The organism is Streptomyces sp. NPDC058985, from assembly GCF_042740985.1.
GTDB lineage: Bacteria > Actinomycetota > Actinomycetes > Streptomycetales > Streptomycetaceae > Streptomyces.
Genome location: NZ_JBHYJX010000063.1, coordinates 1 through 44174 on the forward strand (window position 1 = coordinate 1; position 44174 = coordinate 44174).

The 44174-nt window shown below is 71.2% G+C and carries 37 protein-coding genes and 2 pseudogenes; 16 read left to right on the plus strand and 23 right to left on the minus strand.

Annotated elements, in window-relative coordinates; all coding sequences use genetic code 11:
- Positions 1-71: 71 nt before the first annotated feature.
- Complete coding sequence (locus ACFW01_RS35020) at positions 72-782, minus strand: response regulator (RefSeq protein ID WP_384510432.1); 711 nt, start codon at positions 780-782, stop codon at positions 72-74.
- A gap of 26 nt (positions 783-808) precedes the next feature.
- On the minus strand, positions 809-1654 hold the full coding sequence (locus ACFW01_RS35025; protein ID WP_384510435.1) for a sensor histidine kinase: 846 nt from the start codon (positions 1652-1654) through the stop codon (positions 809-811).
- 242 nt (positions 1655-1896) lie between these two features.
- Here ACFW01_RS35025 and ACFW01_RS35030 point away from each other — a divergent pair, with 242 nt between their 5' ends.
- Entirely contained in the window at positions 1897-2697 is an 801-nt protein-coding gene (locus tag ACFW01_RS35030; RefSeq protein WP_384510438.1) for an alpha/beta fold hydrolase, read from the plus strand.
- A gap of 581 nt (positions 2698-3278) precedes the next feature.
- Here the strand turns inward: ACFW01_RS35030 and ACFW01_RS35035 are convergent.
- On the minus strand, positions 3279-4277 hold the full coding sequence (locus tag ACFW01_RS35035) for a ParB N-terminal domain-containing protein (protein WP_384510441.1): 999 nt from the start codon (positions 4275-4277) through the stop codon (positions 3279-3281).
- Between the two features lie 568 nt (positions 4278-4845).
- Here ACFW01_RS35035 and ACFW01_RS35040 point away from each other — a divergent pair.
- Positions 4846-5397 (plus strand): annotated as a pseudogene (locus ACFW01_RS35040) (DNA-binding protein); the annotation flags it as partial.
- A gap of 1021 nt (positions 5398-6418) precedes the next feature.
- Positions 6419-6958 (plus strand): hypothetical protein, encoded by a 540-nt coding sequence (locus ACFW01_RS35045; RefSeq protein ID WP_384510444.1) that lies wholly within the window; start codon positions 6419-6421, stop codon positions 6956-6958.
- A 770-nt stretch (positions 6959-7728) separates the two neighbouring features.
- Here ACFW01_RS35045 and ACFW01_RS35050 read toward each other — a convergent pair.
- Positions 7729-7842, minus strand: a pseudogene (locus tag ACFW01_RS35050) (IS5/IS1182 family transposase); the annotation flags it as partial.
- A gap of 214 nt (positions 7843-8056) precedes the next feature.
- Here ACFW01_RS35050 and ACFW01_RS35055 point away from each other — a divergent pair.
- From ACFW01_RS35055 to ACFW01_RS35080, 6 genes are all read left to right on the plus strand, one after another.
- Positions 8057-8845, plus strand: coding sequence for a potassium channel family protein (locus ACFW01_RS35055; RefSeq protein WP_234961390.1), 789 nt, complete (start codon positions 8057-8059; stop codon positions 8843-8845).
- 346 nt (positions 8846-9191) lie between these two features.
- On the plus strand, positions 9192-10160 hold the full coding sequence (locus ACFW01_RS35060) for a TIGR01777 family oxidoreductase (RefSeq protein ID WP_384510447.1): 969 nt from the start codon (positions 9192-9194) through the stop codon (positions 10158-10160).
- A 419-nt stretch (positions 10161-10579) separates the two neighbouring features.
- A complete protein-coding gene (locus ACFW01_RS35065) occupies positions 10580-12109 on the plus strand; it encodes a PP2C family protein-serine/threonine phosphatase (protein ID WP_384510450.1) in 1530 nt (509 codons plus the stop codon).
- Positions 12106-13200, plus strand: a complete 1095-nt coding sequence (locus tag ACFW01_RS35070; protein ID WP_384510453.1) for a cobalamin-dependent protein — start codon at positions 12106-12108, stop codon at positions 13198-13200. The genes ACFW01_RS35065 and ACFW01_RS35070 overlap by 4 nt, the downstream gene beginning before the upstream one ends.
- A complete protein-coding gene (locus ACFW01_RS35075) occupies positions 13197-13610 on the plus strand; it encodes an STAS domain-containing protein (protein WP_234961394.1) in 414 nt (137 codons plus the stop codon). Before ACFW01_RS35070 ends, ACFW01_RS35075 begins: the two co-directional genes overlap by 4 nt.
- A gap of 49 nt (positions 13611-13659) precedes the next feature.
- The gene (locus tag ACFW01_RS35080; protein ID WP_384510456.1) at positions 13660-14166 is read left to right on the plus strand and encodes a MarR family winged helix-turn-helix transcriptional regulator; all 507 of its coding nucleotides are present in this window, start codon (positions 13660-13662) and stop codon (positions 14164-14166) included.
- A gap of 21 nt (positions 14167-14187) precedes the next feature.
- Here the strand turns inward: ACFW01_RS35080 and ACFW01_RS35085 are convergent, their stop codons facing one another.
- The 4 genes from ACFW01_RS35085 to ACFW01_RS35100 form a co-directional block, all read right to left on the minus strand.
- Complete coding sequence (locus ACFW01_RS35085) at positions 14188-14586, minus strand: ATP-binding protein (RefSeq protein WP_234961396.1); 399 nt, start codon at positions 14584-14586, stop codon at positions 14188-14190.
- 16 nt (positions 14587-14602) lie between these two features.
- Entirely contained in the window at positions 14603-14971 is a 369-nt protein-coding gene (locus ACFW01_RS35090) for an STAS domain-containing protein (protein ID WP_234961397.1), read from the minus strand.
- A gap of 84 nt (positions 14972-15055) precedes the next feature.
- A complete protein-coding gene (locus tag ACFW01_RS35095; protein ID WP_234961398.1) occupies positions 15056-16222 on the minus strand; it encodes a PP2C family protein-serine/threonine phosphatase in 1167 nt (388 codons plus the stop codon).
- 140 nt (positions 16223-16362) lie between these two features.
- Complete coding sequence (locus ACFW01_RS35100) at positions 16363-17712, minus strand: 6-phospho-beta-glucosidase (RefSeq protein ID WP_384510461.1); 1350 nt, start codon at positions 17710-17712, stop codon at positions 16363-16365.
- Between the two features lie 349 nt (positions 17713-18061).
- On the opposite strand from ACFW01_RS35100, the gene ACFW01_RS35105 reads away from it, so the two are divergent.
- Complete coding sequence (locus tag ACFW01_RS35105; RefSeq protein ID WP_234961400.1) at positions 18062-19888, plus strand: glycoside hydrolase family 3 protein; 1827 nt, start codon at positions 18062-18064, stop codon at positions 19886-19888.
- A 42-nt stretch (positions 19889-19930) separates the two neighbouring features.
- On the opposite strand, the gene ACFW01_RS35110 is transcribed toward ACFW01_RS35105, so the two are convergent.
- A complete protein-coding gene (locus ACFW01_RS35110; RefSeq protein ID WP_234961401.1) occupies positions 19931-21442 on the minus strand; it encodes an alpha/beta hydrolase in 1512 nt (503 codons plus the stop codon).
- Positions 21443-21532: 90 nt separating this feature from the next.
- Positions 21533-22189, minus strand: coding sequence for a hypothetical protein (locus tag ACFW01_RS35115; RefSeq protein WP_234961402.1), 657 nt, complete (start codon positions 22187-22189; stop codon positions 21533-21535).
- A gap of 209 nt (positions 22190-22398) precedes the next feature.
- On the opposite strand from ACFW01_RS35115, the gene ACFW01_RS35120 reads away from it, so the two are divergent.
- Positions 22399-23583 (plus strand): histidine kinase, encoded by a 1185-nt coding sequence (locus ACFW01_RS35120; protein ID WP_234961403.1) that lies wholly within the window; start codon positions 22399-22401, stop codon positions 23581-23583.
- Positions 23584-24279, plus strand: a complete 696-nt coding sequence (locus tag ACFW01_RS35125; RefSeq protein ID WP_384510467.1) for a response regulator — start codon at positions 23584-23586, stop codon at positions 24277-24279.
- Positions 24280-24309: 30 nt separating this feature from the next.
- Here ACFW01_RS35125 and ACFW01_RS35130 read toward each other — a convergent pair whose 3' ends face one another.
- From ACFW01_RS35130 to ACFW01_RS35165, 8 genes are all read right to left on the minus strand, one after another.
- Positions 24310-26484, minus strand: a complete 2175-nt coding sequence (locus tag ACFW01_RS35130) for an SWIM zinc finger family protein (protein WP_384510470.1) — start codon at positions 26482-26484, stop codon at positions 24310-24312.
- Positions 26481-29444: a DEAD/DEAH box helicase gene (locus tag ACFW01_RS35135; protein ID WP_384510473.1), complete on the minus strand. Its 2964-nt coding sequence runs from the start codon at positions 29442-29444 to the stop codon at positions 26481-26483. Before ACFW01_RS35135 ends, ACFW01_RS35130 begins: the two co-directional genes overlap by 4 nt.
- Positions 29445-29578: 134 nt before the next feature.
- Positions 29579-30160, minus strand: a complete 582-nt coding sequence (locus tag ACFW01_RS35140) for a sugar kinase (protein WP_384510476.1) — start codon at positions 30158-30160, stop codon at positions 29579-29581.
- On the minus strand, positions 30157-31305 hold the full coding sequence (locus ACFW01_RS35145) for an ROK family glucokinase (protein WP_234961407.1): 1149 nt from the start codon (positions 31303-31305) through the stop codon (positions 30157-30159). Before ACFW01_RS35145 ends, ACFW01_RS35140 begins: the two co-directional genes overlap by 4 nt.
- A gap of 269 nt (positions 31306-31574) precedes the next feature.
- On the minus strand, positions 31575-32366 hold the full coding sequence (locus ACFW01_RS35150) for an ATP-binding cassette domain-containing protein (RefSeq protein WP_234961693.1): 792 nt from the start codon (positions 32364-32366) through the stop codon (positions 31575-31577).
- A complete protein-coding gene (locus ACFW01_RS35155) occupies positions 32363-33406 on the minus strand; it encodes an ABC transporter permease (protein WP_234961694.1) in 1044 nt (347 codons plus the stop codon). The genes ACFW01_RS35150 and ACFW01_RS35155 overlap by 4 nt, the downstream gene beginning before the upstream one ends.
- A complete protein-coding gene (locus tag ACFW01_RS35160; protein ID WP_234961695.1) occupies positions 33403-34407 on the minus strand; it encodes a sugar ABC transporter substrate-binding protein in 1005 nt (334 codons plus the stop codon). Before ACFW01_RS35160 ends, ACFW01_RS35155 begins: the two co-directional genes overlap by 4 nt.
- Positions 34408-34620: 213 nt before the next feature.
- Positions 34621-35358: a GntR family transcriptional regulator gene (locus tag ACFW01_RS35165; RefSeq protein ID WP_234961704.1), complete on the minus strand. Its 738-nt coding sequence runs from the start codon at positions 35356-35358 to the stop codon at positions 34621-34623.
- Positions 35359-35487: 129 nt separating this feature from the next.
- Between ACFW01_RS35165 and ACFW01_RS35170 the strand changes: the two genes are divergently transcribed.
- Positions 35488-36510 carry a Gfo/Idh/MocA family oxidoreductase gene (locus tag ACFW01_RS35170; RefSeq protein ID WP_234961696.1) on the plus strand — a complete coding sequence of 341 codons (1023 nt, stop codon included), beginning with the start codon at positions 35488-35490 and terminating at the stop codon, positions 36508-36510.
- A gap of 35 nt (positions 36511-36545) precedes the next feature.
- On the opposite strand, the gene ACFW01_RS35175 is transcribed toward ACFW01_RS35170, so the two are convergent.
- Together ACFW01_RS35175 and ACFW01_RS35180 are read right to left on the minus strand one after the other, a co-directional pair.
- Positions 36546-37226 carry a response regulator gene (locus tag ACFW01_RS35175; protein ID WP_384510483.1) on the minus strand — a complete coding sequence of 227 codons (681 nt, stop codon included), beginning with the start codon at positions 37224-37226 and terminating at the stop codon, positions 36546-36548.
- 76 nt (positions 37227-37302) lie between these two features.
- Complete coding sequence (locus ACFW01_RS35180; RefSeq protein WP_384510486.1) at positions 37303-38580, minus strand: sensor histidine kinase; 1278 nt, start codon at positions 38578-38580, stop codon at positions 37303-37305.
- Between the two features lie 170 nt (positions 38581-38750).
- On the opposite strand from ACFW01_RS35180, the gene ACFW01_RS35185 reads away from it, so the two are divergent.
- A complete protein-coding gene (locus ACFW01_RS35185; RefSeq protein WP_122618829.1) occupies positions 38751-38951 on the plus strand; it encodes a hypothetical protein in 201 nt (66 codons plus the stop codon).
- 38 nt (positions 38952-38989) lie between these two features.
- Here ACFW01_RS35185 and ACFW01_RS35190 read toward each other — a convergent pair whose 3' ends face one another.
- Entirely contained in the window at positions 38990-39385 is a 396-nt protein-coding gene (locus ACFW01_RS35190; RefSeq protein WP_234961699.1) for a ribonuclease domain-containing protein, read from the minus strand.
- 176 nt (positions 39386-39561) lie between these two features.
- Between ACFW01_RS35190 and ACFW01_RS35195 the strand changes: the two genes are divergently transcribed.
- Positions 39562-40353 (plus strand): 3-oxoacyl-ACP reductase family protein, encoded by a 792-nt coding sequence (locus ACFW01_RS35195; protein WP_384510490.1) that lies wholly within the window; start codon positions 39562-39564, stop codon positions 40351-40353.
- Positions 40354-40494: 141 nt separating this feature from the next.
- Here ACFW01_RS35195 and alc read toward each other — a convergent pair whose 3' ends face one another.
- Both alc and allB read right to left on the minus strand, forming a co-directional pair.
- Positions 40495-41625: an allantoicase gene (gene alc, locus ACFW01_RS35200; protein ID WP_384510493.1), complete on the minus strand. Its 1131-nt coding sequence runs from the start codon at positions 41623-41625 to the stop codon at positions 40495-40497.
- Positions 41626-41687: 62 nt separating this feature from the next.
- Positions 41688-43025: an allantoinase AllB gene (allB, locus tag ACFW01_RS35205; protein ID WP_384510496.1), complete on the minus strand. Its 1338-nt coding sequence runs from the start codon at positions 43023-43025 to the stop codon at positions 41688-41690.
- A gap of 236 nt (positions 43026-43261) precedes the next feature.
- On the opposite strand from allB, the gene allR reads away from it, so the two are divergent.
- Positions 43262-44065 (plus strand): allantoin degradation transcriptional regulator AllR, encoded by an 804-nt coding sequence (allR, locus tag ACFW01_RS35210; protein ID WP_234961703.1) that lies wholly within the window; start codon positions 43262-43264, stop codon positions 44063-44065.
- Positions 44066-44174 lie beyond the last annotated feature (109 nt).

The following is a 44174-nucleotide window of genomic DNA, read 5'->3' on the forward strand; positions in this document are numbered from 1 at the left end:
TTCGAGGGCTCAACGGCCTCGGGCTCAGCCACGTTCTCACTGGTCATCGATGCATCCTCCATGATCGGGAGTTACACCGAACGATTTACAGTCCCCGCGGCTTCGCCTGGTTTGATCAGCCCCGTCTCGTAGGCCAGGACGATGGCTTGGGCGCGGTCCCGCAGATCGAGCTTGGCGAAAATGCGGGCCACATGTGTCTTCACGGTGGCTTCGCTCAGGGTCAGTTCGTGGGCCAGTTCGTTGTTGGACAGTCCTCGGCCCATGAGCTTCAGAACCTCTGTCTCCCGTGCGGTCAGCGCCGCGAGGTCCCGGTGGACGGCCGACGACAGGACTTCCCGCCCGGGCTGTCGGTCGCCGCTGGCGAAGCGTTCGATGAGCCGTCGCGTGATGGAGGGCGCCAGGAGGGCGTCACCGGTATTGACGAGACGTACGGCGGTTGCCAGGTATTCGGGGGTGACGTCCTTCAGCAGGAAGCCGCTCGCACCGGCGGCGAGTGCGGCGTAGACGTAGCGGTCGAGGTCGAAGGTGGTCAGGATGACCACCCGGCAGTGCGGTGCCTTCTCCAGGACGCGGCGGGTGGCTTCCAGGCCGTCCATGTGGGGCATGCGGATGTCCATGAGGACGACGTCCGGCAGGAGTCGCTGTGCCGCTTCGACAGCCTCGATCCCATCGGCGGCCTCACCGGCGACCTCGATGCCGCGGGTGGTGAGGATCAGGCGGAAGCCGGAGCGGACCAGAGCCTGATCGTCTGCGATGAGGACACGGGGAGTGGGGTCGGGCATGGCTTCCTGCGTGCGTTCCGGTGTGCTCATGGACGGCCCAGCGGGATGCGTGCACGGACCCGGTATCCGCCGCCGAGACGGCGCCGTGCGTCGAAGTCGCCGCCGTAGACGGCGACGCGCTCCCGGAGCCCGAGCAACCCGCGGCCCGCTCCTTCCTTCCAGTCTCCGCTCTGTGCCTTCGGCGCGGGTCTGTCGGCGGAACCGGTCAAGACGCTCGGCCCGCTGTTCAGTACTTCCACGCGCAGAGTGTGATCCGTGTACCGCACCATCACCTCGGCTTTCTCCCCGTCACCATACTTGAGCGCGTTGGTCAGCGACTCCTGCACTATCCGGTACGCGGTCGCGTCGATCCCCGCCGGGAGCGGGCGCGGTTCTCCGGAGATCCGCACCTCGACGGGCAGGCCGGCGAAGGCGATCCGGTCGACCAGGGAGCTGAGCCTGCTCAGGCTCGGCTGCGGCGCCAGGTCCTCCCCGTGCTCGTCGTCATCGCCGCTCGGGGACGGTGTCAGCAGGCCCAGCAGATGGCGTAGCTCGGTCATCGTGTCACGGCCGGCGTTCTCGACTGCCCTCAGCGCGGCCTCGGCCTCGTCCGGCATCGTGGCCAGCACCTCGCGCGCCGCGCCTGCCTGAACCACCATCAGACTCACGTTGTGACTGACGATGTCGTGCAGTTCCTGGGCGATCCGGTCCCGTTCGCCCTGGACGGCGATCCGGGCAGCGCTCTCGCGCTCCCGCTCGAGGAGCAGCCGCCGTTCCTCAACCGCCTTGCGGTGCAGGCGCCGGGCCTTGACAAGGGCTACGCTCAGCCAGCCGATGGCGACGCAGGCCACCGCCAGACCGATGACCAGCCACGCCGCTCCGGTTCTCCACACCTCTTCACCTTCGCAGACCCCCTTGAGATCCGCATGAGTTTCCCGGCCGCCTGTCGCGACAGGGCCCGTACGGACGGCGACCGTTCATCCGGGCCGGCAGGGACCTGACCGCGTCGTCCGGGCAGGGGACACCGTTGATCAGAACTGTGGGCCGGTGCCATAGTGGGGCGCTCTCATCCGAGTTCGTGTGACGTGTCCGGCAACCAGTTGTTCTCGTACGCCATGAGGAGAGCGCGCACATCATGCCTTATGTGAAGACAAATGGTATCCGGCTGGCCTATGAGCGTTCGGGCAGCGGAGAACCCGTCCTTCTGATCATGGGTTCTTCTGCCGCCGGCCACGTCTGGACCATGCACCAGACACCCGCGCTGCACCAGGCGGGGTACGAGACGGTCACGTTCGACAACCGGGGTATCGCGCCCTCGGACGTGCCTCCCGGAAAGTACTCGCTCGCGGACATGGTCGCTGACACCACAGGACTGATCAAGGAACTCGGCCTCGGTCCGTGCCGCATCGTCGGGGCTTCCCTGGGCGCGATGATCGCCCAGGAGATAGCGATCGAATCCCCTCACCTGGTCAGGTGCGCAGTCTTGATCGCCACCAGATCACGGTCCGACGCCTTCCGACGGGCACACGCGGCAGCGGACCGGGCCCTGCTGGAGAGCGGCGTCCGGTTGCCCGCCGGCTACACGGCCATGAGAACAGTCCTCGAGATGCTGTCGCCGAAGACCTTGAACGACGACGCCACCGCCGCCACGTGGCTGGAGATCTTCGAGCTGACCGGCGGTCAGGGCACGGCCGGCGGCCAGGCATGGATCGAGGCCGACGAGGACCGCCGAGCGGCTCTCCCGGCAATCAACGCACCGTGCCGCGTCATCGCGTTCGCCGACGATCTCATCGCACCGCCGCATCTGGCCGCCGAGATAGCCGAAGTCATCCCTGACTGCGACTTCGTCGAAATACCTGATTGCGGCCACCTCGGCTACCTCGAACGCCCGGATCGGGTAAACACCGCAATCATCGAATTTCTCGACAAGCACTGACACGGCAGCTGTAAATTTGATCGTTGAGGTGTCCGTGCAGTTCAGCGGTGTCTGCGAGTGCGGGAACGGCCACCGTGATCACGAGTGCTTGTGATGACGTTGAACGATCAAGTGGCCGAGTTGGCCGAAAGTCCATCGCGCTGAATTCACGACTGCCGGCGCGGGAGACGACCGAGGCGATGCAACACTTCCTCTCCCACGCTTCGTGGGACCACGACCTGGCCCGTGACCGGCTGCCTCCTGGGTGCGGGTGAACTCACCGAAGAAGCAGCAGTGTGGCCCGCGAACTGCTCGCCGTGCTCCGCGTCACGGCCCTTACGGCACCTCGCCGCGCCCCTCGGGCACGTCCTGCACTGGTCCGCCTGGCGCCGCCATCACCGGCACCAAGCCGTCCAGGCCCACCGACACTGGAACAAACGTCACCGCAGGTCGAACTCACAGAAGCGCAGCACGGTCCGATTCCGGCTGTCCCCGAGATGGCCGCTGACGAGTGGGCTGCCCGATTCGACTGTTCCACCTCGGGGCCTGGGAGTCATTCCATCATGGGGCGATGAACCGGACCAAGCGGCTGCGGGCGGCCATCAGCTGACGGCAGACCCGTCGACCGAACGCACCCGATCGTCCAGTTCGTCAGCGAATCCAGACCACGTCGCGGCGAACTGTCGCGCCAGATCCACGATCAGAGACCCACAATGCATCGGCACCGCAGCGGTCAGCCCCGACCACTCCTGCGTCACCATCGCATTGTGCTGCAGCAGACGCAGCAGCTGGCGTCCCTCTTCCTTGTGGCGCAGTGAAGGATCCCTCAGCAACTTTTCCAGCATATACCTCGGATCCGAGGGCGTGAGTCGCGTCTGCCGGTCCCGTCTCGGTCTGGAGGCCGCATTCGTCGCGGCTGAGTCATGGTCGCGATCGGCCGCCTCGGGCTGCACCGGTGCCGGCGGCTCACCGGCTCGCAGTCGTTTACGGACGTCACTCACGGTCGCCGGCGAGATCCCTGCCAGCCGGGCCACCTCCCGAAGTGACGCATTCGGGCGCTCAGCCATCACTTCGGCGGCCCGGTGACGGCCTTCCGCGCTGTTCAGCGGGCGAACTTTGCCGTCCCGCCCGATGCGCTTGTTCAACTGCTGCCCGACGTCAGTTGAACGACGCCGGATCGCTGCCACCGTCTTGGCGCCCAAGCCGGAGGTCCGCGCGATCGACCGGTCCGACATGCCTGGATGCGTCGCGAGGATCCGCGCCGCCGCAGCCCGGCGGTCAGCCAGCGACAAGGGAAGTCCGTGGTCCACATTCGCCTTGACAGCCCACAGAAAGGCGTCTTCGGCCGAACCGTCGAAGAAGACGACACCGATCGTCTCATAGCCGCGAAGCTCAGCGGCCAACAGGCGGTGGGTTCCATCGATCACCTGCATGGTCTGCCGGTTCACCAGGATCGGCGGCAACTGCGCATCGGTCTCCGCCAGCCTGGCGACGTGTTCGACGCTCTCCCCGTCCAGGCGTGGAGAGTCCCCGAGCCTCAGGGAGGAGACCGCCACATGTGCAACCTCTTGTTCATGCTCGCCCTTCTCGCGTGGGGACACTTGCTTGAGATCAACACATTGCCCACGATTCTGAGGAGAACGGGCAGCTATGTCTGATGGATTCAATTCCCTACCCCCGATCCGGAAGAGGCAAGCCCACGTTCAGGCCACTTCAACCCGATTCGCCCAACGCCAGTCATGCATGATCCCAGCCAATCCTTACCCGCGGCTCGCAACGCTGTCGAGGCAATTACCTCCCTGTCCGAACGAATTGACATGCCAGGCAGATCCCCACCCCCTGCGCACGACCTCCACCCATAGAAAGCAAGGACCTCGCGCCAAAACAGAAGGTCCCTGGTGTCAAGCATTGATCACGCCAAACCCGTGCCACGACACCCCCGTCTCAGCTCGACTGCGGCTGGATCGTGTCTTGTTCAACGACGGACTGTGGTCTGGTCCAACCTCTCGAGGGCGTCGACCATGAAGGCGCCGCGGGCGGGCCGCGAACCTCGCGGTCGAAGACCGCCGTGGCGGACGCGTCCTACGCGCAGGGCCTTGATCCGGTTCGGGGGAGCGCGGCGGCATCGCGTACGGCCGTGCCCGCAGCCCGGCGGCTTGCGCTCGCGCTGTGCTCAGTGTGACCGGCCCGCTGAAACGCCTGGTGATCGGCCGGTCCAGGCGCAGTGAGGAACTGGGCGAGACGCCGTTGCCGAAGCGGTTCGACTGGCCATCTTCGCTTCGGATGCGCTGTCGTCGGTGGCGTACGCGACGCAGGAGATCCTCCTCCTGACCTCGGCGGCCTGGCGTATCTGCACTTCACGCCGTGGATCGCAGCGGCTGTCGTGACAGTGATGACGGTCGTGCCGTTGCCGTGCCAGTGGCCTCCGGCGTGGCCAACGTCCTCTCCGCGCGGCCCGGGCCGGTCGAGCACCGGGTGCTGCCGGCGGTCGGCTTCGTCGCGCTGTTCGCCGCGATGAATCTGCGCGGGGTGCGCGAGTCCGGCCGGGCCATCGCCGCGCCGACGTACCTCTTCATCGGCGGTGGCCTGATCACGGGCGATACCGGGCTACTGGGCTACCTGTACGTGGCCCTGCGGGCGTTCTCCAGCGGCTGTTCGGCGCCGACCGGCGCCGAGGCGATCTCCAAGGGCGTGCCCGCGTTCCGCAAGCCCGAGCCCAGGACGACCCGCCGAAGGGGAGAGTCTCGACTGCGACGAACTCCCCTTCGCGTCTGGCTACGAGGGAGCCACCCGTCACGAGTACGAAGGCGACCAGCACCTCAACGACCCTCCGTCCACTACATCGACCCGGCAGAGAGTCAGGAAGCCGGGCGCCGTCTCGGCGCCTGTGTTGACAAGCCGCAGGGGCCGGCGACCGGCGCCGTACCCTTCACTCGGCAGAGACACGCCAAATCTGCACGAGACAGTACAGATCCCTGCCGTTGAGCCTCTCATCCCGTACCGGAGAAACCTGCAGAGTGCGCCACGAAAGCGGTGAAGTGAAGGGCCCACTGGCGCTGTTGAACATCCATTGCCACCGCATCCTGTACAGGCCGGGCGTGGGCAGGGTGAGCGGGGCCTCTTGCCGCCCTCCGTCCAAGGTGTAAATGGCCAGGTCGCCGCTGGGGAGTCGCACCTCCACCTCCTCCCGACCGAACCACTGGGCGACCTCTTCTCGAGGGAGAGTGGACCAGCTCTCCAGTCGCACTTCGGCACGGAACACCTGGGACGGTATCTGCATGTACACGAGACCAGGGGTGGAGAGCAACCACCTCGTGGAATCCGGCTCCATCCCGTAGGTGTCGACTGATGTGTCGTACAGGCCGAAGATGCCGTCACTTGGGGAAACGTGAGCGTCGAAGGCATCCAGTAGCCTACTCAAGACATACCTCTCGCCGCACCGAACGTTGAGTCGCTGGCAGCATATGCGGCGGAACCCGCTCCTTCGGCCACCATTCACACGAGCCCAGGCCATGCCTGACAGCGCCAAGCTCACCAAGGGTGTTTTCAAGTTCGCCAAAAGGGCCACTGAATAGTTCACAGAGCTCGACCAGAAACTGTATGACGAGCTTCAGAAAGCGCGCGAGGGAAAAGGAGAGAAGTGAGCCTTCGACGGCACCTCAGGAAGCTCCTGTGTGAGACCGGAGAGGACGGTCGGTCCAGCGGTTCCCCTCGCACACCGATCGCCTCGGGTGAAGCCGAAGTGTCGTTCACGACAGAGGTCCCGTGGCCGTCGCTGTGGAAGTTCGCGCAGTTCGCGTACGTCGCCGAGCAGTACGGCTACCGCTACTCCGGCCCGGATCCGGAACTGCGGGATTCCGGCACGCTATTCTTCGTCTTTCGAAGCCTGCCGGACGCGCGCGAGCGCGCCGCCCGTACGCGGGAGCAATTCCCCGGCGCACTCGAAAGTGGTCGGTTGCCGGGTATGCGTGCGTGGCCTGTTCCCGTGCTGACGCTGCCGCAGGCCCGGAGCGAAGTGAAGCTGCTGCATGCCCGGATCGCCATTGACTACTACGGTGCGCTGGGGCGGCAGCGTATGCGTCCTTGGCTCATCGGCATCCCCGTGGTGTTCCTGCTCTTTCTGCTGGTGAACGGCGAGTTGCACACGACAGGGCTGCGTGTCGCGGCCGGCCTGGCCGCGGCACTGCTCGTCGCGTTGGCGGCTTCTCGGGTGTTCATGCGCCGTCGCCGTGCGGCGCACGAACGGCTGCTTGAGCGCTACGGTGTCCGTTGGCCTCCATGACCGCGGCCTGAGTCACGCGGTGCCGGAACGACCAGCTCCAGCACTGCCATGGGGATCTTCTGTGGTGCCGAGTCCTCGGCGCCAGACTCCGCAGTGCGCAGTTCGACGGTCCGAAGGGACGCCCAACGCACGCGTTCGGCTCCCAGGCACATGGCGATGTCAGCGAGCGTGTCGTCCCGCTCCAAAGGGTGTTTCCAGAAGGCCGTGAACTGGGCATCTTCGTTGTATGGCTGGGGCGTTGAGGGTCGAGCGTGTGTGGGTGGAGACGTTCAGCTGTCCCGTATGTCCGACTCCTCCATCGGGTGCGAAGTGAGACTGGGTCGGCTGGGCGTTGCCGGAAGGCGGCAAAGTCAGCCGATTCTTGATGCCGGAACCTGTCTTTCACGTCGAGCAACCAGGTGGGTACCGTTGCCGGGCAGTCTTCGACGAGCGAAGCCGGGTCCGTCGGTCACGACGACCGTCTGAGGCGATTGTGGGGGACGATGGGTTACGTGGTTGCGACGCTGGCGGTCGTGGCGTCAATTCTGGCCGTGTCCATGACCGTGCTGGTACGTCGGGAGCGACGGCGCATACCGCTCAGTCCCGAAGCGCATCGGATCGAAGCGGCAGCCACCCGGGGGCTTCGCGATGCGCGCCGCCAGGCCCACGCTTCTCAGCATTTCGCCGATGGCAGCGGCGTCAGCGCTCTGCGGGACCGCGGCTCTCGGTCATAGTGATCGGTCTATCGCTGACAGCTTTCGGCACGCGCCGGCTTTGTTGGGTGCGTGCCAGCCGGCCAGAGCGAGGTTGTGCGGGCGGGCGATGCCGAGCATGGCGTGATCGATACCGTCGCCCTTGAGGCGGGAGGCGTTGTGTTCTTCCTTCCACGCCGGGAGATCCGCCTGGTCCTCCCCAAAGGCCCGGAACTTGGTCGAGCAGCATGATGCCCCGGCGGGCTTGTCCGTCTCGGCCGTCGGCACCGGGGTCGGCGTCAGATCGGCCTCGGTTCCCGCATCGGCCGTTCGGCCCCCGCCGTGTCCCGGCTGGAAGGAAGCAGGACTCTGGGCCGGGGCGCCGACGTGGTGGGGTGCGGCCCGGTCGCGGCGCCGACTTTCTACTATGGCCCGCATGCCCGAAACGAACACCACTGATCGCTGGGAGCGGCGCACCCAGGGACCGCTGCTGGCGCTCGCCGTACTCTTCGCCGTCGCCTATGCCCTGCCGGTGGTCATGCCCGATGCCCCGGAGTGGGTGCTGTCCGCCTGCCACGTCGCGAACTGGGTGGTGTGGGCGGCCTTCGCCATCGACTACGCGGTACGGCTGTGGCTGAGCGAGGACCGGCTGCGGTTCGTGCGGAGCCATCCGCTGGCTCTGCTGGCGGTCCTGCTGCCGCTGCTCCGCCCGCTCAGGCTGCTCAAGCTGGTGTCGATGCTGCTGCTCGCGGGACAGCGGGCGCGGATGGCCTCGCAGGTCAGGGTGACGACGTACGTCACAGGTTCGTGTCTCGGACTGCTGGTGTTCGGGGCGCTGGCGGTGCTGGAGGTGGAACGCGGCCAACCCGGTGCGTCCATCCAGACACTGGGAGACGCACTCTGGTGGGCGTTCACGACGATGACGACCGTCGGATACGGCGACATGGCGCCGACGACGGGCCTTGGCCGGCTGCTGGCGATCGGGCTGATGCTGTCCGGGATCGCGCTGCTCGGTGTGGTCACCGCGAACATCGCGGCCTGGTTCATCTCCCGCTTCGAAAGAGACGACGCGGAGGAACGGCGACAGACGGCGGCCATCGAGGCGCTGACCGAAGAGGTCCGGTCTCTGCGGGCGCAGGTGGCGACGCTGCGGGCCCCGCAAGGAGCACCGTCCGAGCTGAGCGTTCTCCCGGCTCCGACACCGGAGCGGGACTGACCGCCCTCGGGTGTTTGCGGGGAGGACGGCGATGCACCGGGCACGTTGGTCGTCCCGGCCGTCAGAAGAGCGGGCAGCAGATGTGAACACGGGCCGCACCGCAGTCCGCGACGTCCCACCGCCAATCCCGCACGAGCTTGTTCGACAGGGCACGCCCTCCGTGTGCGCACCGGCATCGCGTCTCGGGCCGCGGTTGGTCTGCGCAACCTCGCCATCCAACACTCCCAGCTGACGTCCAGCGCCCCGTGTCGCACGGCGGGGCCGACTGAGAAGGTGGATCGCACCATAGTTTTGAACGCGTTCAACTCTTTGGTCTAAGCTCACCCGAGACGAAGGAGGGGAGCCGATGAGGATGGTGATTCCAGGCGGCACCGGACAGGTAGGCGCTGTCCTGAAGCGCGCACTGGCCGGCGCCGGCCACGAGGTCGTGATTCTCACCAGACACCCCAGGCACGAGGGCGAGGCCCAGTGGGACGGCCGGACACTGGGGCCGTGGGCGGCGGCGGTGGACGGCAGCGACGTCGTCATCAATCTGGCCGGACGCACCGTGAGCTGCCGGTACACGGCGGCCAATCTGCAGGAAATGATGGACTCCCGGGTCGACTCCACCCGGATCGTGGGCGCCGCGATCGCGCGCGCTGCCCGACCACCCCGCGTCTGGCTGCAGATGAGCACCGCGACGGTGTACGCGCACCGCTTTGACGTCCCCAACGACGAGACCACCGGTGTGATCGGCGGTACCGAACCGGGCGTACCGGACTACTGGGCGTACAGCGTCGAGATCGCCAAAGCCTGGGAGCAGGCTCAGTGGCAGGCGGAAACGCCGGCCACCCGCAAGGTCGCTCTGCGCTCGGCCATGGTGATGAGCCCGGACCCCGGCGGGGTCTTCGCCGTCCTGCTGGGACTGGCCCGCCTGGGTCTCGGCGGCCCGGTCGCCGGTGGTGCACAGTACGTGTCGTGGATCCACGAACACGACTTCGTGCGCGCGGTGGAGTTTCTGATCCACCGGGAAGACATCGAAGGGCCGGTGAACCTGGCAGCCCCCCATCCCCTGCCGCAGCGCGCATTCATGCGCACCCTGCGCTCGGCGTGGGGTGTACCGGTGGGTCTCCCCGCGACCAAGTGGATGGCCGAGGTCGGCGCGTTCGCTCTGCGTACCGACACCGAACTGCTGCTGAAGAGCCGCCGTGTCGTCCCGGGCCGACTGGTCCAGGCAGGCTTCGACTTTCAGTACGCACAGTGGCCGCAGGGCGCGGATGAGCTGGTGCGCCGGGTACGCAAACGCGTCGGACGCAGCCCCGCGGCACGCCGGTGAACGGACCCGGGACGGCGGCCGCTCCGGCCGCCCTGCCGGGCCCTGGCCAGCGTCGTCATCACGCGCGCGCGACGGCCGGCCCTGAGCCGGCTTCTCTTCCGCACCCTGCCGGAACCCACCCTCCCCCGCCCGCATCCGCACAGCAGGCCGCCCACCCCCACGCGGGCCGATGAGCACCCACCGAGCCGAGAGCGCTGGTTGCCTTAAGGCAACATCATGAGGGATGGTTGCCTTAAGGCAACTGTTCCGTCGAGGTGATGAGGTGAGGGATTCGCTCAGCGGGTCCTCGGTCTTTGGTATCCACCCAAGCACAAACCGGCGCAAGCACGGATTCGGACCTCTCCTGGGGCGGTGCCCCGTACCCGGTTCTGGTCGTTGACGCAGAGGGCAGACTCACGCACCGCAATGACGCTGCGGGTGTGCTCCTGCCCGGCGCCGTTCCCGGAACGCCCCTGGTGGACGCGGCTCCGTCCTGGATCGCCGACGCTCATCAAGCGCTGCGCTTCCCCGGCCCACGTGGCGTCCCGGAGACCGATGTGCCGCGGTCCGGTGCGATCGGGGAGCGCCGTTTCGAGGCTCATCCCCATGTGCGGGATGACGGTTCGGTGGTGTGGTGGCTGAGGGATGACACCGACCACCAGGTGGCCCGGGAAGCCCTGCAAGCGGAGCGGAAGCGGACCGCGTTCCTCGCTGAGGCGTCCAGTGCCCTCCTCTCCTCGCTGAATCTGGGGCGCTGCATGGATGTGACCGCGCAGCTGGCCGCCGAGAGCCTCGCTGATGCGGCGCTGGTCGTCGCGCCCGCCCGTGGGCATCGGCTCCCGGTGGTGACCTGCCTGCGCGGCGGGGTCCCCACTCTGGCGCAGGAGAAGGCGGACCCCGAGGGGGTGCCGGGTCTGGCAGAGGCGCTGCGGGGCTTTCCGCCGGTGCCCTCGCGGTGGATCGACCCCGCGGCGGCGCCGCGGTGGATGGTGCCCGAGGGCTTCGGGCCGGTCGGCTCGATAGTGATCACCCCGTTGCCCGGGCACGGCGTCCCGGCCGGAGCGCTGGTGTTGCTGCGAAGGGCGGAGAGTGTCGCGTTCAGCGAGGAAGAGGAAGTCTTCGCACGGCTGTTCGCGGCCCGTTCCGGGGCGGCGATGTCGGCCGCCCGTCTCTATGCGGAGCAGAGCGCGATCACCGAGGTGCTGATGCGTGATCTTCTGCCGCCGGTGCTGCATCAGGTCTCCGGGGTCGACTTCGCCGGCCGGTACCGGCCGGCGGGGGACCACGAACGCATCGGCGGAGACTTCTACGACGTACACCCCGCCACCGCCGATGGTGACGCTTCCCTGGTCACGCTCGGGGACGTATGCGGAAAGGGCCTGGAGGCCGCCGTACTGACGGGCAAGATCCGCAACACGCTGCATGCGCTGCTGCCGCTGGCGGACAACCATGAGCGCATGCTCGACGTGCTCAACACCACTCTGCTCAACTCGCACACCACTCGGTTCGCGACCCTGGTCCTGGCCTCCGCCAAGCGCCGGGGCAGCGAGGTGGATCTCAGGCTGACCAGCGGCGGCCACCCTGCCCCGCTGATCATCCGCGCGGACGGCACCGTCGAGGAAGCCGGGACCCGGGGCACCCTGATCGGTGCCGTGCCCACGATCTCCGCCCGCACCGCGGCCGTGTCCCTGGCCCCCGGCGAGTCCTGTGTCCTGTACACCGACGGCATCACCGAAGCCAAGGGCGGGCCGATGGGTGACGCTCTCTTCGGCGACGAGCGTCTCAAGCGCGCCTTGTCCGAGTGCGCGGGCATGCCCGCCGAGGGGATCGCGGAGCACGTGCACATGCTGGCCGCCCAGTGGCTCGGCCAAGGCCGTCACGACGACATGGCAGTCGTAGTGATCTCCGCTCCGCGCACCCACCATCTGAGTGCGGTGAACGGCCGCACACGGGGCAGGTACACCGCATGAACGCCAGTGTCTCGCCCTGCCTCGCAGCCGGCGCGGACGTGCGGGAGCAGGCTGACCTGCTGTGGAGCGCCGTCTCGGCGGGAGATGAGCACGCGGCCACCGAGCTGGTGCTCCGTGCCCTCGACGAAGGGGCAGAACCGGAGAGCGTGCTGCTGGATGTCATCGCGGCCGTGCAGGGCAAGGTGGGTGAGGAGTGGGCGGCCAACCGGATCAGCATCGCCCAGGAGCACGCCGCGACCGCCATCAACGAGCGGGCGGTCGCCGCGGTGAGCGTGCACCCCTCCGCCCGCACCGCCGTCTCCCGGGGCCGGATCACCGTCGCCTGCGTGGACGGCGAGTGGCACGCTCTGCCCGCCCGGCTCTTGGCCGAAGTACTGAAACTGCGCGGCTGGCAGATCGACTACCTCGGTGCGCAGGTCCCCTCACCGCACCTCATCGAGCACCTTCACAAGACCCGCGCCGACGCGGTCGCCCTGTCCAGTTCGATCGCCACACGACTGCCCACGGCCCACGCGGCGGTCACCGCGTGCCAGGCCGTCGGCGTGCCCGTCCTCGTCGGAGGCGCCGCGTTCGGACCCGACGGGCGGTACGCACGCCTGCTGGGCGCCGACGCGTGGGCCCCCGACGCCCGCACTGCCGCCGATCGCCTCGCCCGGGGGCCGCTGCCCCGGCCACAGCCCGACCATCAGCAGATCGACGACCTGCCCCACCTGTCGGACCAGGAGTACACCCTGGTCAGCCGGAACGGCAGGTCCCTGGTACGCGCCGTCTTCAGCCGGCTGGAGACAGCGTTTCCGGCCATGGCGTCCTACGACGATCCGCAACGTGAGCGGACCGCCGAGGACCTGGCGCACATCGTGGAATTCCTCGCCACCGCCCTCTACCTCGGCGACGAAACCCTCTTCACCGGGTTCATCACCTGGACCGCGCACATCCTGGTGGCGCGGGGTGTGCCCGCGACGAGTCTGCCGCCGGCACTGGGGCTGCTGGCCCATGAACTCAAGGACTTTCCCCGAGCCTGCCGTATGCTCCGGGCTGCCACGCACGTGCTCACGACCGCCCACTCCAACACCGCCGGGACCACCGCATGACCTCCACACCCCCCGATCACCTGCGTCTCGTCACGGTCGACACGCAGAACAAGGTCCGCATCGAAGTGCACGGCGATCTCGACTACGACCATGCCGATCTCCTGCTGGACGAGGCGACCGCCCAGCTCGCCGCCCGGCCCGGCCTCGAAGACCTCCATCTGCACTGCGCCGGACTCGGCATGGTCGACTCCATGGGCCTGTCCATCCTGCTGATGATCGGCCGCCGCACCACTCAGGCAGGGGTGCGACTGCACCTGGACGACCGCCCCGCGCAACTGGACCGTCTCCTGGACGTCACCGGCACCCTCGACCACCTCACTGCCTCGTTCCCGGCCCGCGCACCGCAATCCGTAGCAGGCGAGGACGACGTCCTCGCGGCCCGTCCTACCAGGCCGGACGGCACCACCTGAGCCAGTGTCCGGCCGCCGGCCGGGCAGAAGCACACCACTGAGGGCCACCATGACCGCACCGGACGCAGACCCGGACAGGACGTGCCATGAGGCAATCCGGTCCGCCGGCAGCATCACCGAACTCCTCGACGTGCTGTGGGAGCACGCCAGGAACGCCACCGACGGTGGCACCACGCCCACGTCGACATCCCAACTGCGCCTGATGTACCTCGCCGACCGTGCGGACGGGATCCGGATGCGCACCGTCTGCCAACTGCTCGCCTCCTCGCCGTCGACCGTCACCCGCATGTGCGACCGCCTGCAAGCCGTCGGCTTCCTCGAACGCCTGCCCTGCCCCGGCAACGGCCGCGAGATCGTCCTGCACCTGACCCCCGCGGGCACCCGCCACCTGCTGCGCATCCGCGAACGACGCGACAGTGTGCTCCACCATGCCATCGGCAACCTGCCCTCCGCCGAACGGCGTGCCCTCGCCACGGGGCTCGCCGCGCTGCAAGCAGAGCTCAGCACCGCGCACGGCGACGAGGACGCAGCACCCGCAGCACACTCCGCAGCTTGATCGCGGTCCGCGGGCTATGCGTCAACCGTGGGCGGTGGTGCCCAGTACAGCCCTGATCGTCTTTCCGGCAGCAGTGGTACGCACCCACACCTCGTGACTGAGCAGTTGGATCAAGGGCCAGCCGAACCCGCCCGGAGCACCCGCCCGGTCGCGGGCGTGGGTGTGCGGGACGACGGGTGACGCATCGGTCACGCTGATGGTGATCGTGTCCTCGACGAGGCGCGCGTCGAAGGCAAGCAGGCCACCGCCGTGCCGAGCGGCATTGGTGACCAGCTCCGTGACCACGAGCAGGATGTCGTCGGTGACCCGCGGAGGCGGGGCTGGATCGCACGTCAGAAGCAGTCCTCGGACGCGGTCACGCGCGGTGGCAGCGCTGAGGGGCGGCTCCGGCCGACCAGCCTTCGTCTCGGCCGTGGTCACGTGCCGTCACCCCTCATTACCGGTCGGCGGCGTCGCCGCGGGACCTGATCAGCTCCACGGCGGCCCGGATGTCGCTGGTGAGGTCGAAGGCACGGGCGACGTCGGTCAGCGTGAGAAGTCGCTCCACCACCGGGGGCAACCGGGTGAGCACGAACGGGACGCCCACTCGGTCGTGTTCGGTCTTGGCGGCCAGCAGAGTGTGCAGGAAGGCGGAGTCGGCGAACGTGACCTCGGCCAGATCCAGGATGGTGCCCGTCGGGCGGTCCACCGAGGGGACCAGGGTCACGGCCAGGCTTTCGTCGCTGTCGGGGTCGAACTCCCCGATGGCCCGCACGACCCGCACCTCGTCGACCGTCGTGACGGTCACCGCAGCTTCGACTCCCATACGGGGATTCTCCCAGGTCGCTATAGAGGAGACGCAGTCAGGGGGTCCTCGGCCGTCTGTGGCCGGAGCATGTGGACGAGTACGTCAGTCCCGCCCGTACCAGTCGAGGCAGACGACCAGGGCGTCGTCGTCCAAGGGCGTGTTGCCACGGTACGCGGCCAGCTCCCGCAGCACGGCTCCAGGCACCTGCTGCGGCGGCAGCAGCCGGGCGGCGGTCAGTGACCGGGCGAGCGCTCGTTCCCCGTACTTCTCCGCGGCAGGGGAGACGGAGTCGTAGACGCCGTCGCTGCCGATCAGCAGACGGTCGCCAGGAAGCACCTGGAAGTACTCGGAGGTGTAGTGGGTGTCCTCGAACATGCCGAGAGGCAGCTGCTCCTCCAGGGGCAGGGAGTCGACGTCCTTGTCCCGCATCCGCCAGATGCGGGGTGATCCGGCGTCCACGGCCTCTACCCCGCCGGTCGCGAGGTCGAAGCGCAGCAGAACGACCGACACATACGCGGAACCGCGGTACTGCGCGTACACCGCCTGGTCGGCGAGTGCCGCCTGGTCGGCCAGGCCCAGTCCGGCGCGCCGGGCGTTGCGCATGGCGTTGACGGCGAGGTTGGTGAGCAGTGCCGCCTCGATGCCCTCGCCCATGCCATTGGTGACGGTCAGCGTGAGATGGTCGGCGGACGCGGACCAGTCGAAGTTGTCCCCGAAGATCGCGTACGCGGGCTCCAGATGGCCGCCTAGGGAGAACTCGGGGCGCGAGCAGGCACGGCCCGGCAGCAACTGCCACTGCATCTCCGCCGCCAGGGTCAGGCGCGCGGCTCGCCGAGCGAGCAGGTAGAGGTCGGTGTCACGCTCCGCGACAAGGATCTCGTGGCCGAGAACGTCGCAGAGGTGCTGCATCTCCGGAATCAGCTCCGGTGAGTGGCGGTCCTCCGGCAGGGTGACGGAGAGGACTCCCAGGCGGTCACCGCGGATCGTGACCGGGAGGTGAACGGTCACCGCGTGTGCGTCGGGATCGGCGAGAAGGAACGGCTCCTGCGACCCGAACGCCCTGCCCTGCGGGCTGTCGTGGATCATGACCGGCTCCGTGGTGAACGGCACCGTCTCGACCGCCTGGAGCGAGCGCATTCCGTAGTCGGCCATGCGCAGTTCGACGCGTCCGGCGCCGTATTGCTCCATGAGGGCGGCTGTCACGACGTCGAGCAGCGCGTTCGGCGTCGCCGCGCGCAGCGCTCGCTCCACGGAGGTGAGTCTGTCCACGTGTCCCGTTTCCCTTACCCACTGCTTCCAGCGGCTGCGTCACATTCTACCGATGTGACTGTCTTCGACAGGGGGCGTTCCCATCGGGTGGGGGTCCCAAGATCAGCACGGGCGGCCTGCCCGTCAACGCGGCCTGCCCGTCAACGCGGCCGGTTCGACGGAAGTCGGTCCGCGAGGAGGCGCTCCGCCGTGTTCACCGAGTCCACCAGCGGGTGCAGCGCCAGGGCCCGCAGCGCCGCGGACCGCGAGCCGCTGGTCGCCGCCTCGATCGCCGCGCGCTCCACCGCCTTCACGCTGAGCATCAGGCCGAGCTGGTCGGGCGCCACCAGGCCCGTGGCCAGGGGGGTCGCGCCGCTCGCGTCGACCAGGCAGGGCACCTCGACGACCGCGTCCGCGTCCAGGCCCGGGACGGCCGTGCGGTTGCGGACGTCGAGGATCAGCGTCGTCCGCTCGTTGCGGGCGATCGCGCGCATCAGCGCCAGCGCGACCCGGTCGTAGCCGCCGCCCTCGAGATCGGACGCGGCGCGCTGCCAGCCACCTGTGCTCTCCCGGCTCTCGGCCATGTACGTCGCCTCGCGTTCCTGGCGCGTGCGCTCCCACGCGGCGAAGGCGTGCTCGGGCCGGGCGGCCGCGTCCGTGTAGAAGGCGGCCTGCTGCTCGTGCAGGAACTCCCCGCGGGTCGCGGGGGCCTGCCGCAGCGCCGCGACCGCCTCCCGGTTGAAGTAGTAGTAGTGCAGGTACTCGTTGGGCAGCGCGCCGAGCGTCCGCAGCCAGTCGGCGCCGAAGAGCCTGCCCTCCTCGAAGGACTCCAGCGCGGTGGCGTCCGCCAGCAACTCCGGCAGCCGGTCGCGGCCGTCCACGGTGACCCGCCGCAGCCAGCCGAGGTGGTTGAGCCCCACGTAGTCGTAGCCCACGCGGTCCGGATCGGCGCCCAGCGCTCGCGCGGCCCGCCGGCACAGTCCGACCGGCGAGTCGCAGATGCCGATGACGCGGTCCCCGAGAACGCGCTGCATGGCCTCGGTGACCATGCCCGCCGGGTTGGTGAAGTTGATGACCCAGGCGTCCGGCGCGACGGCCGCGACCCGCTCGGCGATCCGCACTGCCTCCGGCACCGTGCGCAGCCCGTACAGGACACCGCCCGCGCCGACCGTCTCCTGCCCGAGGACCCCTTCGCCGAGCGCCGCACGCTCGTCCCGGGCACGGCCCTCCAGGCCGCCGACACGGATCGCGGAGAAGACGAAGTCCGCGCCGCGCAGCGCGTCGTCGAGATCGGTGGTGGTCCGGACGGCGGGCGGAGCCGGCCGGTCGCTTCCGGCGAGCGCGGCCGTCTGCTCGGCGAGGACCGAGGCGATGGCGTCGAGCCTCGCCCGCTCGGTGTCGTAGAGCACCAGTTCGGTGCACCGGCCGGCCGCGTCGCCGGCGGCCGTGGCCAGGGCGCGGTGGACCAGCGGTACGCGGAATCCGCCGCCGCCGAGCAGAGTGAGCCTCATACGGTGATTATCTCCGTCCCCGCCTCGCGGGACGCCGCGAGGGTGGCCCGGGTGCGATGTGTCGTTGGTGACGGGCGCGTACACGTGGCCCGGGAACCTGCCGACGCTCGCGCTCGCCGTCCGCGACGAGTTCCGCGGCCCCGGCGGACACGGCGGCCTTGGCCGACAAACTCGTCCGCCGCCGGCGTACTGCCCGTCCGGGCCGACACCGAGCCCGCAGTCGTCTGGACCAATTTTGTCTAGACCTATTGCCCCGCCCGCCACCCGCGGGCTACGTTTCCCGCTGCTCGGAGTCCTTCAAGAATCCGTCAAGTCCCTTGATGGGCAAGGGTGGAAGGAGCAAGTCCGCATGCAGGACCGGAGTCTTTCCCGACGAACCGTGCTCGCCTCCGCGACCGTGGTCGCCGCGGGCGCGACGGCCGTCTCGGGTGTGGCAGCCACCCCGGCGGCGGCCCACTCGCGCGACCGGCGACTCAAGAAGATCATCTCCAGGATGAGCGTCGAGGCGAAGATCGGCCAGCTGTTCGTGCCGTACTTCTACGGTACGTCGGCGACTTCCCCCAGCCGGCTCGACCAGGACCGCAACCTCAAGGAACTCGGCGTCCGCACCGTGGCCGAGCTGATCGCCAAGTACCACGTCGGCGGGGTCATCTACTTTCACGGCTGGGCGAACAACATCGAGGACCCCCGCCAGATCGCGGACCTCAGCAACGGTGTGCAGCGGGCCTCGCTCGCGCTGCCCACCCCCATCCCGTCCCTGATCTCCATCGACCAGGAGCACGGCGTCAACGTCCGCATCGGCAGCGGCGCCACCCAGCTGCCGGGCGCGATGGCGCTCGGCGCGGGCCGCTCGCTCTCCGACGCGCGCACCGCCGGCTGGATATCGGGCACCGAACTCGCCGCTCTCGGCATCCATCAGAACTTCGCGCCGGTCGCCGACGTCAACGTCAATCCGGCCAACCCCATCATCAACGTCCGCTCCTTCGGCGCCGACGCCCGCGAGGTCGGACGCATGGTGGGCGCCCAGGTGACGGGGTATCAGCGGGCCGGCGTCGTGGCCTGCGCCAAGCACTTCCCGGGCCACGGCGACACCGGCGAGGACAGCCACACCGGACTGCCCGTGATCACCCACACCCGCGAGGAGTGGGAGCGCGTCGACGCCCCGCCCTTCCGGGCCGCGATCGCCGCCGGCGTCGACTCGATCATGACCGCGCACCTCCAGGTCCCCGCTCTCGACCCCAGCAACGAGCCCGCCACCCTGTCGCCCGCCATCCTCCAGGGCGTGCTGCGCGACGAACTCGGCTTCGACGGTGTGATCGTCACCGACGCCCTCAACATGCAGGGCGTGCGCACCAAGTACGGCGACGACCGCGTGCCGGTCCTCGCCCTCAAGGCCGGCGCCGACCAACTGCTCTTCCCGCCGGACATCGACGTCGCCTACAACGGTGTCCTGGCCGCCGTCCGGGGAGGGGAGATCACCGAGGACCGCCTCGACGCATCCGTCCTGCGCATCCTGCGCGTCAAGGACAAGGCCGGCCTGCTCAGCGGCAGCCCCTACGTGTCGCAGAGGGAGGTCGACCGGGTCGTCGGCGCCCGGGGTCACCTGCGCGCCGCCGCCCGTATCGCCGAGCGCACCACCACCCTGCTGGTCAACGAGGACGACACGCTCCCGCTGCGCCGCGGCCAGCGGAAGCTGCTCGTGGTCGGCGCCAGCCCGGCCTTCCCGACCGATGCCAACCGCACCACGGTGCCCGAGCTGGCCAGGGCGTTCGACGAACTGGGCTACCGCACCACCCATCTCGCCACCGGCCGGACGCCCGACGCGGCGAAGATCGACGAGGCCGTGGCCGCCGCGCGGGGACGGGACGCGGTGGTGGTCACCACCGACAACGTCGGTGCCACCAGCGCCCAGCGCACCCTGGTGTCCCGGCTGCTCGCGACCGGCGTCCCCGTCGTCCACCTCGCGGTGCGCAACCCCTACGACATCGCCCACCTCGGCGACGTCCCGGCCTCACTGGTCTCCTACTGCTGGACCGAGGTCGAACTGCGCGCTGCGGCCCGGGTGATCGCCGGCCGGGTCGAGCCGCAGGGCAAGCTGCCCGTGCCCGTCCAGCGGGCCGACGATCCGGCCAGGGTCCTCTTCCGCATGGGACACGGCTTGTCGTACGACGACTGAGGTCCGCGCAGCCGCACGGATTCCGGCTCCGGTGCTCCCGCTTCAGGGGGCACCGGGCCGGCCGTCGCGGCTCGCGCTCGGTTCGGCCGCGCAGGCCCGGTCGGTGCGCGGGCGCTCCCCGGTGACCAGGAAGGTGGTCGTCGCGTCGTTGAGGCAGCGGTTCTTGAGGTAGAGGTAGGCGAGGTGCCCGCCCTGGTCCGCGGTGATCATCCGCGCCCGCTCGCCGAAGGCCGCGCGCAGTGCGCGGGCACCGGACAGCGGTGTGGACGGGTCGCGCAGGTTCTGCACGATCAGTACGTTCGACGGTCCCCGGTCGCTGATCCGCACCGGCGGCTCGGCCGGCTCCGTCGGCCAGAACGCGCAGGGCCAGATGTTCGCCGCCGCCGCGCCGAACAGGGGATGCCGGTCACGGTCGGTCCTGACGTTGCGCTGGTACGTGGCGACCGACTCCGGCCAGTTCCGATCGTTGCAGAGCACGGCGAGCTGACCGGCGACCGGGTTGTCGGCCGGCTGCCCGGGCGGCACCTCGACGGGCGGTGTGGGCGGGATGGCCCGTCCGGTGTCGACGGCCTGCCAGATCCCGGCCAGTTCGGGCAGCCACTGGTCCAGGTAGAGCTTCTCGAACGTGACCTTGCGGAACTTCTTGCCGTCGAATCCGTCCGGCCTCGGCTTCGCGTCCAGCCGGGCGGCCAGCTCGAAGTACTTCTCCCTGATCCGCTGCACCGAGGTGCCGAAGCCGTACTCCGGATGTTCTGACAGGTACCTCGCGAAGTCGGGGAACCTGTCCTCGACGCCTTCCCCGAATCCGCGCGTGGCCGACGGTCCGCTGCCGTCGGGGCCCATCGCGCTGTCCAGCACGAACTGCGCGCTCCGGCGCGGGAACAGTGTGGTGTAGACGGAACCGAGGTAGGTGCCGTAGGAGATGCCGAGATAGGAGATCTTCGGCTCGCCCAGGGCGGCGCGGATCCGGTCCATGTCACGGGCGGTGTTGGCCGTGCTGATGTGGGGCAGCAGGGACGCCGTCGACGCCGCACCGCACTTCTCGGCGACCTCGGCGGCGTGCTCGGCCTGCCGGGCGACGTCGGCCCGGTTCAGCGCGTAGTCGGGGACGTTCGCCGTCGCCGTCGCCTCCCCCTCCAGGCCGCAGGTCACCGGAGCGCTGTAGCCGACGCCGCGGGGGTCGAAGCCGATCACGTCGTAGGTGTCGAGCACGCTCTGCGGCACGCCGTAGTACTTCAGCACCAGCGGATAGCTCAGGCCGGGCGCGCCCGGTCCGCCGGCGTTCGTGAACAGCACACCGCGGCGCTTCTCGGGGTTCGTGGCGGCCAGACGTGAGATCGCGACGTCGATCTTCCTGCCGTCGGGGTTCCGGTAGTCCAGCGGCACCTTGAGTGTGCCGCACTCCAGTGTCGGCAGTGGGGTGCCGGGGCACTCGCCCCAGCTGATCCGGTCGGGGGGCGCCGTCGCGCTCGGTGCCGTCTGCGCGGAGGCGCCCTGCCAGGTGAGCAGCGCCACCATGAGGGTGGCCAGGGCCCCGACGAGAAGTTTTCGCATGCGGTACTCCTTGCTCTGCGCTCTGCGCTCTGCGCTCTGCGCTCTGCGCTCTGTGCTCTGTGGAGCGTGGTGGGGGAAGCAGAGGGCGGGTCAGCCCGCCGCGCCGTCGAGGAGTCGGCTGTAGCGGAGCCGCAGGGCCCGCTCCGTGCTGGCCGTCACCGTGATGAGGCCGACCACGGTGTTGCCCCAGGCCGGCAGGTCGACGGGCGCGGTGAAGGTCCCGCCGACCTGCCGGGCGATCTCCTCCGGCCGGGTGAGCTGTTCGGCGAGCTGCGTGAGGACGAGGAACAGGCCGGCGAGGAGCACGACCGCCGAGAGGAAGCCGACGGCCCGGCTCACCGCGGGGTGCTTGCGGTCGAAGTGGGCGCGGCGCCCTTCGGCCGAGTCACGGTCGGGGACGAGCTGGTACTCCGTCCCGTCATCGGTGACATAGTGGCAGCGCTTGAGCCCGAACTCGCTCCTCCTCACCTCCACGACGCCGCCCGGAACGGGAAAGGCGGCGGGGAGCTTCGACTCGGCGTGCTGCCTGCCGTCGAGGTACAGCTGGGCGCTGACCCTGCCGTTGTCGTCGCTCTTCGCATGCCTGACGTCGACGGCGTAGACGCTCCGGCCGCCGTCGTCGTTCGGCAGCCGGAGGTAGAACAGGGCACGGAACGGCAACTGCCACCAACGGAAACGCTTCAGCGCCCGCCCGTCCCCCGGCTTGACCCGCCGCACGGCCCGCCGACGTCGCACGTCCTCGAACATGCCTGCCCCTCCTTCTGCTCGCTCGGCTCGCGCTGCTCTTCGGTTGTCCCGGCGCATGAAAGGAGTCTGTTCGTGTGGCGCGGGCCGCACATCGGCCCGGCGGTCCGGAACGTCTTGGCCCACGGGCGAAGCAGGGATTCGACTTTGGTCTAGGGCGCCTCGGTCCTCCGGCCGAGTCCCCGGCCGCACGGCTTCGCGATAATGGGCGGGTGAACATGGACGTCGCGCCACGGCTCGGGTGGTGGCAGCAGATCTGGCGGCTGACGGCGGCCGCGGCCCTGGGACTGCTGGCCTGGGTCACCACCGGTGTGGCGGTGTCGAAGGGGCCGGCGGGCGACGTGGGCTCCTGGTTCTTCATCGGTGATCCGCTGGTGGCCGGCGCCTGCCTGACGGCGCTCCTGTGGCGGCGGCGGTTCCCGCTCGCCGTCGCACTGACGGTGTCGGTCGCCTCGACCACGTCGGCGCTGGCCACCGGCGCGGCGCTGGTGGCACTGGGCTCGATCTCCACCCGTCGTCGTCCGGTGGAGATCGGGGTCGTGGTGCTGGCCTATGTGACCGCGACCCAGTTCGCCGTCCAGCTCTATCCGGTCGAGACCCCGCCCGGCTCGTTCTGGTTCCAACTCGTGTCGCCCGCCCTGACCGCGGGCATCGCGGTGGCGATGGGCATGGCCGTCGGGGCGCGGCGCGTCGAGGTGCGGTCGCTGCGGGAGCGGGCGGAGAGCGCCGAGCGGGAGCAGTCCGCGCGGGCGGCACAGGCGCGGGCCCTGGAACGCAACCGGATCGCCCGCGAGATGCACGACGTCCTCGCGCACCGGATCTCCCTGGTCGCCATGCAGGCCGGCGTGCTGGACCACCGCCGGGATCTCAAGGCCGAGGAGAACCGCGTGCTGGTCCGCGGCATCGCCGAGGGGTCCCACCTCGCCCTGGAGGAGCTGCGGGACGTCCTCGGCGTGCTCCGGGCCGACCCCGGTCTCCCGGAACCTCCGCAGCCCTCGCTGGACGGCGTCCCCGACCTGGTGGCCGACGCCCGCGCGTCCGGGCTGGACGTCACGCTCGCCGGCACCGTGACGGGGACGCCGCCCGACCTCGTCGGCCGCACCGGCTACCGGGTCGTCCAGGAGGGGCTGACCAATGCCGCCAAACACGCCCCGGACGCAGGGATCCGCATCACCCTGGAAGGAGCGGCGGGCGACAGCCTGCGGGTGAGCGTCCGCAACTCACCGTCGACCACGACGGCGGCGAAGCCGCCGGCGTCGGGATTCGGCCTGCTCGGCCTCGGCGAGCGGGTCGACCTCGCCGGTGGAGAGCTGCGCCACCACCCCACACCGGACGACGGCTACCTCCTCACCGCACAACTGCCCTGGCCGAGCCCCACGCACGAAAAGAGAGCTTGAGTGGACAGCGACAGCGACAGCGACAGCCGGCGGGGGCCGGTGCGTGTCGTCATCGTCGACGACGAACAGCTGGTGCGCATGGCGCTGCGGCTCGTCATCGACGGCGAACCGGACCTGACCGTCGTCGCGGAGGCGGCCGACGGCGACACGGCGATCGCCGTGGTGGACGAACACCGGCCGGACGTCGTGCTGATGGACGTGCGGATGCCCGGCCGTGACGGTCTCAGCGCGACCCGGGAGCTGCTCACCCGGCCGACGCCGCCGCGGGTGCTGATCCTGACCACCTTCGACTCCGACGATCTGGTGCTCGGCGCCCTGCGCACCGGAGCGCTCGGATTCGTCCTCAAGGACACCCAGCCGCCGCAGCTCCTCGACGCGGTGCGGGCGGTCGCGGACGGCAATCCCGTGCTCTCTCCGGCCGCTACGGCCCGGGTGATCGCCGCGGCCACCGGACCGCAGTCCTCGCACGCCCGCGACTCCTCGCGCGAGGCCGCGCGGAAGCAACTGGCCGCGCTGACCGAACGGGAACTCGACACCGCCCGGGCCATCGCCGACGGACTGGGCAACCCGGAGATCGCCCGGCGGCTGCACATCAGCGTGGCGACGGTCAAGGCGCACACGGGCAGTCTGTTCGCCAAGCTGGCGGTCGAGAACCGGGTGCAGATCGCCCTCCTGGTGCGTGACGCCGAGGGGTGACACCTGGGACGGGTGGCCCCCGGCGGCCGGTCAGAGGCCGTCGGACGCGCCCAGTCCGGTGAGAGCTCCCACCGGGTCGGGGTCGGGGGTGCCGCGTGGCCACCAGTCCTCCCGGCCGGGCTCCGACTCGTAGGCGTACCAGAGTCCTGACCGGCCGAGCCGGAGCTGGACGTGGCCCCCGGGGTGGGTGAGGCGGTTGCGCCAGGGCCGGAAGGCGGGCAGGTCGGCGGCGAGCAGCAGGGGGCGGGCGCGGTCGAAGCGGCCGGCCGGCGGGTCCCAGGCCTCCTCCAGTACGTCCAGGCCGTCGGCGCCGCCCTGTCGCCAGGCCGCCACGGCGCGCGCCAGGTCGGCCTGGCTCCGGCCGGCCGCGCCGGCCAGGGAGGCGTAGAGCGCCCGGGTGCCGGCGGTGAGACCGGAGCCGGGGCGGGCCGCGGCGAGGCGGGCGGCGTCCTGCCACAGCGTCAGCCCGCCCACCGGGTCACGGCCGGTACTGAGGAGGGCGTGGGCGCGAGCGGCGGCGTCGGTGGCCAGCTGGTCCAGCGCGAAGGGGTCGGGTCCGCCGGGTGCCGCGGGGTAGGCCGGGGGCTGCTCGGGATGCGGGGGTGTGGGGAGCGGGGCGGGGAGGGGCGGGAGAGAGCGCGTGTCCAGTGCCGCACTGGCCCGTACGCCGGGCAGGGGCGCCGGTCCGCGGTCCTGGGCGGCGCGCGCGGCACGGGCCGCGTTCAGCCGGGACAGGGCGTCGAGCAGTGCGCGTTCGCCCCGGCCGCGGAGCAGGAGCAGGACGAAGGGGTCGGCGTCGAGCAGCCGCGCCGTCTGGTAGCAGAGCGCGGCGGCGTGTTTGCAGGGGTGCCCCGAGTCGGGGCAGCTGCACCGGGGCGCGAGGTCGCCGGGGCCGGGAAGCAGCGGCACCCCGCAGTCCGCCAGGGAGTGGGGCAGCTCCCCGTCGAGGAGCGCGGCGATGTGTCCGGGCCGCTCGACGGCGGCGTCCAGGAACCGCTGCCAGTCGTCGTCGTCCAGCGTCCGCAACCGCACCTGCACCCGGTACGGCCGCGGCCGGCTGCCCTGTACATAGGCGAGGACCAGGCCGGGCGTCACGGTGATGGCGTCGACGTGCCCCCGCTCGGCATAGCCGCGTCCGCGGGCCAGCCGGGCCGCGTCCAGGGCGCCTTCTTCCAGCGCGCTCACCCACGCGTTCCCCCACCAGGTCGCGGCGAGGCCCTCGTCCGGCGCGCGGGGCGGGAGCGCGGGGAAGGTGCGGCGGAGGTCGCCGTCGCGGGCCGGGGCGGCCATCGAGCGGGGGGTGCCGCGGGGCTTCGTGGAGGGGACGGGCGGGGCGGAGTGGGCCTCGCGGGGGGTGGCGTCACTGTGCGGGGGCGAGGAGGTGGTCGCGGTGCGGTGCTGCCGGTCGGGCGGCGAGTCCTCGGCGGGGTGTGGTGTCCGTGCCGCGACGGCGGGCGTCCGGGGCGGTTCGTCGGCCGGGCCGCCCGGCGTGCGCGGCCCTTCGGGTGCTGCCGGGGGCGGGGCGTCGTCGTCCTCCCGGTCCGTCTCCGGCGGCAGCCGGAAGGCGTCCGCGGCGAAGTCCCGTACGGCACGGGCGCGGGCCCGGGCGTCGGCGGCGCGCGGATCGCCCGCGGTGGGCCGGGGGTGCCGGGGCGGGGCCAGGCGGAGCCGGGTGCTCGACGCTTCCTTGCCCGCGGCGTCCGCGCGCGCCTGCCGCCGTGCCGCACGCAGGGCCTCCCGTGCCACGTCGGCCGGGCGGGTGTCGCCCGCGTCCGGGGTGATGGAGGCGGGGGATGACGAGACGTCAGGAGGGCTCGGTGCGGCGGGGCGGGGCGCTGCATCGGGGTCGGGAACGGGGTCTGAGCCGGGGCCCGATGCGGGGTCGTCCGTGCGGTCGGACGGGGCTCGGGGAGCCGTCTCGTCGGGCTCCTCGGTGTCGGCGTCGTGCGCCACCGTGTGCCGTGCCGTCCGGGTGCCGCGCAGCGCCGCGCGCGCGATGTCGCCGGGGCGCGGAGGGCGGTCCCCGTCCGCGTCGCGGGCCTGGTCCCCGTCATGCTGCCGCGCGGGTTCGCGGGCCGAGGTGCCGGGCTCCGGGTGGGTGCCGGTCCCGGACGCGGTGTCCGTGGGGGTGTCCGGTGTCGTCTCGCCGCGCAGTCGGGCCTCGCGCAGGGCGCGGCGGGCCTCGTCGGCGGGACGGGCGGTCATGACGGCCTCCGCAGGGACACCAGGTCGGACAGTTCACGGGCCGTCAGCTCGGTGAGAGCCGCCTCGCCGGAGCCGAGGATCGCGTCGGCCAGGGCGCGCTTGGACTGGAGCATCTCGGCGATCCGGTCCTCGACCGTCCCCTCGGTGATGAGGCGGTGCACCTGGACGGGCTGGGTCTGGCCGATGCGGTAGGCGCGGTCGGTGGCCTGCTCCTCGACGGCCGGGTTCCACCACCGGTCGAAGTGCACGACGTGGCCCGCGCGGGTGAGGTTCAGGCCGGTGCCGGCGGCTTTGAGGGAGAGGACGAGGACCGGTGTCCCGCCGCTCTGGAAGCGGTCCACCATGCGTTCGCGCTCCGGCACCGGCGTGCCGCCGTGGAGGAGGTCGACGGGGACCGCACGAGCGGCCAGGTGGGAGGTGATGAGGCGGGCCATGCCGACGTACTGCGTGAAGACGAGCGCCGATCCGTCCTCCGCGAGCAGCGTGTCCAGCAACTCGTCCAGCAGGGCGAGTTTCCCCGAGCGGGCGGCCAGGCGGTCGGCGCCGCCCACACCTGCGGCGCCCGGCGGGTGCTCCTCCTTCAGGAAGAGCGCGGGGTGGTCGCAGATCTGCTTGAGCGAGGTCAGGAGCTTGAGGACGAGACCGCGGCGGCCGATGCCCTCGGCCTCCTCGATGGCGAGCATCGACTCTCGCACCACCGCCTCGTACAGCGCGGCCTGTTCGCGGGTGAGGGGGACGGGGTGGTCCGTCTCCGTCTTCGGCGGCAGCTCGGGGACGATGCCGGGGTCGGACTTCTTGCGGCGGAGCAGGAAGGGGCGGATCAGGCGGGCGAGGCGGGCCACCGCCTCGTCGTCCTCGCCGTTCTCCACCGCGCGGGCGTGGCGCGCGCGGAAGGACTTCAGGGGGCCGAGGAGTCCCGGGGTGGTCCAGTCGAGCAGGGCCCACAGCTCGGAGAGGTTGTTCTCCACCGGTGTGCCGGTCAGCGCCACCCGCGCGGGGGACGGGATGGTGCGCAGGGCCTTCGCCGTGGCCGAGTACGGGTTCTTGACGTGCTGTGCCTCGTCCGCGACGACCATGCCCCAGGGCCGCTCGGCGAGGGCCGGGGCGGCGGACCGCATCGTGCCGTAGGTGGTGAGCACGAAGCCGCCGGCCAGGCCGTCCAGGGTGCGGTCGGCGCCGTGGAAGCGGCGGACGGGGACGCCGGGCGCGAAGCGGGTGATCTCCCGCTGCCAGTTGCCCAGCAGGGAGGCCGGGCAGACCACCAGGGTGGGCTCGGTCCGGGCCCGCTTGAGGTGCAGGGCGATGACGGTGACCGTCTTGCCCAGGCCCATGTCGTCGGCGAGGCAGCCGCCGAGGCCGAGCGAGGTCATGAGGTCGAGCCAGGCGAGTCCGCGCAGCTGGTAGTCGCGGAGGGTGGCGTGCAGGCCGGGCGGCGGTTCGGCGGGGTGTACGCCCGCGGTGAGCCGGTCGCGCAGGGCGGCCAGCGCGCCGACCGGCACCACGTCGACGGTCTCGCCGTCGGCCTCCGCGCTGCCGGTGAGGGCGACGGACAGGGCGTCGACCGGGTCGAGCAGGCCCAGGTCGCGCTTGCGGGCCCGGCGGACGAGGGCCGGGTCGACCAGGACCCACCGGTCACGGAGCCGGACGACCGGGCGGTGGGCCTCCGCGAGGGTGTCCATCTCGGCCTCGGTGAGCGGGTCGCCTCCGATGGCCAGCTGCCAGCGGAACTGGAGGAGATCCTCGCTCTCGAAGAATCCCGTGCCGTCCGTCGCCGAACCCGGCGCGGTCCTGACGACCGCGGTCGCGGTGAGGTCCTGGGCGAGGTCGCGGGGCCAGTGCACGGCCACCCCGGCGGCGGCGAGCCGGCGCGCCGCCACGCCCAGCAGGTCGGTGACCTCCTCCTCGGAGAGCCCGAGGACGTCGGGCACGTCCTGCTCGGTGAGACGGTCGAGAGGCGGCCAGACGCGCGCCGCGCGTCGCACTCCGAGGGCGGCGTCGACCCGCGCGCGGGGGCCGAACGCGGCGTCGGCCTCCCCCGACCACAGATCCGCGGCGTCGGCGACCAGGGTGGGGTCGGCGAGGCTGTGGACCTGGACGATCGCGGCCCCCGCGCTGCGCACCCCGCCGCTGCCGCCGCTCCCCTCGCCGGCGGCGACGTCCCCGTCGAAGAGGTCGTACGCCGACAGGTCCAGGCGGAGCGAGATCCGCACGCCCGCGTCCATTCCGGCGGCGACCTCGGCGGCCCAGTCGTGGGCGCCGGGCAGGCGCTGGGCCGCGCGTGCGGCGAAGGGGCGGCCCGAGGCGTGGGGTGCGGCCGGGGTGCGGGGCAGGGTGTCCGCGACGGCGTCCAGGAAGGCGCGGACCAGTGCCTCCGGCTCCGGCAGCCGGATCGGGCCCGGGCCGTCCAGCGGCACCGCGTGGCCCTCCGGGGGGAGGGCGGCGGCCACGGCCCGCAGGTGCGCGATGTCGTCGGGGTCCAGCGGTCCGGCGCGCCAAGCGTCGTGACCGGTCGCGGTGAGGCCGGGCAGCAGCCTGCCGCGCGCGGTGAGCCGCAGGGCGTGCAGGGCCGCCGCTCCCCAGCAGGCGGTCGCCGGGTGGGCGGCCGGGTCGTGCCGGGCCCGGACCAGGAGCGGCAGGGCCTCGCCGAGCGGCAGCGACAGCGCGGGCGTCGTCCCGCGCCGCACGCCGGTTCCGTGCCGGCGGACGACCGTCAAGACGGTGCGCTCCGGGGGTCCGGCCGGGTCGCCGTCCGGTGTCGAGGTGTACCCGGAGAGGGTGTCGTCCCTGCCCGCCTCCGGGTCCCAGAAGGCGATCCGGGCGTCGCGCGGGAGGGGTGCGGGCAGGAAGACTGCGGCCAGGCGGAGCGGGACGGACGGCGCGGATTCCTGCGGCCCGCTCGTCTCCCGCCGCTCCCCCGCCCGCCCGGAGACGGTTGCGTCCGCCACGGCCATGTCGCCCATACGTCCTGTCACCTCCCGCCCGTGGTCCCGATCAGCTGTCTTCGACTCTACGGGCGGGGTCTGACAATCGGTCCCGGGCGGGGCGTAGCCGGCGTCCGTCAGCAGGCACCGCCGGGCGCGTGCGTCGACAGGCCCTAGGGAACGGTGCGCGAGACGACGTACACCATCGGATAGTCCGGGTCGTCCAGGTCCACGACGACGTCCTGGGTCGGTGCCGGGTTCCGCTGCTCGTTGACCACGCCCCACCAGGTGCTGGAGGCGCGGAAGTTCCAGCCGGTGACCCGCTGGGCCCGGTCGCTGATGGCGATCCTGTCCTTCTCCAGCGCGTCCCGGTCGATGCCCAGTCCGGCCAGGAAGGCGTCCAGACCGGCGTTGGTGGTCTGGAACTGGACGTAGAGGCGGCTGGTCTTCCAGTTGTTCGTCTCGTAGTACGCGATCTTCTCGGAGGGCACCGGGACCGGCAGCTCGTAGATGCGGCGCTGGAGCTTGGACGGCCAGCCCCGGGTCATGCCGGTCGCCGCGTACTTCGCCTCCTTCTGGCGGCCGCTGTCGCGGCTCTGGTTGGCGGAGATCACGAGGTAGCCGGCGGGGACCCCGATGAGCAGCACGATGGTGAGCAGCGTCAGCGCACGGCGCCGGATCATGTGCCGGCGGCCCTCGGCCGGTGGCCCGTGTTCCTCGGGCGTTCCGGTCTGGTGGGGCAGGGTCTCGGTCACAGCGACTCCCCGGGGGTGCGACGGGCCTCGGCGTACCGCTCGTAGCGCTCGTACCGCTCCACGCGGCGCCGCTTGGCGCGGCGGAACCGGCGGGCCACCAGCCGGGCCAGGTCGGCGGCGCCCACCATGCCGGCCTCGGGGCCCAGCTGGGCGCGGACGATGCGGGCCTCGGGGCGGTAGCCGCGGCCGGTGAGCTGGCGCTTGAAGGCATCGCGCGCGGGACCGATGAGCAGGTCGTCCGCGGCGCTGACCCCGCCGCCGATCACGAAGCAGGAGGGGTCGAGGGCGGCGGCGAGGTTGGCGATGCCGACGCCGAGCCACTGACCGATGTCCTGGAGCAGCTCGACGCACATGGCGTCGCCGTCGCGGGCCAGCTCGGTGATCATCGGGCCGGTGATGTCGCCGATGCTGCCCTTGACGTGCTCGATGATCCCGTACGCCACCGGCGAGTCGGCCGCGGCCAGCTCGCGGGCCTCCCTGACCAGGGCGTTTCCGGAGCTGTACTGCTCCCAGCAGCCGCGGTTGCCGCACGGGCAGCGGTGGCCGCCGGGCACCACCTGCATGTGCCCGAACTCACCGGCGACCCCGTACTTGCCCCGCTTGACCTGGCCGTCCTCCAGGATGGCACCGCCGATGCCGGTGCCGAGCGTGATCATGACGAGGTGGTCCTCGCCGCGTCCGGCGCCGAAGCGCCACTCGGCCCAGGCGGCGGTGTTGGCGTCGTTGTCCACCAGGACGGGGACCGCGAGGCGGCCGGCGATGCGGTCGCGCAGCGGCTCGTTGCGCCAGGACAGGTGGGGGGCGAACAGCACGCGGTTGCGGTCGGCGTCGACCCAGCCGGCCGCGCCGATGCCGACGGCGTGCACGTCGTGCCGGTCGGAGAGGTCCAGGACCAGCTCGACGATGGTGTCCTCGACCACCTTCGGGCTCTTGGACTTGTCCGGGGTCTCCGTGCGCAGGCGCTCCAGGATGTTGCCGTCGGCGTCGACGACACCCGCCATGACCTTCGTGCCGCCGATGTCGATGCCGACCGTGGGCACGCGGGGTGCCGACAGGTGCGAGCGGCGTTCCCTCGTGCCCACGGTGCGCAGGACCGGGGCGCGGCGGGATCCGATGGGTGCGGTGAAGTCGCGGTAGGTGCTCATCGGGTGCGATTGTGCCGCACGGGTGCGCCGGGTGCCGAATGGACAGGGGGTGGGTGCAGCGGTTCATTGCCGGGTGCGGGTGCGTTGTGGTTGATCGCGCAGTTCCCCGCGCCCCTAGGTGTGCTGTCCGCAAAGTCCTGCCGTCCGCCCGGAGGGCGGGCCCCGCGGCGTCCGGTACGTGCTCTGGGGGTCCCCCCGGCCGGAGGCTGGGGGAGTGCCGGGAGCGCGTGCCGGGCGTCGCGGGGCAGGCAGGACTTTGCGGACACGGCCTAGCGGCGTTGCAGTTCGTGGCGTAGATCGTCCAGCTCGTTGCCGCCCGCCATCTGGCGTGTCAGCTCGTCCAGGGTGATGTCCTCGCGCTCGTGGTTGCCGACCATCGTGCCGCGCTTCAGGAGGACGAAGCGGTCCCCCACCAGGTACGCGTGGTGCGGGTTGTGGGTGATGAGGACGACACCCAGGCCCTGGTCGCGGGCGGCCGCCACGTACTTCAGGACGACGCCGGACTGCTTCACGCCGAGGGCGGCGGTCGGCTCGTCCAGGACGAGCACCTTCGCGCCGAAGTACACCGCGCGTGCGATCGCCACGCACTGGCGTTCGCCGCCGGAGAGGGTGCCGATGGGCTGGTCGACGTCGCGCAGGTCGATGCCCATGCGCAGCAGCTCCGCGTGGGTGGTGCGGCGCATGTGGTCGACGTCCATGCGCTTGAACGGGGCGACGCCCTTGCGCGGCTCGGAGCCGAGGAAGAAGTTGCGCCAGACCGGCATCAGCGGGACGACGGCGAGGTCCTGGTAGACGGTGGCGATGCCGCGGTCCAGGGCCTCGCGCGGGGAGGCGAGGCGGGTCTCCTCGCCGTCGAGGGCGAGGGTGCCGCCGTCGTGCTGGTGCAGCCCGGAGATGATCTTGATGAGGGTCGACTTGCCCGCGCCGTTGTCGCCCAGGACGCAGGTGATCTCACCCGGGTGCACCTGGAGGGACACGCCTTCGAGGGCGCGTACATTGCCGTAGTTCTTGCTGACGCCGGACAGCTCGACGAGCGCCTGGGGTGCCGGGGTCTGCGTCATGTGGTGGCCTCCGCGCGCTTGCGGACCCAGGCGTTGAGCAGGGTCGCGAGGAGCAGCATCGCTCCGAGGAAGAACTTGAACCAGTCGGGGTTCCACTCGGCGAAGACGATGCCCTTGCTGGTCATGCCGAAGATGAACGCGCCGACCGCGGAGCCGACGGCGCTGCCGTAGCCTCCGGTGATCAGACAGCCGCCGATGACGGCCGCGATGATGTAGATCAGCTCGTTGCCGACGCCCTCGCCGGACTGGACGACGTCGTAGGAGAAGAGCAGGTGCTGGCCCGAGATCCAGGCGCCGAAGCCGACGCCCATGTAGAGGCCGATCTTGGTCTTGGTGACCGGGACGCCCACCGCGCGGGCGGCGTCCTTGTTGCCGCCGACCGCGAAGATCCAGTTGCCGGCGCGGGTGCGCAGCAGGATCCAGCTGGCGACGGCGACCAGGGCGAGCCACCACAGGATGGTCACCTTGAAGCCGACGCCGCCGATGGTGATCGTGGACGCGAAGACGTCGCGGGCGGAGGGGAAGCCCTCCATGTCGGCGATCGACTTGGTGGAGACGGTGCCGTCGATCAGCTTGGTGAAGCCCAGGTTCAGGCCGGTCAGCATCAGGAAGGTGCCCAGCGTGATGATGAAGCTGGGCAGCTTGGTGCGGGTCAGCATGAAGCCGTTGAACGCGCCGATCGCCAGGGTGACCAGCAGCGACACGCCTACGCCCACCCAGACGTTGGCGGTCATCTGGTAGCTGAACATCGACGACACCAGGGCCGACGAGGTGACCATGACGCCGGCCGACAGGTCGAACTCGCCGCCGATCATCAGCAGCGCCACCGGGACGGCCATGATGCCGATCGTGGAGGCGGCGTAGAGCACCGTGCTGAGGCTGGCCGCCTGCAGGAAGCTGTCGGCGAAGAACGCGAAGAACACGAAGACGGCGACGGCACCGACGACGGAGCCCAGTTCGGGGCGGCCCAGGAGTTTCCGCAGCGGAGAGGTCTGCAGAATCCTTTCGTCAGCAGTGGCCGCGTCCGTGCCCGCGCTCATCGGGTGCCCCGCTTCGTGTACTCGGAGAGCGCGTCGGCGTCGTCCTTGGTGATGATCTGCGGTCCGGTGAGCACCGGCCGGCCGCCGCCCAGGACGTCGGCGTTGTACTTGTACAGCCACAGCAGGTCGACGGCCTCGTAGCCCTGGAGGTAGGGCTGCTGGTCGACCGCGAAGCCGAGGGTGCCCTCGGCGAGTCCGGACGCCACCTTGGCGTTGAGGTCGAAGGTGTCGATCTCGGCCTCGCTGCCCGCGCCCTGCTTGGCCTTCACCGCGGTGTCGGCGTAGGGGGCGCCGAGGGTGACCACCGCGTCGACGGCCTTGTCGGTCTGGAGCTTGGCCTCGATGGCGGACTGCACGTCCGGCATGCTGGTGCCGTTGACGTAGAGCCGCTGAACCTTGCCGTCGAAGGTCTTCTCGACGCCGTCGCAGCGCTGCTCGTGGCCGACGTTGCCCTGCTCGTGGAGCACGCAGAGGGCCTGCTCGCGGCCTCGCTCGTTCAGTTCCTCGCCGACCGCCTCGCCGGCGATCGTCTCGTCCTGGCCGACGTGGGTGAGGGCGCCGAACGCCTTCGACTCCTCGGACCCGGAGTTCACGGTGATCACCGGGATGCCCGCCTTGCGGGCGCGGTCGAGGGCGGACTTCATCGCGTCGGGCTTGGCCAGCGTGACGATGATCCCGTCGACCTTCTTGTCGATGGCGGCGTTCACCAGCTGCGCCTGCTGCTGGGCCTCGTCGTCGTGGGAGTACAGGAAGTTGATGTTGTCCTTCACCGCGGCCTGCTCGGCGCCGCTCTGGACGATGTCCCAGAAGGTGTCGCCGTCGCCCGAGTGGGTGATCATCGCGAAGGTCCAGCGGGGCGTGTTCACCGCCGCCTGCCCCTGGGCCGACGCGGCCTTGCGGGCGTCCTCGGCCCGCTTGCCGCCAGTGCTGCTGCACCCGGCCAGGGACACCGACAGTGCTCCTGCCAGCGCGATGCCCACCCAGGTCCGAAACCGTGCCACGAGGCCGTGCCCTTCTTGCTGTGCCGTGCTGTGCGTGCCGGGGCGCCCGAGGCTCCGGCCGGGGCCTGGAAGCCCCAAACGCCCCATTGTCCGACACACAAGCGGAGCGCCTGACTCCGGGGATCGGGCGACGGTCACATTGTCCGGACATTGCGACGAACCCGCGCGGCGAGCGGCGGCCGGAGGGAGCGGCTCAGGGCCGTGCAGAAGGGCTCAGGGCCGTACGAGGAGCTGGAACTCGAAGGAGTACCGGGAGGGGCGGTAGGTGTGCGTGCCGAACTCGACCGCGCGTCCCGTGTCGTCGAACGTGGTGCGTTCCATCGTGAGCAGGGGGGCTCCCTCGTCCTCGCCGAGCCGTTCGGCCTCGTCGGCGGTGGCGGCGCGGGCGCCGATCGCCTGGCGGGCGCTGTGCAGGGTGATCCCGGCGGCGCGCATCAGCCGGTACAGGCCGGTGGACTCCAGCCGGCCGGTGTCGAGGTCGAGGAGACCGGAGGGCAGGTAGTTGCACAGGTACGCCATCGGCTCCCCGTGGGTCAGCCGCAGCCGCTCGACGCGGTGCACGTCGGTCCCCTCGGTCACGCCGAGTACGGCGGCGGTCTCCGCGGTCGCCGGGACGACCGTGTTGACCAGGACTTTCGTGGCGGGGCGCTGGCCCGCGGCCTCCAGGTCGTCGTAGAGGCTGCTGAGTTCCAGCGGGCGCCTGACCTTGCTGTGCACGACCTGGGTGCCGACGCCCCGGCGGCGCACCAGCAGGCCCTTGTCGACGAGCGACTGGATGGCCTGGCGGACGGTGGGCCGGGACAGACCGAGCCGCGCGGCCAGCTCGATCTCGTTGCCCAGCAGGCTGCCCGGGGTCAGCGCGCCGTGCTCGATCGCCGCCTCCAGCTGCTGCGACAGCTGGAAGTACAGCGGCACGGGGCTGCTGCGATCCACGCTGAGGTCCAGCGACACGGTGGGGTCCACTTCTGGTTTCGGCACGGGCCGAGCGTAGCTCCGTGCACAGGTGACGGGAAGTTGTGTAGTTCGATTGTCCGGACATACGCATTGACAGGGTGCGGGCTGTGAGCCCACTTTGATTCCATGCGCATCGGGGTCATCGGGACGGGCCGTATCGGCACCGTTCACGCCAACACGCTCAGCCGCCACCGCGACGTGGGATCCCTGATCCTCACGGACGCCGACCTCACGCGGGCCCAGGATCTGGCTCACCGGCTGGGGGAGACGGCGGCACCCGGAGTGGACGAGATCTTCCGGTGGGGCGTGGACGCCGTGGTGATCACCACGGCGACACCGGCCCACGCCGAACTGATCGGTCGGGCAGCGCGCTCGGGGCTACCGGTGTTCTGCGAGAAGCCGATCGCGCTGGACCTGACCGGCACCTTAGAGGCGATCGCCGAGGTGGAGGCGGCCGGGACGGTGCTGCAGATGGGGTTCCAGCGGCGCTTCGACCCGGGGTACCGGGGCGCAAGGGAGGCGGTGCGGGCCGGGCGGCTGGGGCGGCTGCACACCGTCCGGGCGGTGACGAGCGACCAGGCCCCGCCGCCGGCCGAGTACCTGCCGCAGTCCGGCGGGCTCTACCGGGACACGCTCATCCACGACTTCGACGTCCTTCGCTGGGTGACCGGGCGGGAGGTCACCGACGTCTACGCCGCCGGGTCGGACGCCGGGCCGCCGATGTTCCGCGCGGCGGACGACGTGGACACCGGCGCCGCGCTGCTCACGCTGGACGACGGAACGCTGGCCACGGTGACGGCGACGCGGCTGAACGGGGCGGGGTACGACGTCCGCATGGAGCTGGCCGGTGAGCTGGACCAGATCGTCGTCGGTCTGGACGACCGTACGCCGATCGCGTCCACCGAGCCGACCGGTCCCCCGGCCGCGGACAAGCCGTGGACGGGATTCGTGGAACGGTTCGGGCCCGCCTACGAGGCCGAGCTGGCGACCTTCGTGGAGGTCGTGCGCGGCGAGCGGGCCAACCCGTGCGACGGCCGCGAGGCTCTCCAGGCCCTGCGGGTCGCCGAGGCCTGCGACATCTCCCGCCGCGAACGCAGACCGGTACGGCTGGCCGAGATCCCCGGGGGCGCGGCGTCCCTGGCGGGTTGAGCGGACGCGTCCCGGCCTCCGCTCCCCCCGGCTCCCTACCGGCCGTCCTCCTGATATCCCTCCAGCAGGCCCGCGTCGTGTGCCAGGAGTGCGATCTGGACCCGGTTGTCGAGGTCCAGCTTGGCCAGGATGCGGGAGACGTGGGTCTTGACGGTGGCGACGCTCATGAACAGCTCGGTCGCGACGGCGGCGTTGGCCAGTCCCCGGCCGACCGCGACGGCGACCTCGCGTTCGCGGTCGTTGAGGGTGTCGAGGCGGGCACGCGCGCGGGTGCGGCGCGTGTCGGCGGCGCCCGCGGCAGCCTGGTCCATCAGCCGGCGGGTCACGGCGGGCGACAGGACGGGATCACCGGCCGCGACCCTGCGCACGGCGTCCAGGATCTCCGCGGGCGGGGTGTCCTTGAGGACGAACCCGGCGGCGCCCGCGCGCAGCGCCCGCAGCACCTGTTCGTCGGCGTGGAAGGTGGTGAGCACGATGATCTGCGGGGCCTCGGGGCGGCCGCGCAGCCGCTCGGTCGCCGTCAGGCCGTCGACCACCGGCATCCGGATGTCCATGAGGACGACGTCCGGACGGGCGCGGTCGACGAGCGCCTCGACCTCGCCGCCGTCGGCGGCCTCGCCGACGATCTCGACGTCGTCGGCGCCGCCCAGCATGAGGGACAGCCCGGCCCGCACCAGCGGGTCGTCATCGACGATGAGCAGTCTGATCGCAGTCATGGGACATACGTAATCACGGTTGCCGACGGCCGAGTTCGCCCTGTGGACGGAGCCCGTCCGGCCGCCGGTGCCGGGCTCATCCCCACGGCAGCCACGCCCGCACCTCGAAGCCCCCGTCGGGCGTGGCGCCGTGCGCCAGGGTGCCGCCCGCGAGCGCGGCCCGCTCGGTCAGTCCGATCAGCCCCTGTCCGGATCCGGGCACGTGGCGCACCTCACCGTCGGGCGGGGCGTTGCACACCGACATCGCGAGTCCCTCGCCCGGGGCTCCGCCGACCGAGACCGTGACCTCGGTGCCGGGGGCGTGCTTGCGGGCGTTGGTCAATGCCTCCTGCGCGATGCGGTAGACGGTGCGGCCGACGGAGGCGGGAACCTCGGCGGGGTCGGCGACGCGACCCGCAAGGGTGACCTTCATGCCGGCCTCCCGGGACTCGGTGACCAGCGCGTCGAGTGCGGCGAGCGTCGGCTGGGGGCGGCCCCCGGCGTCGTCGGACTCCGCAGAGCGGAGCACGCCGATGATCTCCCGCAGGTCCTGGAGCGCCTCGTGCGCGCTCTCCCGGATGACTCCGGCCGCGCGCACCACCTCCTCCCGGGACGCGTCGGGCCGGAACTCCAGGGCGCCCGCGTGCACGCTGAGCAGCGTCAGCCGGTGCGCGAGGACGTCGTGCATCTCACGGGCGATGGCCTCCCGCGCGAGCCGCTGGGCCTGCTCCGCCCGCAGCCGCGCCTCGGTCTCGGCGCGTTGGGCGCGGTCGCGGAGGCTGAGCATGAGCTGCCGTTTGGAACGGGCGAGCATGCCCCAGCCGACCACCGCGGCGGTGAGCAGGGTGCCGAGGACGAGGACGACGAGATAGGGCAGATCGGGGTCGGGACGCAGCCAGTAGGAGAGGGGCTGGAGCGCGATCTGGGCACCCGCCACCCAGGCCACGTACCGGAAGGGCCGGTGCACGGCCACGGTGAACAGGGCGACCATGGTGGCCCCACCCGACGTGACCGAGACGAAGCCGAGGGGCAGCAGGGCGACGGCCAGCCCGACCGGCCACCGGCGTCGCAGCCAGACGGCCGCGCAGGCGAGGGCGCCGATCAACTGGTCGGCGATCTCCATGCCGTGCGAGAGGTTCGGCTCGTTCTGCAGCCCGTCCGCGGCGAGGAGACCGACCGCGACGGCGATCAGGAAGCAGGTGAAGTCGACCATCCAGTCACGGGCGGTGCGCCGGAGCCGCCGGGACCATCGCCCCGAGGGCCGGGGATCCGGGCTGGGGTCGAGTTGTTCGATCAGCGCCGACGGCAGCAGCCAGCGGCGTGCTGGGAACGCCGGGGTGATCCGATCGGGCCTGTCTCTGCTCACGGTCGACAAATCTACGCAGGGCTCGCCACGGCCACGATCCCTCGCGCGGGATCACCGACCGAAGTCGCGGGCCCTCAGACTTTCGACGCTCGGGACGACGGAGAAGGGGGCCTTCGGTCGGGGAGATCTCGCCCCGCGGCCGATGTGGGTGGGGGGTCCGCGGGGCGAGAGTCGGTGACATGAAGGAGTTGCTGGAGTTCCTGGGACTGCTCGCCGTGATCCAGGGCGTGTTGGGACTGGTGCACGAGTTCACCGACTGGCACTGGGGCCTGGTGCAGCGGATCGGCTTCCTCGACGGCGCCGAGCTCTACGCGAGCGTGGCGCTGCTCGTGCTCGGCGGCGCACTGTTCGCGGCCGCCGAGAGCCGGAAGCCCGGCTGAGTACTCGACCCGCCCGGGACCCGTCCGGGACCGGCGGGTCAGCAGCCGTGGTCGACGAGGTCGAACGACGCGTAGTGGTCGGCCGTGTAGTAGTCCTCCTGACTCTCCTCACCGGTGACGATGCGCCGGGCGCCGCGCGTGTCGGAGCCGGGGGTGATCACCGTGTACTCGTGGTAGTAGCCGGTGGACTGCCCGGGCAGGAGGCCCTCCCGGTTCTGGAAGACGGTCCCGTCCTGCTCGAACGGGTAGGGACCGCCCTGCTCGATGAGGTCCAGGGTGTCGTGCGCCTGGGAGGGCAGGGCGCTGTAGCAGATGTCGCCGACCGCCGTCGGGGCGGCGCCCGCCGTGGTCGCGGAGACGGTGCCGCCCACGAGGAGGGCGGACAGGACTGCGGTTGCCGCACCGAGCCGGGCGGCGTGTGGGGGGAATCGCATGGACTCATGATGACGCGCGTAGACAGTGGCATGTCAATGACAAGACCGTGGAGTTTCCCTGGACGTCATATGTGTTTTCGGCGCGTTCACACACCGCGCGAGCCGCGATCGGGCCCCGCGGATTCGACGTCCGATCGCCGCCAGCGTGCGCGGGTGCCGCCCGCTGGGATGGACCCATGGACACGAACACGGATACGCACACGCATACGATCGCGGATGCGCTCACCCACCCCTCCGCGCCCCTGCTCGGCCGGACCGCCCTCGTCACCGGCGGCAGCCGCGGGATCGGCGCGGCCACCGTGCTGCGGCTGGCACGGGAGGGCGCCGACGTGGCACTGACCTATGTGAACGGCAAGGACACCGCCGCGGATGTCGTACGCGCGGTGGAGGCGCTGGGACGCCGGGCGGTGGCCCTGCGGGCGGACTCCGCCGACCCGGACGAGGCGGCGGGGGCGGTGGAGCGCGCCGCCGAGGCCCTGGGCGGGCTCGACGTGCTGGTCAACAACGCCGGCGTCGGGCTGCTCGGCCCCGTCGAGGGGTTCTCGGTCGCCGACCTGGACCGGGTGCTGGCCGTCAACGTGCGCGGGGTCTTCCTCACCGCGCGGGCGGCGGCCGGCCGCATGGCGGACGGCGGACGGATCATCACCATCGGCAGCTGCATGACCCAGCGCGTGCCGGGTCCCGGCGGGACGCTGTACGCGATGAGCAAGTCGGCGCTGATCGGGCTGACCAAGGCGCTGGCCCGGGAACTGGGCGGGCGCGGCATCACCGCCAACATCATTCACCCCGGCCCGATCGACACCGACATGAACCCGGCCGACGGACCGTACGCCGACGGCCAGTCGGCACTGACCGCGCTGGGCCGCTTCGGCACCGCCGACGAGGTGGCCTCGACGGTGGCGTACCTGGCCGGTGCCTCGTACGTCACGGGCGCGGAGTTCGCCGTGGACGGCGGGCACGCGGCGTAGGACCGCTCCGTGCACGACACCCGCTGCCCGCGCGCGCGAACGCGCCCGCCGCCCGCGCGTGTGGAGGCGAGAGAAACGCACGCGCGGGGCGCACCGGTGCTGTCCGGCCGGGCGCCCCGCGCGTGGGTGTGAGGGGCGCGGTCAGCCGCCCAGTTCCTGGTGGCGGGCGGCCAGGTGGGCCGCGCCGTCCTCGGTGAGGGAGCCGAACAGGCGCAGGCGGGAGATGCCGCCGTCGGGGAAGATGTCCACGCGCGCGTGCGTGCCGACGGCCGGCTCCGGCAGGACGAAGCGGTGGTTGGTGTCGGGCTGGAGGCGGGTGCGGGGCAGGATCTCGCGCCACTGACCGCTCTCGCCGTCCCGCACCGACACCGAGGCCCAGCCGGCCGAGTTGCCCTTCAGGTAGGCCGTGTCGATCTCGATCGCGCGGATCTGGGAGCGGTCCACCAGCCGGTAGCGGATCCAGTCGTTGCCCTGGTCGCGGCGGCGGCGGGTCTCCCAGCCGTCGTCCATCTTGCGGGAGCGGCCCGGCTGGATGGTGTTGGTGGCCGGCGAGTAGAAGAGGTTGGAGGCGTCCTCGGCCTGGCCGCCGTTCTCCAGGGCGACCACGTCGAAGGTGCCGAGGGCGGTGAGCCAGGCCGGGTCCGGGAGGACCTCGCCGTACACGCGCAGGCGGGCGATGCCGCCGTCGGGGTGCTGCTTGAGGCGCAGGTGGGTGAAGCGCTGCTCGGCCGAGACCGCGAAGCCGTTGGCGGCGTGGCCGCCGACGGGGGTGCGCGGCACGAGGGTCGTCCACTTGACGTCCCCGGCGAGCAGTTCATCCGCCGACGGGGAGCCCTCGACGGTGGCGCCCTCGACGGAGACCGCCTGCGGATAGTTGCCGCGGAAGTGGGCGGTGTCGACGACGATGCCGCGGATCACGCCGGGGGCGCCGAGCCGGACCAGCGCCCAGTCGTGGTCGTCCTCGGTGGGCCAGGGGTGCTCGGCGGAGGCGCCGCGCCGCCGCCGGGTCTCCCAGCCGTCCATGACCTTGCCCTTGTGCCCGAAGTGCTCGGGGTCGAACTCGGCGGGCTCCGGCACCAGCAGGTTCTCGCGCTGGGCGAAGAACTCGTCGTTGGCGGCGACGACACCGGCGCCCAGTCGCCGGTCGGCGAGGTTCGCGAGATGGGTGAACGGGAGGTCGGCCGTGCGGTAGTCCGCGTACGGGTCACCGCCTCCGTAGGGGTTCGCGTCGCCGGTGAAGCTGGCCAACGGGGAGTTCTGCTGGGCCGTCACGGTGATCAGGTGTTCCTCTCGGGGTCGTTCGGGGTGGTCTGGGTTCAGAGGGTCCGGACGTCTCAGGTCCGGGTGAGGAGCTGTCCCTTCGGGTCGGTGAACGCGCCGTCCGCCACGATGCGCTCTCCGCGCAGCCAGGTGGACTTCACGACGCCGTACAGGGTCTTGCCCGCGTACGCGGTGACGCGGTTGCGGTGCTGGAGGGCGGCCGGGTCGACGGTGAACGTCTCGTCGGGGGCGAGGACGGCGAAGTCCGCGTCGTGGCCGGCGGCGATGGCTCCCTTGCGCCCGTCGAGGCCGACCTGGCGCGCCGTGTGGGCCGACATCCAGCGGACGACGTCCTCCAGGCCGAGGCCGCGCTCGCGGGCCTTGGTCCACATCGCCGGCAGGCTGAGCTGGAGACCGGCGATGCCGCCCCAGGCGGTGGCGAAGTCGTCGGTCTTGAGGTCGGCGGTGGACGGCGAGTGGTCGGTGACGACGCAGTCGATGGTGCCGTCCACGAGGGCCTGCCACAGCAGGTCCTGGTTGGCGGCCTCGCGGATGGGCGGGCAGCACTTGAACTCGCTGGCGCCGTCCGGCACTTCCTCGGCGGTGAGCGTGAGGTAGTGGGGGCAGGTCTCGACCGTCACCCGCACGCCGTCGGCGCGGGCCTCGGCGATCAGCGGCAGGGCGTCGCTGGAGGAGAGGTGGAGGATGTGCACGCGGGCGTTGAACCGCTTGGCCTGCGCGAGCAGGGTCGCGATCGCGGTGTCCTCGGCGTCGCGCGGGCGGCTGGCGAGGAAGTGGCTGTACTTCGGGCCGCCCTGCTGCGGGGCCGCGGCAAGGTGGTGCGGGTCCTCGGCGTGCACGATGAGCAGGCCGTCGAAGGCGGCGATCTCCGCCAGCGACCGGGCGAGCTGCTCCTGGTCGAGGTGCGGGAACTCGTCGACCCCGGACGGCGACAGGAACGCCTTGAAGCCGAACACACCGGCCTCGTGCAGCGGGCGCAGGTCCTTGACGTTGTCGGGGAGGGCGCCGCCCCAGAAGCCGACGTCGATGTGGGCCTTCGCGGCGGCGACCTCGCGCTTGACGCGCAGGTGGTCGACGGTCGTGGTCGGCGGGATGGAGTTCAGCGGCATGTCCACGAGGGTGGTGATGCCGCCGGCGGCGGCCGCGCGGGTGGCGGTCCAGAAGCCCTCCCACTCGGTGCGGCCCGGGTCGTTCACGTGCACGTGGGTGTCGACCAGCCCGGGCAGGACGACGTGGTCGCCGACGTCCTCCAGCCGGGCGCCCTCCGGGAGGGGGGCGTCGTACGGGAGGACGCCCGTGATCGTCCCTCCGGCCACCGCGACCGACGCCGCGCGCGTCCCCTCGGGAGTGACGACGCGCGTCGAGCGCAGTACGAGTTCAGCCTGTGACACCCGAACCCCTCTCTTCCCTGCCCTGTGTTTCAACGTTCTGTTGAAGGAGTCTTCACTCCCCGCCGGACCCCGTCAAGAGGCACCCTTTGTGGAGGCATGCCCAGTACCAAGCCCTGGACGTTTCCACAAAGCGGAATTAGAATTCCAGCAAGCAGAACGTAGCTACGTACAAGCCGGTAGTCAACCGGCCGCCGGGTACGCTTCTTTCCTCCCGCCAGCCTCGAAAGGAACGTGCCGTGCCGACGTCCAGCGCCAGCACCACCGACTCCGCCAGGTCCGCCACGGGCGGCGTCCAGTCCCTGGAGCGCGCCTTCGACCTGCTCGAACGGATGGCGGATGCGGGCGGCGAGGTCGGCCTGAGTGAGCTGTCGGCCAGCAGCGGTCTGCCGCTGCCGACCATCCACCGTCTGATGCGCACCCTCGTGGCCTGCGGATACGTCCGTCAGCAGCCCAACCGCCGGTACGCGCTCGGCCCCCGCCTGATCCGCCTGGGCGAGTCCGCCTCCCGGCTGCTCGGCACCTGGGCCCGCCCGCACCTGGCCCGCCTGGTCGAGGAGACGGGCGAGACGGCGAACATGGCGCTGCTCGACGGCGACGAGATCGTGTACGTCGCCCAGGTGCCGTCAAAGCACTCGATGCGCATGTTCACCGAGGTCGGCCGGCGCGTCCTGCCGCACTCCACCGGCGTCGGCAAGGCGCTGCTCGCGGACTTCCCGGCGGAGGAGGTGCGCGCCCTGCTGGGCCGCACCGGCATGCCGGCCGCGACCGACAAGACGATCACCACGCCGGACGGGTTCATCGCGGCGCTGGCGGACGTGCGCCGCCAGGGATACGCGATCGACGACAACGAGCAGGAGATCGGCGTGCGCTGCCTGGCCGTCTCCGTGCCGGACTCCCCCACCGCGGCGGCCATCTCGATCTCCGGCCCGGCGGGCCGCGTCACCGAGGCCGCGACCGACCGGATCGTGCCCCTGCTCCAGCAGGTGGCGGCGGAACTGTCGGAGGCGCTGCTGACGTCGAACGGCAACCCGGCGGCCTGAAGCCGGGCCCGACCGGCGCCTAGTAGTGCTTGGTCATGTGCGGTCTGGGATGGCGTGTCTTCTTGATCGGTCGTGTCGTTGATCGGGTGTGCTGGGTGGGGAGTTGGCT

What these genes read in the sequence shown, in the direction of transcription:
- ACFW01_RS35020 (WP_384510432.1), bottom strand. Translation starts at nt 782, where the DNA reads ATGCCCGACCCCACTCCCCGTGTCCTCATCGCAGACGATCAGGCTCTG.
- ACFW01_RS35145 (WP_234961407.1), bottom strand. Translation starts at nt 31,305, where the DNA reads ATGAGCACCTACCGCGACTTCACCGCACCCATCGGATCCCGCCGCGCC.
- ACFW01_RS35075 (WP_234961394.1), top strand. Translation starts at nt 13,197, where the DNA reads ATGACCTCCACACCCCCCGATCACCTGCGTCTCGTCACGGTCGACACG.
- ACFW01_RS35170 (WP_234961696.1), top strand. Translation starts at nt 35,488, where the DNA reads ATGCGCATCGGGGTCATCGGGACGGGCCGTATCGGCACCGTTCACGCC.
- ACFW01_RS35130 (WP_384510470.1), bottom strand. Translation starts at nt 26,484, where the DNA reads ATGACCGCCCGTCCCGCCGACGAGGCCCGCCGCGCCCTGCGCGAGGCC.
- ACFW01_RS35100 (WP_384510461.1), bottom strand. Translation starts at nt 17,712, where the DNA reads ATGAGGCTCACTCTGCTCGGCGGCGGCGGATTCCGCGTACCGCTGGTC.
- ACFW01_RS35115 (WP_234961402.1), bottom strand. Translation starts at nt 22,189, where the DNA reads ATGTTCGAGGACGTGCGACGTCGGCGGGCCGTGCGGCGGGTCAAGCCG.
- ACFW01_RS35030 (WP_384510438.1), top strand. Translation starts at nt 1,897, where the DNA reads ATGCCTTATGTGAAGACAAATGGTATCCGGCTGGCCTATGAGCGTTCG.
- ACFW01_RS35195 (WP_384510490.1), top strand. Translation starts at nt 39,562, where the DNA reads ATGGACACGAACACGGATACGCACACGCATACGATCGCGGATGCGCTC.
- ACFW01_RS35110 (WP_234961401.1), bottom strand. Translation starts at nt 21,442, where the DNA reads ATGCGAAAACTTCTCGTCGGGGCCCTGGCCACCCTCATGGTGGCGCTG.
- ACFW01_RS35155 (WP_234961694.1), bottom strand. Translation starts at nt 33,406, where the DNA reads ATGAGCGCGGGCACGGACGCGGCCACTGCTGACGAAAGGATTCTGCAG.
- ACFW01_RS35060 (WP_384510447.1), top strand. Translation starts at nt 9,192, where the DNA reads ATGAGGATGGTGATTCCAGGCGGCACCGGACAGGTAGGCGCTGTCCTG.
- ACFW01_RS35080 (WP_384510456.1), top strand. Translation starts at nt 13,660, where the DNA reads ATGACCGCACCGGACGCAGACCCGGACAGGACGTGCCATGAGGCAATC.
- ACFW01_RS35185 (WP_122618829.1), top strand. Translation starts at nt 38,751, where the DNA reads ATGAAGGAGTTGCTGGAGTTCCTGGGACTGCTCGCCGTGATCCAGGGC.
- ACFW01_RS35055 (WP_234961390.1), top strand. Translation starts at nt 8,057, where the DNA reads ATGGCCCGCATGCCCGAAACGAACACCACTGATCGCTGGGAGCGGCGC.
- ACFW01_RS35090 (WP_234961397.1), bottom strand. Translation starts at nt 14,971, where the DNA reads ATGGGAGTCGAAGCTGCGGTGACCGTCACGACGGTCGACGAGGTGCGG.
- ACFW01_RS35150 (WP_234961693.1), bottom strand. Translation starts at nt 32,366, where the DNA reads ATGACGCAGACCCCGGCACCCCAGGCGCTCGTCGAGCTGTCCGGCGTC.
- ACFW01_RS35175 (WP_384510483.1), bottom strand. Translation starts at nt 37,226, where the DNA reads ATGACTGCGATCAGACTGCTCATCGTCGATGACGACCCGCTGGTGCGG.
- ACFW01_RS35105 (WP_234961400.1), top strand. Translation starts at nt 18,062, where the DNA reads ATGCAGGACCGGAGTCTTTCCCGACGAACCGTGCTCGCCTCCGCGACC.
- ACFW01_RS35070 (WP_384510453.1), top strand. Translation starts at nt 12,106, where the DNA reads ATGAACGCCAGTGTCTCGCCCTGCCTCGCAGCCGGCGCGGACGTGCGG.
- ACFW01_RS35190 (WP_234961699.1), bottom strand. Translation starts at nt 39,385, where the DNA reads ATGCGATTCCCCCCACACGCCGCCCGGCTCGGTGCGGCAACCGCAGTC.
- ACFW01_RS35135 (WP_384510473.1), bottom strand. Translation starts at nt 29,444, where the DNA reads ATGGGCGACATGGCCGTGGCGGACGCAACCGTCTCCGGGCGGGCGGGG.